At 65.3% G+C, this 41,739-nt stretch carries 50 protein-coding genes; 2 read left to right on the top strand and 48 right to left on the bottom strand.

The annotated features are described in order from the left end of the window. Positions 1-254: 254 nt before the first annotated feature. On the bottom strand, positions 255-2,951 hold the full coding sequence (locus IE243_RS17650) for a winged helix-turn-helix domain-containing protein (RefSeq protein ID WP_210319894.1): 2,697 nt from the start codon (positions 2,949-2,951) through the stop codon (positions 255-257). A gap of 310 nt (positions 2,952-3,261) precedes the next feature. Between IE243_RS17650 and IE243_RS17645 the strand changes: the two genes are divergently transcribed. Continuing rightward, on the top strand, positions 3,262-3,939 hold the full coding sequence (locus IE243_RS17645) for a DUF1045 domain-containing protein (protein ID WP_244643248.1): 678 nt from the start codon (positions 3,262-3,264) through the stop codon (positions 3,937-3,939). 101 nt (positions 3,940-4,040) lie between these two features. Here IE243_RS17645 and IE243_RS17640 read toward each other — a convergent pair whose 3' ends face one another. From IE243_RS17640 to IE243_RS17590, 11 genes are all read right to left on the bottom strand, one after another. After that, on the bottom strand, positions 4,041-5,693 hold the full coding sequence (locus tag IE243_RS17640; protein WP_191320701.1) for a saccharopine dehydrogenase family protein: 1,653 nt from the start codon (positions 5,691-5,693) through the stop codon (positions 4,041-4,043). Continuing rightward, a complete protein-coding gene (locus tag IE243_RS17635) occupies positions 5,690-6,139 on the bottom strand; it encodes a thiol-disulfide oxidoreductase DCC family protein (RefSeq protein WP_191320700.1) in 450 nt (149 codons plus the stop codon). Before IE243_RS17635 ends, IE243_RS17640 begins: the two co-directional genes overlap by 4 nt. A gap of 115 nt (positions 6,140-6,254) precedes the next feature. Further along, the gene (locus tag IE243_RS17630) at positions 6,255-7,811 is read right to left on the bottom strand and encodes a TerC family protein (RefSeq protein ID WP_191320699.1); all 1,557 of its coding nucleotides are present in this window, start codon (positions 7,809-7,811) and stop codon (positions 6,255-6,257) included. Between the two features lie 655 nt (positions 7,812-8,466). Next, the gene (locus tag IE243_RS17625; RefSeq protein WP_191320698.1) at positions 8,467-9,294 is read right to left on the bottom strand and encodes a DNA adenine methylase; all 828 of its coding nucleotides are present in this window, start codon (positions 9,292-9,294) and stop codon (positions 8,467-8,469) included. Positions 9,295-9,437: 143 nt separating this feature from the next. Beyond that, positions 9,438-10,568 (bottom strand): phage late control D family protein, encoded by a 1,131-nt coding sequence (locus tag IE243_RS17620; RefSeq protein ID WP_191320697.1) that lies wholly within the window; start codon positions 10,566-10,568, stop codon positions 9,438-9,440. Next, on the bottom strand, positions 10,568-10,789 hold the full coding sequence (locus IE243_RS17615) for a tail protein X (RefSeq protein WP_191320696.1): 222 nt from the start codon (positions 10,787-10,789) through the stop codon (positions 10,568-10,570). The genes IE243_RS17620 and IE243_RS17615 overlap by 1 nt, the downstream gene beginning before the upstream one ends. Beyond that, entirely contained in the window at positions 10,789-11,208 is a 420-nt protein-coding gene (locus IE243_RS17610) for a phage tail protein (RefSeq protein WP_191320695.1), read from the bottom strand. Before IE243_RS17610 ends, IE243_RS17615 begins: the two co-directional genes overlap by 1 nt. Then, a complete protein-coding gene (locus IE243_RS17605) occupies positions 11,208-13,856 on the bottom strand; it encodes a phage tail tape measure protein (protein ID WP_244643250.1) in 2,649 nt (882 codons plus the stop codon). Before IE243_RS17605 ends, IE243_RS17610 begins: the two co-directional genes overlap by 1 nt. Positions 13,857-14,007: 151 nt before the next feature. Beyond that, positions 14,008-14,454 carry a phage tail assembly protein gene (locus IE243_RS17600; RefSeq protein ID WP_191320693.1) on the bottom strand — a complete coding sequence of 149 codons (447 nt, stop codon included), beginning with the start codon at positions 14,452-14,454 and terminating at the stop codon, positions 14,008-14,010. Further along, positions 14,451-14,996 (bottom strand): phage major tail tube protein, encoded by a 546-nt coding sequence (locus tag IE243_RS17595; protein WP_191320692.1) that lies wholly within the window; start codon positions 14,994-14,996, stop codon positions 14,451-14,453. Before IE243_RS17595 ends, IE243_RS17600 begins: the two co-directional genes overlap by 4 nt. An 11-nt stretch (positions 14,997-15,007) precedes the next feature. Then, entirely contained in the window at positions 15,008-16,225 is a 1,218-nt protein-coding gene (locus IE243_RS17590; protein ID WP_191320691.1) for a phage tail sheath family protein, read from the bottom strand. 165 nt (positions 16,226-16,390) lie between these two features. Here IE243_RS17590 and IE243_RS17585 point away from each other — a divergent pair, with 165 nt between their 5' ends. Beyond that, positions 16,391-16,591: a hypothetical protein gene (locus IE243_RS17585; RefSeq protein ID WP_191320690.1), complete on the top strand. Its 201-nt coding sequence runs from the start codon at positions 16,391-16,393 to the stop codon at positions 16,589-16,591. On the opposite strand, the gene IE243_RS17580 is transcribed toward IE243_RS17585, so the two are convergent. The 36 genes from IE243_RS17580 to IE243_RS17405 all read right to left on the bottom strand — a co-directional run bounded on the left by IE243_RS17580 (position 16,588) and on the right by IE243_RS17405 (position 41,678). After that, positions 16,588-17,103, bottom strand: a complete 516-nt coding sequence (locus IE243_RS17580) for a hypothetical protein (protein ID WP_191320689.1) — start codon at positions 17,101-17,103, stop codon at positions 16,588-16,590. The two genes, IE243_RS17585 and IE243_RS17580, sit on opposite strands and share 4 nt — an antisense overlap. Beyond that, positions 17,103-18,176, bottom strand: coding sequence for a hypothetical protein (locus tag IE243_RS17575; RefSeq protein ID WP_191320688.1), 1,074 nt, complete (start codon positions 18,174-18,176; stop codon positions 17,103-17,105). The genes IE243_RS17580 and IE243_RS17575 overlap by 1 nt, the downstream gene beginning before the upstream one ends. A gap of 10 nt (positions 18,177-18,186) precedes the next feature. Continuing rightward, the gene (locus IE243_RS17570; protein WP_191320687.1) at positions 18,187-21,462 is read right to left on the bottom strand and encodes a DUF4815 domain-containing protein; all 3,276 of its coding nucleotides are present in this window, start codon (positions 21,460-21,462) and stop codon (positions 18,187-18,189) included. Positions 21,463-21,470: 8 nt separating this feature from the next. Continuing rightward, positions 21,471-22,586, bottom strand: coding sequence for a phage tail protein (locus tag IE243_RS17565; protein ID WP_191320686.1), 1,116 nt, complete (start codon positions 22,584-22,586; stop codon positions 21,471-21,473). Further along, positions 22,586-23,455 (bottom strand): baseplate J/gp47 family protein, encoded by an 870-nt coding sequence (locus IE243_RS17560; protein ID WP_191320685.1) that lies wholly within the window; start codon positions 23,453-23,455, stop codon positions 22,586-22,588. Before IE243_RS17560 ends, IE243_RS17565 begins: the two co-directional genes overlap by 1 nt. Further along, the gene (locus tag IE243_RS17555) at positions 23,452-23,838 is read right to left on the bottom strand and encodes a GPW/gp25 family protein (protein WP_244643247.1); all 387 of its coding nucleotides are present in this window, start codon (positions 23,836-23,838) and stop codon (positions 23,452-23,454) included. Before IE243_RS17555 ends, IE243_RS17560 begins: the two co-directional genes overlap by 4 nt. A 16-nt stretch (positions 23,839-23,854) precedes the next feature. Beyond that, the gene (locus IE243_RS17550) at positions 23,855-24,055 is read right to left on the bottom strand and encodes a hypothetical protein (protein WP_191320683.1); all 201 of its coding nucleotides are present in this window, start codon (positions 24,053-24,055) and stop codon (positions 23,855-23,857) included. A 9-nt stretch (positions 24,056-24,064) separates the two neighbouring features. Beyond that, complete coding sequence (locus IE243_RS17545) at positions 24,065-24,625, bottom strand: hypothetical protein (protein WP_191320682.1); 561 nt, start codon at positions 24,623-24,625, stop codon at positions 24,065-24,067. Beyond that, the gene (locus IE243_RS17540; protein WP_191320681.1) at positions 24,622-25,200 is read right to left on the bottom strand and encodes a hypothetical protein; all 579 of its coding nucleotides are present in this window, start codon (positions 25,198-25,200) and stop codon (positions 24,622-24,624) included. Before IE243_RS17540 ends, IE243_RS17545 begins: the two co-directional genes overlap by 4 nt. Next, positions 25,197-25,691: a phage virion morphogenesis protein gene (locus IE243_RS17535; protein WP_191320680.1), complete on the bottom strand. Its 495-nt coding sequence runs from the start codon at positions 25,689-25,691 to the stop codon at positions 25,197-25,199. The genes IE243_RS17540 and IE243_RS17535 overlap by 4 nt, the downstream gene beginning before the upstream one ends. Further along, positions 25,688-26,122 carry a DUF1320 domain-containing protein gene (locus tag IE243_RS17530; RefSeq protein ID WP_191320679.1) on the bottom strand — a complete coding sequence of 145 codons (435 nt, stop codon included), beginning with the start codon at positions 26,120-26,122 and terminating at the stop codon, positions 25,688-25,690. The genes IE243_RS17535 and IE243_RS17530 overlap by 4 nt, the downstream gene beginning before the upstream one ends. Positions 26,123-26,217: 95 nt before the next feature. Beyond that, positions 26,218-26,778: a hypothetical protein gene (locus tag IE243_RS17525; protein ID WP_191320678.1), complete on the bottom strand. Its 561-nt coding sequence runs from the start codon at positions 26,776-26,778 to the stop codon at positions 26,218-26,220. Between the two features lie 68 nt (positions 26,779-26,846). After that, positions 26,847-27,740, bottom strand: coding sequence for a Mu-like prophage major head subunit gpT family protein (locus IE243_RS17520; protein ID WP_191320677.1), 894 nt, complete (start codon positions 27,738-27,740; stop codon positions 26,847-26,849). A gap of 20 nt (positions 27,741-27,760) precedes the next feature. After that, entirely contained in the window at positions 27,761-28,165 is a 405-nt protein-coding gene (locus IE243_RS17515) for a hypothetical protein (protein WP_191320676.1), read from the bottom strand. Positions 28,166-28,180: 15 nt separating this feature from the next. Further along, on the bottom strand, positions 28,181-29,173 hold the full coding sequence (locus tag IE243_RS17510) for a phage protease (protein WP_191320675.1): 993 nt from the start codon (positions 29,171-29,173) through the stop codon (positions 28,181-28,183). 151 nt (positions 29,174-29,324) lie between these two features. Beyond that, positions 29,325-30,509, bottom strand: a complete 1,185-nt coding sequence (locus IE243_RS17505; protein WP_191320674.1) for a phage head morphogenesis protein — start codon at positions 30,507-30,509, stop codon at positions 29,325-29,327. Between the two features lie 122 nt (positions 30,510-30,631). After that, positions 30,632-32,251, bottom strand: a complete 1,620-nt coding sequence (locus IE243_RS17500; protein WP_191320673.1) for a DUF935 domain-containing protein — start codon at positions 32,249-32,251, stop codon at positions 30,632-30,634. 9 nt (positions 32,252-32,260) lie between these two features. Continuing rightward, positions 32,261-33,892: a terminase large subunit domain-containing protein gene (locus IE243_RS17495; RefSeq protein WP_191320672.1), complete on the bottom strand. Its 1,632-nt coding sequence runs from the start codon at positions 33,890-33,892 to the stop codon at positions 32,261-32,263. After that, a complete protein-coding gene (locus IE243_RS17490; protein WP_191320671.1) occupies positions 33,885-34,445 on the bottom strand; it encodes a phage protein Gp27 family protein in 561 nt (186 codons plus the stop codon). Before IE243_RS17490 ends, IE243_RS17495 begins: the two co-directional genes overlap by 8 nt. Before the next feature lie 2 nt (positions 34,446-34,447). Next, on the bottom strand, positions 34,448-34,750 hold the full coding sequence (locus IE243_RS17485) for a VpaChn25_0724 family phage protein (RefSeq protein WP_191320670.1): 303 nt from the start codon (positions 34,748-34,750) through the stop codon (positions 34,448-34,450). After that, complete coding sequence (locus tag IE243_RS17480; RefSeq protein WP_191320669.1) at positions 34,747-35,064, bottom strand: DUF2730 family protein; 318 nt, start codon at positions 35,062-35,064, stop codon at positions 34,747-34,749. Before IE243_RS17480 ends, IE243_RS17485 begins: the two co-directional genes overlap by 4 nt. Positions 35,065-35,079: 15 nt before the next feature. Further along, on the bottom strand, positions 35,080-35,649 hold the full coding sequence (locus tag IE243_RS17475) for a hypothetical protein (protein WP_191320668.1): 570 nt from the start codon (positions 35,647-35,649) through the stop codon (positions 35,080-35,082). Further along, positions 35,649-36,416 (bottom strand): peptidoglycan recognition protein family protein, encoded by a 768-nt coding sequence (locus IE243_RS17470; RefSeq protein WP_244643246.1) that lies wholly within the window; start codon positions 36,414-36,416, stop codon positions 35,649-35,651. The genes IE243_RS17475 and IE243_RS17470 overlap by 1 nt, the downstream gene beginning before the upstream one ends. Positions 36,417-36,544: 128 nt before the next feature. After that, positions 36,545-36,952 carry a helix-turn-helix domain-containing protein gene (locus tag IE243_RS17465; protein WP_191320666.1) on the bottom strand — a complete coding sequence of 136 codons (408 nt, stop codon included), beginning with the start codon at positions 36,950-36,952 and terminating at the stop codon, positions 36,545-36,547. A gap of 10 nt (positions 36,953-36,962) precedes the next feature. Then, positions 36,963-37,184: a hypothetical protein gene (locus IE243_RS17460; protein WP_191320665.1), complete on the bottom strand. Its 222-nt coding sequence runs from the start codon at positions 37,182-37,184 to the stop codon at positions 36,963-36,965. Continuing rightward, positions 37,181-37,597, bottom strand: coding sequence for a gp16 family protein (locus IE243_RS17455; protein WP_191320664.1), 417 nt, complete (start codon positions 37,595-37,597; stop codon positions 37,181-37,183). The genes IE243_RS17460 and IE243_RS17455 overlap by 4 nt, the downstream gene beginning before the upstream one ends. After that, on the bottom strand, positions 37,594-37,824 hold the full coding sequence (locus IE243_RS17450) for a hypothetical protein (RefSeq protein WP_191320663.1): 231 nt from the start codon (positions 37,822-37,824) through the stop codon (positions 37,594-37,596). Before IE243_RS17450 ends, IE243_RS17455 begins: the two co-directional genes overlap by 4 nt. Next, positions 37,821-38,051, bottom strand: a complete 231-nt coding sequence (locus tag IE243_RS17445) for a hypothetical protein (protein WP_191320662.1) — start codon at positions 38,049-38,051, stop codon at positions 37,821-37,823. Before IE243_RS17445 ends, IE243_RS17450 begins: the two co-directional genes overlap by 4 nt. Continuing rightward, positions 38,035-38,232 (bottom strand): hypothetical protein, encoded by a 198-nt coding sequence (locus IE243_RS17440; protein WP_191320661.1) that lies wholly within the window; start codon positions 38,230-38,232, stop codon positions 38,035-38,037. Before IE243_RS17440 ends, IE243_RS17445 begins: the two co-directional genes overlap by 17 nt. Then, on the bottom strand, positions 38,229-38,903 hold the full coding sequence (locus tag IE243_RS17435; protein ID WP_191320660.1) for a class I SAM-dependent methyltransferase: 675 nt from the start codon (positions 38,901-38,903) through the stop codon (positions 38,229-38,231). The genes IE243_RS17440 and IE243_RS17435 overlap by 4 nt, the downstream gene beginning before the upstream one ends. Continuing rightward, a complete protein-coding gene (locus tag IE243_RS17430; RefSeq protein ID WP_191320659.1) occupies positions 38,900-39,133 on the bottom strand; it encodes a hypothetical protein in 234 nt (77 codons plus the stop codon). Before IE243_RS17430 ends, IE243_RS17435 begins: the two co-directional genes overlap by 4 nt. Further along, complete coding sequence (locus tag IE243_RS17425; protein WP_191320658.1) at positions 39,133-39,399, bottom strand: DUF2312 domain-containing protein; 267 nt, start codon at positions 39,397-39,399, stop codon at positions 39,133-39,135. The genes IE243_RS17430 and IE243_RS17425 overlap by 1 nt, the downstream gene beginning before the upstream one ends. Further along, the gene (locus IE243_RS17420; RefSeq protein ID WP_191320657.1) at positions 39,396-39,608 is read right to left on the bottom strand and encodes a hypothetical protein; all 213 of its coding nucleotides are present in this window, start codon (positions 39,606-39,608) and stop codon (positions 39,396-39,398) included. Before IE243_RS17420 ends, IE243_RS17425 begins: the two co-directional genes overlap by 4 nt. After that, positions 39,605-39,868, bottom strand: a complete 264-nt coding sequence (locus IE243_RS17415) for a hypothetical protein (RefSeq protein ID WP_191320656.1) — start codon at positions 39,866-39,868, stop codon at positions 39,605-39,607. Before IE243_RS17415 ends, IE243_RS17420 begins: the two co-directional genes overlap by 4 nt. Then, positions 39,865-40,806 (bottom strand): hypothetical protein, encoded by a 942-nt coding sequence (locus tag IE243_RS17410; protein WP_191320655.1) that lies wholly within the window; start codon positions 40,804-40,806, stop codon positions 39,865-39,867. Before IE243_RS17410 ends, IE243_RS17415 begins: the two co-directional genes overlap by 4 nt. Then, on the bottom strand, positions 40,803-41,678 hold the full coding sequence (locus tag IE243_RS17405) for a DUF3164 family protein (protein WP_308432073.1): 876 nt from the start codon (positions 41,676-41,678) through the stop codon (positions 40,803-40,805). Before IE243_RS17405 ends, IE243_RS17410 begins: the two co-directional genes overlap by 4 nt. Positions 41,679-41,739: the final 61 nt, after the last annotated feature.

The raw sequence follows: 41,739 nt of genomic DNA, 5'->3' as shown, positions 1-41,739 counted from the left end.
CAGAAATCTCGCGAAGGGGGAACCTCTTATGATTCTAGACGTTCGAAAACCGCTCTAAAACAATTTCCATGATCCGGGGTCTGCCCCGGCGTCCGGCGATGCGGATCTGACGAAGGCTTCTTCCATCCCGCTATGAGGCAGCGGCCGCCAGCAACCGTTGGCGCTGGCAACGCTGGCGACTCCACGGAACGGAGAAGATCTGCCAGGCGACCTGTTCGACGCGTCGAAACGCGCTGCGGATACCCGGCCCGATATTACCTTATGATATGCAATCGTCGTCCAATCGCGACGGCCTCCGTACGGCTCCTGGCATTGAATTTACTATTGACGTTGCGCAGATGCGTCCGGACGGTGCTATCCGAAATAATCAGTTTCTTTGAGATCGCCGAATTCGAATGACCGTCGGCCACGAGCTGCAAGACCTTTATTTCCTTCTGGGTCAGGGCCTCCATCGGCCGGGCGGCGCCCACCGCCGGCGCGACCGCCGCGGGACCGAAAGCCCGCATCAGGCGCTGGACATACGACGCCAGGGCAGCGTCACTGCTTCTTGCCGGCATTTCTTCAATGGAAGCGTAAAACAGCCCCACGAGTTGCGCCAGCTTTTGGCCCTCGTCGAGCAGCAGGCGGATGAAGCCCTCGCGGCTGGCGTGATGGAGGACGCCCGCGAGCGTCTCCATTGCGGCAGGCAGGTCGCCGCTCCGCTGCAGGGCAAGACTTTTCAACACCCGCAGCCGGATCGCGCGCAGTATCCGGCACTGGTCAATCGCAGCGTCAATCTCCCGTTCCAGCGCTGGCAGCGCGCCTGCGGCGTCGCCGAAATGGATCTCCCACCGAAGCCGCGCCAGCGCCAGATACTCGACTTCCTGGGCCGGCAAATGCTGGCGGCCAATGCGCTCCCACACCGGCAGGGCGGCGGCGCGCTCCAGCTCGCCCAGCGCGGCCCGGGCGTCATCCTGCAACAGATGCAGGCGGCTGCGCTCGAGCTTGGCGCCGGCGACGAAACGGGCGTTCTGGCGGCGATGCCCGATATTCTCAAGGCTGGCCACAATGTCGAACGCGCGCGGCGCGTCATTCTGGATGAACGCGATCCGCGCGGCGAGGGTATGCCCGATAATGGTGTGATCTGGTAACGCGAGCGTGGAGATGATGGGCAGATAATCGCCCAGCAGCTGGTCTGCGCCTTCGACGTCGTTCACCTCATAAAGAGCCGCGGCGTACAGCGCGCCCGCCCAGACATTGCCGTTGGCATAGCGGCGGGGGGCATCGTCCGTCGCATGCGGCGCGCTGCGAAACCTGATCATCGCCTCCTGCAGCCGGCCCCGTTGCAGACAGAGCATGCCCTCAAGCGCTTCCGCGAACATGTGATTGAAAATGCCGGAGCCCTGAAGTCGGCGGGCCTCATCCAGCAAGCGTTGCGCCTCCTGGTCCTCGCCATGGAACATCATGACATTCGCCATGACGTTACAGAGGATGGTGTCGGCGAACCGGTCGCCGGTCGGCATCCGCGCGAGACCCTCCAGCCCCGCCGCGCGGGCCTCGTCAAGGCGATCCTGCATCGCCAGAATTGTCGGATTCAGGGCATTGAGATGCGCCGTAACGCTGGCGGCGCCGGAAGCCTGACGCCCCGATCGCGCCAGCTCGTCCGCCGCATCCCAGGGGCCGCGCGTGAACAGCGTGGCCCAGATGGACATGACCTCCAGCTCCGGGTTCTCACGGAGCATGGATGGGGGAATGGCCCGGAACCAGCGAGCCAGCAGACGCATCCGGCCATCTTCAAGCAACCGGCGCGCATTCGGCCGCAGAAGCGACATGGCGAGCGCATAGTCACCGCCCTCGATCGCATGACCAATGGCGGGGACGGGCCGCTGGCGACTCTCATACCAGCGCGCGGCCGCCAGATGCAGTCCCGCGATGGTCTCAATCTTTTCGAGCACGAGACGGGACTGCAGATAGTCAGCAAACAGCGTGTGATACCGCCACGTCTGCCCATGACCCGCGGCCGGCAGAAGGAACAGCCCCTGTTTATCCAGGACGCCCAACATGGCCTGCGCATCGATATCCGGCAGGAGCGCCTGGCAGATCGAGGCGTCGAGCTGTTTGAGGATGCTGGTGTGAAGCAGGAAACGACGCACGTCCTCCGGCTGGCTCGCCAGCACCTCCTCCGTAAGGTAGTCGGCGATCGCCCAGGCCGATCCGGAAAACCGTTCGACGAAATCTCCCCCATCGCCCTGCCGTTCGATGGAGATCGCCGCCAGACACAGGGCGACGATCCAGCCCTCCGTTTTCTCATGCAGGCGACGGACGGAATCCTGCGACAGCCCTGGCAGGCAGCGCAGGCGAAAATACTGTTCCGTCTCCTCACGGGTGAAGCGGATGTCGTCGGCGTCCAGCTCAAGCAACATTCCGAGCCCGCGCAACCTGGCCAGCCCGAGACGTGGGGCGGTGCGCGCGCCGATGATGATGCGGCCGCCGCGCGGCAGGCGCTCGATGACCGAACGCAGCAGGGCCAGAATGGATTCCTCGTCGATCAGATCCATGTTGTCGAGGAAAATGGCGAACGGCACGCTGGAGCGGAGCAGCCATTCCAGCACCCGCGCCGAAAACGGCTCCCGCTCTCCAGCCGCGCTCAACTGGCGCACCGCCAGCTCCATGGACGCGACAAATTGCCCTGGTTGATTGTCCGATCGCTCCAGCGTAATCCACGCGGTGTTTACGCCCTGCGCGGCCAATGCTGCGCGGCATTGCAGCATGGCGGTGGTCTTGCCAAAGCCCACCGGCGCCTGAAGCACGACAAGGCGTGCGTCGGTCGCGGCGCAGACCCGATCGCAGATCCGCTTGCGAACCACCTGTGTGGCTGCAAGTGCTGGCGGCGTCATCTTCGCGGCTTGCGTAGCCGAGATGGGCCTCCCTGCAATTGCCTCCAGTTCCAGCTGTCGATTGACTAACGTCACGAAAGCCGTGCTCCTCCCGTCCGAAGCCCCCTTGCGGCTGGTCGTTTGCGCCAGCCTTCCGTGAAACGATACTCCAATAGCCAGCCGGTGCAATGGGCCGTGGATGTCCGCTGCAACAGCGCTGTGTATGGCGCGCGCGGTCACGCCCGCGTCATGTTGCTGCGTCACGTGGAATTGCCAGGCGCTCCCCCAGCTTGCGCGTTGTGAACACGCCGGCCGATGCGGCGCCTGTTCGTCGAACCGTGGATAGCCATTCCGCCGGGAACGGCGGCGCTCCGCGACCACGCCCGCCGCCATACGGATACAGCCCTTGCGCTACGCCATCTACTTCACTCCCGCGCCGCAAAGCCCCCTGCATCAGCGCGGCGGCGCGCTACTCGGTTACGACTGCTATTCCGGGGTCCGGACGCCGCCCGCAGGTCCCGCCGACATTCCCGCGCCCGAACTGGCCGCCAGCGTCCAGGAGGCGTGGAAATATGGCTTTCACGCCACCATCAAGCCGCCGTTCAACCTGCGGGAAGGAACGGACGCAAGCCAATTGCAGGAGAGGCTCGCCGACTGGGCGGCAAACACGGCGCCGCTCAGCATCGGGACCATGCGCGTCGCCGGTCCAGGCAATTTCGTCGCCCTGGAGCCAGAGACGCCGTCGCTGGCGTTGCAAATGTTCGCAGCTGAAACGGTCGCGTGGTTCGACGACTTCAGGGCGCCGCTGACGCCCACCGACCTTGCCCGACGGCCGCCGGAGCGCCTGACGCCACGCCAGCGCGTCCTTCAGCAGCGCTGGGGCTACCCTTATGTGTTCGAGGCGTTCCGCTTCCATATGACTCTCAGCGACGCCCTGACCCGCGACCGGCTGGCGGCGTGGCGGGCGGCCTTGGGCGCCTGGTTCGGGCCACTCGATCTGACCATCGACGCCCTGACCCTGCTGGCCCAAGATGAGCGCGGCGGCCCGTTCCGCGTCGTTTCACGCCATCGACTCGCCGGCTGACCAGGCTATGCCGCGACGAGAATGAGACCCCGGCGCCCTGGCGAGAACTCCGCTCACCCGGCAACGGATTTTCACTCTGTCCATCTGAACCGCCAGTCCTTTCAGGCCGCCGATGCGCCAGCGCTGCCTGACGGGCTGGCGTCGCCAGACGGCGCTGGCTCCAGCCAGCCGCGATAACGCACGATCAGCCGGCCGGTCAGGGGCGCGAACAGGGCTACGTCAAAACAGAAATGGCCATCCTGGACATATTCCCGCGCCTTTGATCGCGGCAACAGCCAGCGCGGCATCGGCAAGAGGCCCATGCGGGCCCCGCGCACGGGAAAATGCAGCGCGCCGTCGCTGACATGCAGTCCGAGCAGGAAGGTGAACGGGCCGAAACGTTCGGTCATGACCGGATGGACTCCGGCGTCGCCGGAGGGCGTCACGGCGAGATGCGAGCGGAAGCGGCGCCTGCCGAACGTCCGCACCCAGGTTTCACCGCGCCCGACCGCCAGTTTGGTCACAGTCACCGGCGTATCGGCGTTCGCGGGGGGAAGGCGAAACGCCGCGGCGATCAGGCGCGACCACAGGGTTCCGCCGCGAGTCACCTGCGCCCGACCTTGCCAGCGGCTGCAATCGACCGTGTCGTGGGTCCGGCGGATTTCATCGGGCAGATGATCGAAATCCGCGATGGCTCCCCGCGCGAAGAGCGGCCGGCGCGGCGTCGCGCTCCGTTCGGTCCGCACCGCCAGGTCGGCCATCGCCGCCTCGATCTCGTCCAGCCCGAGCACCCCCACGGCGGCCTGCGCGCCCACCGGCAAGGTCTGGCGGCGCAGCAGCGCCCGCACCGGAACCGCCGGGATGAACGGCCCCTCGCCCTCCCCGGCCAGCAGCGCCCAGACCCGCCGCTCGCCGCCGGCGATAACGGCGACCAACATGCCGCCGCTATCCGTCCCCTGTGACGCCAGCATATCGGCGACGCGGCGGAAGACACGAGTCAGGCCTGGAGAAACCGGCAGGCGCAGTCCCCGCTGCATCCAGGCGAAAGCCGCCAGGCCGTTGTTCAGGAGGCCAAGCTCCATGCCGGCGCGGAAACTGACAGAATCCGCGCCTGACCACTGCGGAAAAAGGCGCGTGTCCGGAACTTCGATGCGCCAGGCGCGGCGGCGCAGGCCGCCCGGCAGTTCATAAACGGCGGGGTCCGACCAGCCACGGACCTGCATCCATTGCCTGCCGCGCCAGACCATCATGGGGCGCCCGGCCTGGGCCAGAATGGACTGCATGACCGACAGCCCGCGCGGCGCGCGGTTTCCCGGCAGGATCGCCGTATCGATCATTCGCGCCGGGTCCGCGCCCGCCAGCGCCCGCGCCGCCGCTGAGGATATGGCCGGGACCGACGACAGGCCCGACAACACGCAGACCCCGGCGGCGCGGGCGGCGCCGTCAAGCGCGCCGACGCCGGCGCAGAACGCAGCGTTATCGGACAGATCGAGATAGTGCGCGCCAGCAGCAATGGCGGCGCGCGCGACGCGCCAGGCGTCGTCGCCAGCAGTGTGAAAGGGACCGGCGGCGTCGACCACAACATCAAACCCGGCAATGGCGGAAAGGTCGCCCGTGCGGTCAATTTGCAGAGCGCTGCAATTGATGTCGCGCCCCAGCCGCTCCGCCGCCCGCAGATCCCGCCCGGCGACCGTCACCTGATGGCCATCGCGCGTCAGCAGCCGCGCCAGGCGCTCCCCGAAGACGCCGTAGCCCCCCAGCACCAGTACATTCATCGCAATAGCCGGCGCTGCAGCGACGGATCAGGAATGGCGCACAGGTCGCCGCGGCCGAACCAGGCGTAACGGTTGCGGGCAAGGCGCTGATACAGCCAGCCGCGCGCCGGCGCCGGCAGCAGGCCAAAGACCCAGGCCAGACGCGCCCAGCCGCCGAAGCGGCGGCCAGCGTAGATCACCGCGTCCAGATCACGATGGGCGACGCCGCCGTCGATGAACAGCCAGGTGGAGGGATCGCGCGCGTCGAGGCCGTAGTGGGCCAGCAACGCGCCGCCGAGCGTCGACTGAACCGCGCATATGCGGGTCTCGCCGCTTCGGTCGAGGCGGTTGATCATCCGGGCGCCCCAGCTGCAGAGAGCGCAACTGGCGTCCATCACGGCAAGCGGCCGGGAAGCGTCGAACTCCGGCACGGCTGGATCATCGAGAAACGAAAAAGGCGCGCGCATGAGCTTCTCCTGAACCGCTCCCGCAGCTTTCCCGAGAAATTGCGTATGCGCAAAGATAGAGCGCCCTGTTGATCCGTTTCAAACAGAAATGGATCAACAGGGCTCCCTGAACGCCTCAGATATCCCAGTCGCTCACCGGCACGATCCGCACGCGACCGATGGAACGCTTGTCGAGGTTCAGAACCTCCATGCGCAGGCCGTCCACTTCCAGGCTTTCGCCCGCCGCCGGCAGGTAGCCGAGCCGGGTCAGGATATAGCCGCCGAGGGTGGAGTAACGGTTGGACTCGTCCACCAGGTCACGCTCCAGGGCGCCGCTGAGCTGACGGATATCGATGAAGCCGTCGACGATCCACGAGCCGTCGTCCTGACGGTCGAGCACCGCGGCCTCCTCGTCCATGTCCGGGAATTCGCCGGCGATGGCCTCCAGCACGTCGGTGGGGGTGGCGATGCCTTCCAGCGAGCCGTATTCGTCCACCACCATCACCATCTGCACCGGCGAGCGGCGCATCTGCTCCATGACCTTCAGCACGTCAGTGGTTTCCGGCACCACGACTGGCTGGCGGACCACGCGAGCCCAGTCGACCGGCTTGCCGTCGACCAGCAGATTGAGCAGTTCACGGGTGATGGCCACGCCCACGAAGTCGTCAACGCCGCCCCGCGCCAGCACGACGCGGCTGTGGGTCAACCGGCGGATATCGGCGAGAAGCTGCTCGTCGCCACGGTTCAGATCCAGCCATTCCACTTCATTGCCCGGGGTCATGATGGAGCTGACCGGACGCTCGCCGAGGTCGAGCACGCCGCGGATCATCTCCTTCTCTTCCTGACGGAACAGATTGCTGCGGGCGGCCTGGCCGGCAATCACCTCGATGGTTTCGCCGAGCGGCTGCTCGCCGACGCGGCCGCCCAGCATGCGCAGCACAGCTTCCGAGGTGCGCTCGCGCAGATCGCCCGTGGAAATCAGCTTCTCGCGGTTGTGCCGCCCAAGCTGGTTCGCGGCTTCGATCAGCACCGAGAAGCCGATGGCGGCGTAGAGATAGCCCTTGGGGATATGATAGCCGAAGCCCTCCACCACGAGGCTGAAACCGATCATCAGCAGGAAGCCGAGGCACAGGATCACCACCGTGGGGTGTTTGGCGACGAACGTCATCAACGGGCCGGACGCCGCGATCATCACCGCCATGGCGATACACACGGCGACGATCATCACCCACAATTCGTTGACCATGCCGACGGCGGTGATGACGCTGTCGAGCGAGAACACCGCGTCGAGCACGACGATCTGGACGATGACCTGCCAGAAAACCGCGTGCACGACCTTGTTGGCGCCTGCCTTTTGTTCGCCCTCCAGCCGCTCGTGCAACTCCATCGTGCCCTTGGCAATCAGGAAGACGCCGCCAACGATGAGGATCAGGTCGCGGCCGGAGAAGGAGTACGCCCCCACGGAAAATAGCGGCGTTGTCAGCCTGACGATCCAGGAGATCGAAAACAGCAGGCCAATGCGCATGAGCAGAGCAAGCGACAGGCCCAGCAGCCTGGCCCGGCTCCGCTGCTCCGGCGGCAGCTTGTCGGCCAGGATGGCGATGAACACCAGATTGTCGATGCCGAGAACGACTTCAAGAACAACGAGGGTTGCGAGGCCGACCCAGATATGCGGATCTGCAAGAAACTCCATGACCCTACCCTGATTAAAGGACTGTCAGGGATAGCGGACGCGGCTCTCCCCGTGGCGCTTGCAGCAGAACAGGTTGCCCCGGCGTGCTGGCCGGCAGCTTCCAGCCGGACGGAGCGTCAGGCTCCGGCGGCGGCGCGATCTCGCATGATCTGTCTGGCCCGACGCCGCTTCCCCAGCCCGGGGGCCATACCGGTCGCCCGCACAGCGCGCCGGCGGAATGACTGGCGCCGTGAAGCGTCAAAGCGGCGGCGTCCAGCCGCGCTGCGTTCACATCCGGATGACCCGACACAATTCCACAACCCGGCGCGGAGACAGGCGCGCAAAAAGCCCCGGACCGAGAATCCGGGGCGCGCCTGGGCGGGACTGGAAGATGTATCGGAAAAAAAATGCTGGCTTCCTGGGCGGAGGCCAGCCCTGTTCGGTACGGGCTATCGCCTGTACTGTCGCCTTCATCTGGCATTGCGCGCGTTCATTCCCGACATTGATGGATATTGCGGCGGCAATCTATCACGCCGCGCAGGGTTGTGAAAGAATTCCACGTTGTGCATGCCTTTTTCCCAACGCCGGTTTGGCGGCGGTTCAAAACGCGCTTTGTTGCCATTTGGTTTTTCGCGCTACATGTAGCGCGAAAGATCGAATGGCAGTGCGCGAAAGATCAAATGGCAGCAGAACGGTTTTTGAAGCGTCGCTTAACGGGCGTTGAAATCAGCACCTCCTGCACCCGCTTTGAAGCCCGACCGCCGCCGGCCGTGTAGGAGAGCTCCACCGTCTCCACGGCCGCCCAGGCGAACAGCTCCCGAACCTCTGGCACGTCATTGAGCGACAGCAGGAAGCGCCCCTTGATGCCTTGGAGGGTAGCGCTCAACTGGCTGAACTGATCCCGGCCGAACAGGTCCCTGCCGTAATAGTGCTCCGTGCCCCAGTATGGCGGGTCCACATAAAACAATGTGTCCGGCCGGTCCCAGCGCGCGATGAACGCCTGCCATGGCAGGCACTCGATCCAGACGCCGGCGAGGCGCTCATGCACCGCCTCCAATAGTGGCTCCAGCCGGCGGATGTCGAACCGGGCGGGTCCATAGGGATCGATGCCGAAGGTCCGGCCCGCCACCTTGCCGCCGAACGACAGGCGCTGCAGGTACAGGAACCGGGCCGCACGCTCCAGATCGGTCAGCGTATCCGGATCCTGATCGCGCAGACGCTCCCATTCCGATCTGCTGGAGAGCTGCCAGTCCACCATGTCCATAAACGCCTTTCGATGGCGCTGCAGGATGCGGAACAGTGTGGCCACGTCGCGCGAGGCATCGTTGATGGCTTCGACCTTGGGCCGGAGGTCCCGGCGCAGAAACACGCCGCCCATACCCACGAATGGCTCGGCGTAGCGCGCATGCTCTATGCCCGCAATCCGCTCGATGACCGTCCTGGCCAGTTGCCGTTTGCCGCCGATATAGCCCGCAACAGGGCTGATGGGACGCACTGCATCCATGGAATGTTAACCCGCATCGGGTCACTTGCCCCGTGCGGCCGCAAGGCCGTCGTGGCAGGCGACGATACGTTGCCTTTCGTTGGGCGGTCCAAGATCCCCATCCAAACCGCCGGAGCCTCTGGCTCCCCTGTCACGTCACCACATCAAAACGGACCGTAGGGGCTCGACGCGCCCGACGAGCCGCTGTCTTGCTTCTGGCTGGCTCCCTTCTTTTTCGCCGGCTTCGGCTGTTTGTTTTTCTCCGACGATCCGTCCTCCCTGGCCTTGATTTCGATCTTGGTCCGGAAGCCGTTGTCGTCGAAGGTGTGCTCGACGGCTTCGGCCCGCCAGTTGCCAGCCACGCCGGTGCGGAAGCTGGAGCCCGCAGTCACATCAGCTTCGGCCTGCGCGTCCGGCCGGCCGAGCGCCAGCTCGAAATGTCCATCGCCAGTGTTTCGGGTCAGACGCCGCGCCTCGGCCAGCGCGCCCTTTTCGGCCTGTTCCCTGGTCGGGAACGGATCGCGAATCGTGAACTCTGGCCCCTCCATCCCAGTATTGGCGGAGGTCATCTGGCGCTTGCCGGTGTCCTGGTCGATGTAGGCGCCCCGCACCTTGCCGTATTGCGGCCGACCCTTCGGCTCGATCCGCCACCGGCTGCAATCGCTTTTCTCGATCTGGATCGGAGGAAGGTTCTTGCCGGACGCGGCCTTCGCTTCGCCGCGTGGGGCCATCACCAGCTTGTCGCCCATGGGCTTGACCACGGCGCCGTACTGATCGGCCAGGGTAGTCAGGAAATCGATCTCCGACGCGTCGACGCGCGCCCGGTATGGCACCTTGATATTGCGCAGCTGCTCGGAAACCCGGGCCTGCATGCCATTACGCTGGGCGATCGCGTCGACAATCTGGCCGACCGTCTTGCCATCGAAGGCCTCACGGCCTTTGCCTTTGAGCTTTCGCTTGAGATCCGCGGCCGAGGCCTGCAGCACAATGATCTCCGGCTCGTCGGCGCCACCCTGGATGGAGATGGTCTGGAGCTCATAGGAGCCCATCAACGTCAGGCCGGTCTCTTTAAACCCGCCTGAGACCTCGATCAGCGCCTTTTCTCGCGGCAGCTCTATGACATTGCCAGCATCATTGAGCGTGACGGTCAGGGAATCGGATTTTTGACCGGCCTCGTCGCGGATCTTCAGATCAATGAGGCAACCATAGAAGCCGCCTGCGACCTCCTTGCCGTCGACGGTCACCTTGAGGATGGGCGTGTAGCCACGCTGGTTAAGATCGAAAGCCCAGGCCATCAGTCCCACAGCCTCACAACCGGACGCACCTGCTGCTCGACCGCGCCCACGTCCGGAATGTCGATTTCCGTCCCCAGCGGCAGGATCAGGGGCAGGTCAGCAAGGCCGCGATTTGAATCCAGCACCATCTCGACAATGCCGGTCATATCGTCTGGCCGGCCGAGCGCCTCCCAGATCGCCAGATCGAGCGCCATGCCATCCCTCTCGATCCGAATACGCATCAAAACAGGCCTCCCGGCATGTCGTCGCCGAAGGCTCCGAGCTTGACGGAAAACCCGACCTTCCGGCCGATGCCGGTCACGTCGATAAATTCGTGCTCCGCACCCACCTCCAGAATGACCACGGTCCCGAACACGCTGGCTGCGAAGTCGCCGGCGGCGCGGCCGAGCAACTGGACTGGCTGACCAGCGGCCTGGGTGCGCTTGAGCGCCAGATAGTCGGAATGGCCACCCCATTCGTGGTCGAAATACAGGCCCTCGACCTCAAATTCATGCTCGCCCATGCCAGTGAACTGGCGAACTGGCCCTTTGCCGAAGCGGTTGGCGACCGGCCAGTTGGCCACGGTGCGCTCGCGGATCTTCTGAAGGCTGAGCGGCAGGCTGGCGAAGATGTGCGGGCCAATGGCGAGGATTGGGACCATCACTCCACTCCATCATGCAGGGCACCGCCGATCCTGAGACCGCCGCCGCCAAAGCCGGACATGCCGGACGTTGCGGCGGCCTTGAGCTTTCCGGCTGCTGCAGCGACCTGCGGGACGCCGGCCAGAAGACCGTTGGCATAGCTCGCGGCCGCCTGCTGCCCGGCGGCAGACATGTCAGCGCTGGCCAATATCGTCTTGGCGCCGTCGACAAGGCCTTGGGTGGCGGCCTGCACCTTGCCACCCGAGGCGGCGATGCTTTCGGCGATCTTGTCGCCGAGAGGCACGGTCAATTCATGCCCAATGTCCACGTCAAAGTCAGTGAGGCTGCGATTGGCCCAGCCGGCGCCGGCGCCCCGGACAGTTTTTCCTTTTGTTGTTCGCGTTGCTTCCGACTTCCTGCCACCACCACTGAGCCCGAATGCCGTCAGACCCGTCGATCCAATCGACCCGGAATTGCCATCGCCGATGGGCGCGCCTGAGAACCTTTTGTCGCTGGAGTGGATAGCGGTCAGGCTTGGAGCCAGATCCCGGCGCAGCTTGGCGTTGAGCACCTGCAACGACTGGTTATCTCCAGAGATCAGTCGCTTGTAGCCAGGCGCATTGGCTGGATCAGCGGTCTGTGCATCGGCCAGCCTCTTGCGTTCGCCAATCAGGCGATCCCGCTCTGCCCGATACGCCCTGACCTTGGGATCGACAACGGTCTCCGGTTCATCCGCTTCCATCGCGCCCAACTTGCCGCGCCTGCCGCGCAGATGCTCCAGCTGTCGCTGCCTGTCGGGATGATGGCCCGCCTTTTTGAGCACCTCCTCCATCGCTGCGATGTCCCGGTCGAGTTTGAGACGCGCCTTGTTGCGCTCCCTCAACAATACCAGGTCGACCTTGGCCGCATTGCCGCGATCCGCCTCAATCCGCTTGTCGAGCACGCCAATGTGCTTGGAGCGAATTTTCTGGCCGTGTGCGTAGGTGCTGTCCTCGATTCGCTTAGCCGCGTCTGGGTCAACCTTCATCCGAAGCTGTTCGTCGGTCAGCGGTTGCCCAGCTGCGATACGCTTGCCTGCCTCGTCGGCCTGCTTGCGCTTTTCCGCCGCCGCATCGAACTCGTCCATCGTCTTGATGACTTTGTTGATGGCGTCGTTGATCGGCGGCATCAACCAGCGGCCGAGGTGGTCGCCGACCTTTTCGGTGAGCGCGCTCAGTCGCTCCATATGGTTCTTGGTGGTCTTGAGCTCAATGTTGAGGTTGTTGCCCATCGACCCACGCCACTTCGACTCGTCGCCGAGCAGGGCAAGGTATTTCTGGATTTCCGGCATGGCCTTGACCATGCGGGACCATTCATCCCACCAGCCCTGACCGAAAATCAGCGTGGCGGCGCCGGCCTGGTCTTTCGCCTTCTGAAAGCGACCGATGAAGTCATGCAGCGTTTTCACGCCATCCTTCATCATGCCTTTCTCAATCTGCTCGCCTGTCAGGCCGAGCAGACCGAAGCCTTGCTCCATCTTGTCCGTGCCGCCGGTGCTGGCGGTGCGCAACTTGGAAACCATCGCGCTAAACCCGCGCGCGGCGATCTCCGGCTGAATGCCGGACGAGTTCATGCCGGCGAGAAAAGCCAGGGACGTGTCCATATCCAGCCCGGAAATCTCGCCAGAAGCGCCGGCGCGCTGGTACATCTCGACGAGGTCGCTTTCCTTGGAAGCACCGGCGTCGGCGACGGCGTTGACCTTGTCGCCAAACTCTTCGAGCTGGGCCATCGTCAGGTTTTGACCGGCGCGGATCTTCGCCATGGTGTTGCCGGTGTCGCCGGCGGTCATGTCCCAGGCGACCGACGCCTTGGTGTTGAGCTCGATCGCCCGCGACAGGTCGTTGTAGCCGATGCCGGCCGCGCCCAGCTCGGCCACCAGGCTGGCGACCTCGGTGCGGCTCTTGCCGAACCGGATCGCGGCGCTGTCGATCCATTTTTCGATCTGCTCATAGGAGCCGCCAGCTGGCAGGTCGACCTTGCGCTTGACGTCGGCCATGGCCGATTCGAACGAAATCGATTTTCCGACAGTGTTGCGGCCAGCCGCTTTAACGCCCTGCCAGCCCATGTACGCGCCGACGGCCGGAGCAAAGGCGCGCCCGGCCGCCATGAGCGCCGCGCCACCACCCTCAGCGGCCGAGGCGGCCGCCGTGGCCGGGCCCGACGCGCGGCCGCTGCCTCGGCCCGCCCACCGCCGGGGCGCAACCGGCACAAAACCGCCAGCAACATACGGGGGCATCTTGCCGGCCGGGCGCGCGGACGGCTTTGGCGACGCCCCGCCGCGTGGGCGGCCGCCAATCATCGCCACCGTATTGGCGGCGGGCTTTCGGGCCAGTTCCTTGTTGAGGTTTTTGGCAGCGCGGGTTGCCTGATCAAGTTGCCGGGTGGTTTTGGCAACGCCGCCGTCGCGGCCGATCTGGCGCTCGCGATGGCTGGCAATCGCCAGCTCGCGCGCCGCCTTGCGGGCGGCGGGCGTCAGCTTTTCCAGATCCTTGCGGAGCTTGTCCGGGCCTGCCCCGGCGCTGCCCTTCAAGCCTTTGGCCGCGTCCTTGACGCCCTTGAGGTCTTTCTTGGCCTTGTCCGCGCCCTTGCCGGTATTGGCAATCAGGTCGAGGATCATTTTGACGCGCATGTTGCTCACGACAGATCCTCAAGCACGATGGCGGCTTGCTCATGCCGGCGCACGATCTCGGTAATCGGCCAGCCCAGCACCACGTCGAGCGGCCGGCCGAAGGCCCGGGCAACTTCGCCGGCGAGGCGCGGAATCGCCCGCAGGCCGCGCTTTAGAGGTCGCTGGGGTCGGCGGCCGGGTCCGCGTCCCAGTCGCTCTCTGCGACGAGCAGATACGAAGGTAAAAAAGGGCGAAGCGCCGCGCCGACCTCCTCAGCGTCATCGGCCGAGAGTGCGCCGAACAATTCCGGATGGACGCCGCAGGCCAGCGCCCGGGCCCGTCTGGGCAGGGTCGCATCGTTATCGTCCGCCATGACCAGGCCGGTGATGTCGTCGCCGGTCAGGCGGCGGATCGATATCTTGTCGAGCAGCTGGCCATCAACGATGAGCGGGTGCGCCAGCGGCACAACCGTGCCCCACTGCGCCGGATCGGCCGGCTTGATGTCAGGAGCGCCGGGAAAGATGGGGCGCGGCGGCGCCGCGTCGCGGCGCACGACGCCCAGCTGGTCCGGCGCACCGGGATAGGGCCGGACCGGCATCATGTCTGGATCGCCGATCATCCATTGATCCCCAGCATCTGGTTGATGCGCGACCGCTGGCCACCAGCATCGAACCATCCACCCTGTTCGATATTGAACCTGAGGATTTCCTTGTTGCCGATCTGGAGCACGTACTTGCTCACAGAATGGATGGTGTACTCCGTACCGGTCAGGCCGGAGCCAGTATGACTGGCCATATCGGCATTGAGCCGGCCGTACATCGTGGCCACAACCTGCCGTTCCCGGTCCGCTTCGGTCTGGGCGTACTCGCTGACCAGCACGCCGAAGGCCGTGAACTTCCGCCGGATGCCGAGCGGCGTCACAAACAGGCTCATGACCTCGGGCTGTACGCCAGCAAGGGTGTACGGCACTTCGATTTCAGCCCGGTTGGTGGGCACCTTGATGGCGCCATTGCCTGCAGCTGGCGTAAAGGTCTCGCCTTCTTCGTTAAGACCAGCGACGAGCTTGATCTCCTGAAGCGACAGATGGGTGTTGAGCGCATTGCCGTCGTCACCCTCAGCATAGAGGTTGACGCCGCGCAGGGTCAGAAATTCAAGCGCCATAACTGGCTCCGTCAGGCTGCGATACGCAGGCGATCAAGGGTGGTGAGGATGCCGTTACGCACTTCCGCGTAGTAGGCGACGTTGCGGCTAGCTCCGAACTGCAGATCCTGCAGCGGAGCGGCCGGCTCGCGGTCGTAGTCGAAGCGCAGCACGCCGGAAGCCATGGAAAGGTCGCCATTCAGGCCGCCATCGAACCATGCGCGGAAGCCCAGAACAGCGCCCTTCCGCACCAGCTCATCGCCGAATTGGTCGAGGCTCTGGAGCACCGACACCGCCAGCGGCACGCTGATGTTCTTGTCGATCGCCCACATGAAGGCGTTGAGCACCGCGTCATCGATCCAGTCGTTGGTCCGGACGACGTTGACGAAGCGATCCAGCGGATCCTCGGCGCAGGTTTCATTTCCCCAGAGGATGTTGCCGGCGCGAAGCGTGGCGATGCGGATGGAGTTGAGGTAGTTGGCCTCTGTCTCCGTCTGCCCCGTCCGGTAGACGATCGGCCGTGATGGGCCGGTGATGCCGCCGATGGTGGTGTTGGACGGGCTCTGAAACGGGCCGCCAGCTGCCTGATCCTGCGCAATAAAACGCGCCGCCACATACCCGGACCCGGGCCGGACAATGGTTCCGGCCCCGCTGATGACCGTTACGCCCGGATGAAACAGGTACCCTCGCGGATCGTCGGTGAAGTCCTCGCGATACTCCTCGGCTGCCTCCTTGCTCGCCATCGGCGTGTTGAGGATCTTCATTGCCTTGTTGAGCTCGGCAATGCCGTGCAACTCAGCAGCGACAGGGTTCTTCGCGTTGGAAATTCGCTGGCTGTCATAGCCAGGCGCGATCAACAGCTTGGCCGGCTTTGTCGCTTCGCGGAACGCATGCACGCCGCTGTTGTTGGCGCCGGAGCCGACGATATTGACGATCGTCGCTTCCAGCTTTTCCTGCGGGGTTGCGCCTGCGCCCTCTTCAAACCGCACAACCTGGACTTCGGCGGTGACGCCGTTGGCGTCCAGCGGATGGAATACCTCCGCCACGTTGCCGCCAGTCCCCAGGGCTGTTCGCATCGCGGTGTCGTCAGAGAACATGGTGACGACAGTGTTGAGCGGAAACTTCGCGTCGTCGGCCGCAGGCGCGAGGATCATCGCGCCGAGGACGCTGGCGTCGCCCGTGGAAATAGGACGCGGTTGCTCGCCTACGCGGTAGACGCGTGTCCCGTGGAAATAATCACCGACCGGCATTGCTGATCCCGCTTGACTGTCTGCACTTGCCGACGACAATTGCGGGTGAGCCCAACAGATAAGCCCCTGACGCGCGTCAGGGGCTTTGGCGTTTCAGAGGGCTTTGACTGGCCGTTTAAATGCGTGGAATGTGAAAGCTCAAGGCCGCATGCCGGGAGCTACGCGATGTCCAACGATGCCAGATTGAAGGCGGCGATCGAGGCGGCTGCCAAGGCCCTGCATGACACTGCGCGGGACCGCCGGATGATGCGCTGGGAGACAGCCAGCGAGGAGTGGCGCGATCAGCTTCGCACGTTTGTCGCGCCGCTGGTTTCGGCAGCGCTCGCGGCGGCCGACGATGTCACGGCAAGAGCGCAGGCGGTTTAAAGCAGCGCCGCATCCCTGAAAAACTGATCTATATCGTCAGCCGTTGCCGGGCGTGGATCGCCGCCTGGGACCGGCACCGGCTGTCCCGTCATCATCAGAACCAGCAACGGGTCTTTCCGGCTGTAGGTGTTCTTCGCAAATGCTGCCCGGGCGAAACTCTGATCTGGCTCCGGCATGGCTCCCAGCATGTTTTCGACCATCGCCGGGGGCGTACCTGACTGCGCCATCGCCACCATATCCTCCGGCCCGATCAGCCCCATCTGGCACATGCGCATGGCGCACTGCTGCCGGGAGATGTCGGCTATGGTCGGCGGTGGCGGTGGCGGTGGCGGTGGCGGCACATATGGCGCTGGCCCCATGGCCTGTGCAGTCGCGTGGATGGCGCGGCCATGGACCTCTGGATCATCCGCGCTGGCCGAGAACGGTATCCAGCCCAGCGTGGGATGATTGATCTCGCAGTCTATGCCGCCAACCGCGTTGTACGCCGGGTTACGGACTATTGTATCAGACATTACGATACCCTCTGCCACAAAGTTGCTCCGTACCGCACTCCTACGGCGCCGGCTCCCCAGCCAACGCAACGCCACGTCCCTGTCGCGCCGGAAGCCGTGAACCAATACGTCGCCGGACTACCAGATGATGTCCCTGTAATTGCCGCTATCGTTAGGCTTGATCCAGCGATAAGGTCCCCAGCCGATGCGGGGGTGTCTGTACTCGCGATCAAGAGACTGCCGATCACATTAAACGACAGCGCCGCCGCTCCAGCGTTAAAGTCGATAGCCGCCCGGGCTGCGGCTGGGGTATCGGCGGTCATAAGGGCGCCACCGAGATACGTGGCCCCCGCGATACCACGCACCGCAGCAGCATCTGCGGCCGTGATAAGAGACTTGCCAGTCGCGGTCGCCCCAATTGCATCTTGAGCCGCCGCCGCATTGGCGGCAGTCATCAGCGCAATGCCCGTTGCCGTGGCAATCGCGGTGCGCAGCGCCGAAGCCGTAATCGCGCCCGTGAGACCAGCCACAGACAACACCGCATCCGTGGGCGTCAGCAACTCAGTCCATGACGTCAGCAACGCCGGGTTAGTGCCCGAGCAGATGTAAGACCTGTTGAGGTCGGTCCGGACAGCGATGTCGCCCTTCTGGACATCGAGGACGAGCATCTGCGCCTGCGACGCCACCACGTATGTGTCGGTGATGGCGATCGATGGCAGGCGCGCCGGGTCAATCACGCCGGCCTTGATGTCATCGGCCGACACCACGCCGGGGACCCACTTTGCGCCGTTCCACCTCAAATACTGCCCGACCGTGATGATGCTGACGTCGACGTCCGACAGCGCCGCCAGGGCGTGGACGTGATCGTACGCAGCCTTTTGCGCGAGCACGTCGGTCAGCCCAGTGATCTCAGAAATCTGGTGGGCATGGTCGAGGAGCGCGCGGGCCGCGATATTGTCGTTGGCGGTCTTGATCAGCTGGTCAAATGCCGTGATCGCCTGCGCCAGGCGGATCACATCCTCCGACAGCCAGTTGTCCGCATTCGGGAGCGGGATGTCATAGTTGGGCGTGCGGTTGTCGACGACTGCAGCCATCTCAGGCCCCTCAGATAGACGCGGCCCGCAGGCGGGCGACAGATGGACGTGCGGCGGGGCCGCCGGTGAGCGTCAGACGGACGCGGCCCTGCGCGGCCGTGTGGGCGCCGCGGCGATACAGGGCGTCGGACCAGCCTCCGCCCAGCACCTCGCCGCCATCAGGATCCAGCGGCGACCAGACGCCGGCGCCGTTGTCGACTTCGACGGTCAGGGACGAGCCGGCGGGCAGCAGCGTGGACATGACGCCGCGCACCTGGACAGGGTTGCCCATCGCGAACAGACGGGAGACGTAGTCGCCAGAGGCACGGATGCGACCGCCAATGATGGCGGTGCCGGGATAGAGCACCGGCGAAATCCGCTCGTTGCCCGTGAGCACCGCCCGCAACTTGACGTGCTCAGTGACGTATTCGCGGGCTTCCCACGTCTGGCCGGGCGCGAGCGGGATAACATCGCCGTTGGCGCGTACCAGCTCGTAGCGGCAACCTGCGTCGGCTGTCGGGATCTCGATCGCTCCGCGCACCAGCAGATCCGACACCTGGTCGAGATCGCCCTCCCACAGATCGATTGCCCGGCTGGTCGCGGTGAACTTCGCCGCCAGCAGTTCGAACCACGGATCTGCATCCTGGTGCGCTGTCCATGTCTGACGGTTCGCCGAAGAGAACAGAACGCCGACGGTATAGGGCTGGGAGGCGACGCGCTGCTGGGTTGCGGCGTCGACCTCGCCAAGGCGGGCGATGGATATGGCGTGCTCGGAATCGGTCGTCAGCGCCACCCAGCAATACTCACGGCCCGCCGCCACAAATACTGGCGCGGCGAACCAGGCGGTGATGACGTCGCCCGGCGCAACGCCGATCATCGAGACAAGCGTATCCGCCAACACCACGTTGGTCGGCCAGCCGTTCTCAACGGTCGCCAACTGAATGCGGACCGGCTTGTTCGGATCCCCGACCGCATCGGCCTTGAGCCGGACGCCAACCAGGCAGCGCGCCTCAACAAGCGTGAAACTGCAGGCGAGCGGGTCGATCCCGAACGGGAACGGCGCGACCACAGGCTGCGTCACGTTGATGACCTCGGTGATGTTGTTGATCACCGTGGTGTTGTTGATGACGTTGATGACCGGGATCGGCGCAGCCTGCGCCACCAGGGTGACGCGGCGCATCACCGTGGTGTCGATGATGCCTTCGCCGACATAGATCGCTTCGGCATAGCTGTCGGCCATTCCCTCGGCCCGCACCAGACGGCGGCCAACCGGCATGCCTGCCGGGATCTGGTACGTCACGACGATGCGGCCGTTGGCGTCGGCCGTCTGCACGCCCGGCGGCTTGATACTGACGCCGTCCATGGTCAGCGTCTTGAGGTTTTCGCCGGCCGCGAAGCCGTCAATGGTGGCGGTGACGTTGATCTGGCGCATCACCTGCGCCGCCGTCTGGTTGCGAGAGGCCACCTCATCAAAGCCGGTGGATCCCGGCGGCTGGTTGGGCGCGGCCGAGAACTCCATGGTCACCGGCGACGTCCACTGGGTGACGCTCTCGGTCCAGTAGTCGGTCGGCGGCTCCAGGCGCAGCGCGCCGGGCATGATCGCGTAGTTGTCGTACGGGTTGATCCGCATGGCCGAGGTGGCCTTGTCCTGGCGGATCACGACTTCCGGAACCCATGGCAGGGTTTCTGTCACGCTGCCGGCGCGAACGACCAGCACGCTGTCGATCGCCAGCATCAGCACGCCGCGATTGATCGCGGCCGTCTGTGGCTCGCCCTGATCCCTGTAGAAGTCATCGACGAACATGTCGGTGAAGATGCCGCGCGTGGCGACGCCGGCGCGGCTCTGGATATCGCGCTGGGCTTCGGACCGGTCGAAAGTGTCGATGACGTCGAGCAGCTTGTTGGCGATGCGGTTCAGCATGTCCTGGCTGAGGGAGCGCGTGCCGTTGCTCCTGACTGTCGGCGTCGACACCCAGTTGTTGGTGATCTCAGCCAGCTTGAGCAGCGTCGCCGGCGGCTGGGGCGCGAGACCGCCCTGGCGGGCCGGAATACCTTTGACATAGACAGGTCGCCCGGAAGCATCGAGACACAGGATGTCGATGCGCGGCATCTTGCTGGTGTAGGAGACCAGCGCCGCCCGACCGTTGACGCCGCCGGCCACCTTGACCGTGCTGGCGGTGACTTCGATCGGCGCGACCAGGGCGTTGTAGAGATAGGTGACGCTGTAGGTCGACGATCCCACTGGCTCCGCGCCGGCTGGCGACCAGGAGACATTGTCGGCGACCAGCAGATAGTCCGTGCCGGCGACATAGGTGGTCGCGCCCTGTTTGACGCTCTCGATCTCGACCACGGCGGCATGCGGCAGGGCATCGGCGCCGCCAGCGATGACGCCCCGCGTCACCGTGGCGGTGGCCCGTCTCACGAGCACAACCTGTCCCACGGCGGCGATCGGCGGACGCGACACGGTGATAATGGCCTCGCCGCCGTCCGGCCCGGCGAACACATGCGGCTCGGCGGTGATGGCCTCCAGATCCGGTGTCTCCGGCTCGGTATGCCGGATCGCCGCCTCGCGGATGCGCTTATGTCCCTGGATGTTGGCGGTGCCGGCGGCGATCGAAAACGCCTGACCAGCCCCGGTATTGCCCAGCGCCAGCACCTGACAGCCGTCGACGATGTAGTTGCCGTTCACGTCGCGATCGTAGAGCGCGATGGTGTTGAGGACGCCTGACAGCGCCGGCGGCGGCGTCTGGTCGATCACCGCGCCATGCAGGACGGTGTAGACCGGATAATATTCTCCCGGCTGACCGTCACCGGGCAGAGCCCAGGCGATATGTTCGACCTCGCGGGCGGAGCCGATTTCGCCCTCTGCCTCTGTGCCTGGGTGCAATCCCAGCAGCAACGGATCATCGGCGGCCGTCACGATGTCCCGCACCAGCCGCACGCCGACCGTGATTTCGCCCGCCAGCGCCACATCCGCAAACGTTGCTGCAGCGACGTCCCGCACGTCGCCGGCGACATAGATGCGACCGGCCGCCAAGGCGAGGTCACCGCGCATCGGCTCCACCAGCACCGGCGGATCGCCGGCAACGGCCAGCGTGATCTGAATGTCGGCGCCCGACAGCCGGTCGCCATCCTTGGCCACCATATTGCCGACGCGCTGGGTGCGCTGGCGCTGGATGGCGTGGGCGTCGTTGTGGTCCGTGGCCTGGGCAAACTCACCCTCGGCGAACACCACGGCCGTGTCGCTGGGCCGCGCCGCCGCCCGGCTGTATGCCCCGGGGATGCCTGACGGATGCTCGTAAGCCATGCTCAACCTCAGAAACGCAGGATGGCGCAGACGCGCTCACGCACGGTCCGGCCAAAGGGAATATTGACGGGCTGGGAGCCGACCTCGGGCGCGGCGGCGATGGCGCCGGCCGGAAGCCAGAGCGCGCCGGGCTTGTGCGGCGGCAACGGCTGCGCCGCGAGCACGAAGGCGACGCTGGCGGCCGTTTGCCCGTTGCCGTCGCCGAAATCGGTCATGGCCTCGACATAGATCTGGGTCGCTTGCGACGCCTGCAGGGCGTAGGGCGTGCCGCCGATCCGGTATGGGCCAGTCATCGCCGGCGCCACGGCATGGCGCGCGCGCAGGCGGCGATAGCCGATGATGTCGCCGGCGGCGTCGCGAAACACGGCCCAGCCCGGCGCTGCCTCCATTTCGGGGTGCAGCGCATCGAGCATGGCGACAGACCGGGCGACGATGGCGCTGGACGTCCAGGGCACATCGCCCCACGGCACGTCGCTCCAGGTCAGCGGCTCATCGTCGACCGGCGCCAGCCAGACGCCCAGCGCCTGCAGCTCCGCCCCGGTCAGGGTGTGATCCGATTCATAGCGCCGGCCGAACGACCACTTCGCCTGACCGCCGATGCGGACGCCGGAATGGCTGCTGTAGCGGCTCTGGGACCAGCGATGGCGGCTGTATTCCATGGCCCGGACGTCGTAGCCCGAGAACCCCCGCCACATCACGGAGCGCAACGGAAAGGATAGCTGGGTGATGCCTTCGATCGCCGGCAGATCTGCCTCGCTATCCCGCACGCGGGTGAGCGCCAGATGGTTCCAGTTCCAGTGCGCCCGGTACCACGGGAAATGCTCGATGGCGGCCGCGTATCCGACCCAGCCAAGGCCCATGGCGACAGCCGCCGGCGTGCCCCGCAGACGCTGCCAGCGCGGCCCCTGCGCGATCAGGTCATAGAGGTTGGGGACGTAGGGCGTGAGCTCGCTAAGGCCGTAGTCCAGCACCAGCCAGGGCAACAGCGAGGGCGGCTGGTTGATCAGCTTGACGCCGCGCAGGCGGGTAACAGCATCTTCAAGAGGCTGTTTATCGGGCCTTAAAGCCTGCTCAAGATCCAGATCAATGAGCGTTGAAATCTCGGGCGCGATGATTGTGGTCATCAGCGCCTCCGCCCAGCAATCTCGATCTGGATCTGGCCCAGCGAGATTGCCTGTTCCTCGGGGGCTTCGATGTCGACAGCCGGGGTGATGACCTCAACCGAATGCAGGCCGCCCAAGGCCATCAGGCGACCGTTGATCCACGAGCGGGTCAGGTCGAATCCGAGGCCGGTCTCGCGATCCCAGGCGTTGCGCAGCAGGGTTGGCGCGGCGGTGGCGATAGCGGCCGATGTGTCGGGCAACAGCCAAAGGCGCGCGTGGATATCGCGCACGGTGAACACGGCTGGGACCACCTCAATGGTGTCATTGACCATGATCACCGGATCGGCATGAACGGCGTCGTACACGAGTTGCAGAAGCGCAGGATCCGCGACGCCACCGTTGTCTGCCGCGTATACGGCAATACGGATCAGCGGGCTGAGGCCAACCCGCCAGACAATGGCGTCGGCGACGCGCAGCGATGTCGCCAGCACAACCGACTTGTAGCGCGGCGCGGTGCCGCCGGGGGAGCGCCCCTGAATGGCGAGGATGATGCGCCAGCGGAATCGCTCGTCATCCTCGCCAGGCAAGCGCACGCTGTCATAAAACGCCGCCTGATGGTCGAGGTCACTGCCCCTGGCGAACAGGATGAGGTTGGCGCGATATGCGTCGTTGATCCGCCCGCGCAAACGCATTTCCCGCGTGGCGCATGCCTCAGCGAGATACCGCATGGGCTCGGCCTCGTGGGTGATGATCCCGCGCAGATTGACGCCGTTGAGGTCGGCGCGCGCGATGGCGTCGGCCGCGATCTCGGCGAGGATAGCTTCGGCGTCGAACTCCTCGATCGTCTGGGGCGGCGGTAATGTCGAAAGGTCGAAGCCTGCAATGCTCATGCCGCAACCACCCTGACGCCGCTGTTATTGTCGTTGGCGCCCAGGGCGAGGGTTTTCGCCTCGGAAACCGAATAATCGCCCAGGTGGCCGCGCGGGAAGAACAGGCCGCTCATCTCGAAAACGAACACGCCATCGGCCCCGCTGCGCGTCAGCTGGATCGTCTGCAGGCGGAAGCCCGGCTCCCAGCGGCGCAGCGCCTCGGCAATGGCCGCATAGGTCTGCATGATCGTCATCGGCGTGGCGTTGCGATCCTGCAGCTCGGGGACAAGCGAGCCAAAGTGCCGGCGCATGACGCGCCAGCCAATGCGGGTCAGCAGGATCACCTCAATGCACTGGACGCAGTGGTCCCAGCCGGTGATCCGCCCGCCCGTATGCCTGTTCATCCCCACCCGCATGACATCAGGCCCCGGCGCTGGCGCCCGGCTCGATGACGCCGGCGGCCAGCTCGTGTTTGGCCTCGTCTTCGGTCAGGTGCAGCACATAGCCGACGCGGGGCTTCGGGATGCCGTCCTCTCCCTTGTCGGTCGGGAGCTTCTGACCGGCGACCCAGAAGCCCGCCTTGTCGGTGACCTTGTAGGGTTTGCGTTCGATTGCGGACATGGTTGCTCCTCACTTCTTCGGCGGGTCGGTATTCGCGCCGCCGCGCATGACGCCGGGGTGGACATGGGTCGAGCCGACGTCGACGTTGTTGTTTTTCAGGGATCCGGTGTTTTCGAGATTGCCGGTGATGGTGACGTTGGCGGTGATGTTGAGCGTGCCGGCGAGCAGCTCGACGGCGTCGCCGACAACACGGAGCTTCAGGGGGCCGATTGTGTGGACCTCGCCGTCTTCCTCCGCTTTTCCGGGCGACGGATGCTCCTTCACCGGCCCCCAGGGCAGGATCCGCGAATGCTCGCCAAGCTCGCCGCCTGGCGACAGGACAACAACCGGCTCGCCCTGACCCAGCTTCCGAAAGGTGGACGTGCCGCCGCCCTTCTGTCCGGACGGCGTCGCCTGCGACAGCAATGGCGAGCGGAAGGGCTGGCCATCCGCGCCCTGATCATCGAACAGCACGCGGCCCTTGCTGCCTTCCGTCTTGTCGACGGTGCCCGTCATGAACATCGTTGCCACCTTGCGATCCAGGGTGGAGATCATCTTCCGCAGCTCGCGAACCTCGTCCCAGACGTTCATGGCTGGCCCCCGACTGGATATTCCACGCCGTTGATGACCACGGTCTGGGGCTGGCTGCTGGCCGGATCGAGCGCTGTCGCCCAGACTTTGCGGGGGCTCGGCTGGTAGGCGTCATGCAGCCGCCATTTGGCCTCCAGCATCGCGATGGCCATGCCCTGATCGTTACTCTGTTCGGACACGGCGACCAGGCCATCGCCGATATCGACGTCGCTGATGCGGCCGAGCCCGACGTTGGGGGCGAGCATCAGGGCAAGCGTGCAGGCGTCGACCAGCCGGAGCGCCGCGATGTCGGCCGACGAAAACTCCGGATCCGCGGCGCCCTCGCGATCGGCGACCACGATGATGGCCAGCGAAACGTCCTGGGCCAGCCGGCCGTCAGCGCCGCGCACTGGTTTGGCGCGCAAGAGGCAGATGCGGGCGAACGGCGCTCGGGCTGAATCCTTCAGTAGGGTGCTCAGGTCGTAGCGGTCGAGCTCGGCGCGCACGGCGTCGTCATCAAACACCCGTCCTGTGTCGTCGGTGGCGCCACGCACCACTCCGGCGACCGCAATCATCAGTTCCGCCACCCGGCTCATCCGAACAGCCTCCTGATGTGGCCAACGGCGGCCGCGATCAGCTCGGCGCGATCTGAGGCGCTCAGGCCCAGATACGGACGAGCCGGCATGGTGACGGATTTGACGACGGCGAAATTGACGTGACCGCCCGACTGCCACCAGAACTTGAGGGCCTTGCCGTTCTTCGCAGTGATCTTGCCGCCCTGCTGATGGATACGCGCATAGATCAGGCCAGAGCCGATGATCGCCTGTGAGCCGGAGACCGTGTAGTCGATCGAGCGCGCCAGGGCGCCGCTGCGATGCAGGATCGGCGTGCGGCCTTCGAGGTTGGGCTTCCAGGCCGATCCATTGGGGGCCGGCCCGCCGGCGATCAGGCGGTCAACCGTCTGTTCGCGGATGAGACGGGCCAGCGCCTCCAGCAGCGTGCCGGTTTGCAGCGGATTGAGACGGGCAAGCGCCGCGTCGACGCTCTCAAACCCGGCAAGGTTGACCTTGATGGTGACGCCGCTCACAGCAGGCCTCCGCCCGGCGGATAGCGCCGATCCTCGACAAAAAATGCTGCGCCGGAGCCTGACTGGGCGTTGCTGCCGCCATCCCCGATTGCCGGGTAACCCTCAAGCTCCACGATGTCGGCCTTGCCCGCCGCGACGTCCTTCAAAAAATCGAGCCGCAGTTTGGCGCGCTTCTCGATCTGCTCGGACATGCGGTCGGCGGCCGGCGCGAGCTGCCAGCAGGCGATGTCAATGGCGCACTGCTGGACAATGCCAGGGATGACAGGCAGCGGGACGAGGTAGCGCTTGCGCAGATAGGGATTGATCATCGCTTCGGCGGCGGCGATGGCGCGCGCCACGGCAACGTCCGGATCGACGTCCTTAGCGAGCAGCGTCAGCAACTGGCGCGCGCCGTAGATCTGCTCGATGTCTGATCTGGTGGCGTAAGGCACGGAGCGCGCTCCTGAATAAAATGGGCCTGTCCGGGACGGCGCAGCCGGAGCCGCGCCGCCCTAACCGGCCGAAGCCGGAGCCCTCTCGCTGGGGGTTATTCAGTGTCGATCGGCGGTCCCACGCGCAGATGCGGGTCGGCCTGCAGGCTCTTCAGCGTGGCGTCCGGATCCGTGCCAAGCTCGGCGCGGGAAACGTTGACCGCCTCCGGTCCGAACTGCATGCCGGCGCGCCACCGGGGACCGTTCGGAGCGGCGACGCTGCAGATGGGGCGGGCCGGATGGGCTCCAATCACAAAAGTGACCTCTGAAGTCGCCGGGAGGATGATCCCGCCCCGTCGCTCCGAATGCGACACGTCGCCCGGCCGGTCGCCGAGAAACAGCGTGGCGCCCGTCAGCTGGGAGCGCCCGGAACCTGCAGTGTCCGCCGCATCGTCGGCAGCGCCCTGCGGGCCGTCGCCTGCGTCTGGCCCGGGCGCAGCAGGACCGCTGCCAGCCGGCGCAACGGCTCCCTGGCTTACGGCTTCTCCGGCTGGGCTGGAGCCGGCTTCGGCGGTGGACGTTTCACCGGCAGCTGCGGTGGCTTCGCTCGGCGCTGCCACCGGCGCGTCAGCCGGCGCTTTGGTTTTTGCGTCATTGCGGGGGGCTTTCGCGGCCATGAGGATTCTCCGGTTCAGCCCGGGCGCGAGCCCGGGTGTGTCAGGTCAGGCGGCGTGACAGGCCGGCGTCAGATCAGCCAGGGGGCGACGACGAGCTCCACGCGGCCGTAGTCCAGATTGGATTCGCCGCCAGCGAGGTTGGCCTTCTTGACGATGGCTTCGCCCGCCGCACGGTTGCTCGGGCCAACGAGCAAGACATCCGGCGTGATCGCCAGCGGCGCGCCGTAGTCCCGCCTCAGCGATGTCATGGCCGTGAACGCTGCGCCGAAGTTCGCCGCATCGAGCGCCGCCTTTGAGCCAAACGCCGTCTGCCAGAAGCCAAAACCACCCGTGTTCCGCGCGTCGGCGCCGTAGATGAACTCCTTGCGCATGAACACGTTCGGATCATCAGGGTTGTCGAGCGCATCGAACCTTGGAGCCTTGCGGTCCTGGAAGATGAACGGCTTGAGGCTCTTTGTGGTGTCGAGCAGGAACCACGGATTTCCGGCGCCAGCCTGCATGTTCGACACAGTGCCCGTCGTGCCGTCAGCCGCGATCACCGGATGGTCGGTGTCGAAGAAAAACTGTCCGTCGAAGCAGTTTGTCGAGAAGCCCTTCGGGATCAGGCCGAAGATCAGTTCGTCGGGCTGACGCCCGGCCGCATCGCCCAGCATGCTCATCAGCGGGGCGAAGACGCCGTATTTGTCGTCCTCGATCGCGTTGCGGGCAACGGTGACCGTGTCTTCCCAGTCCTCGTTGACAAGGCGATAGGCGTCGGTCTTGACGTTGTTCAGCTGTCGCTCGCCGACCCACTTGCGCATGCCAGGGATCTGGTTGAGCCAGGGATACAGTTCGTCGGACGTGGTGGATGGCACGCGAGTGGCAAAGCGCTGCCACATGGGCGCAACAGCCCCGAGGCCTGTCGCAAAGTTCGCCCGGAACCCCGTCGTGAGGATCCGCAGATTGCTCGAAGTGATGTCCATGTCGGGATCCTTGCTGCGCGTCAGACGATCTCGACCCAGACGCCAGTGACGTCCACGTCGAGCACCTTGCCGGCGCGGGAACGGGTGTTGCCGGCGTGGGTCTTGGCGATCGTCGCGTCATCGACGATGTAGCAATCGCCAAGGATGCTGCTCTGATCGACAGCATCGGCGCCATGGTTGCTGAAGCGGAACGCGCCCCGCTTGACGGTCACGCTGACAGCGCCATCGGCGCCGCCGGTGTTGTCGATGCTCTGCTCGGCGCGGCCAGCGGCCCTCAGCGTCGCGGACAGCGCACCTGGGACCGCAAAGCCGGTCGCGTTGAGCGCGACCAGTGCGCCGGCGTGGATTTTCGCGCCAGCAGCGACGCGCAGCACCAGCAGATCGCGGCCACGCTCAATGGTGTCTCGGGGGGCGTTCAACGGCATTTAAATGCCTCCTGATCAGGCCGCGCTGGCGCCGCGCGCCGCGAGGTAAGCCTCATCGGAGAGGCCCATGTTGCGGGTAACGGCGCGCTCGGCGTCGGTGAGCTGGCCGCCGAGCTGCGCCGGATCCGGATCGCCCGCCTGGCCTTCGCCGCTGGTTTTGGGCGCGATCACCGGCATCGCCTCAATCGCGGCCTTGGTGGCGTCGTAACTGGCGCTGGCGAGCGCCAGATACTGTTCGCGCGCGGCCGGGACCAGGCGGCCGTCTTTGATCGCGCCATCAACCAGGGCGGTGCAGCGCGCCGTGAGCGCATCCGCGTCGCGTTGGGCGATATCGGCCTGCGCAGCGCCCAGAGCGGCGACCGTCTGGTCATGCTGCGCCTTTGGGACGTACTGGGTCAGGTCGACACGCTGGGCGGAAATGGCGGCAAGCGCTTCGGTTTCGGTCGCAGTGGCCGACAGCCCGAGGGCGGCCAGCAGCGCGATAACATTCATGGTCTTCTCCGGAGGTTGGGTGGACGCCAGCGCCGGCATGCCCAGCGCGGGAGACTTGACCAGGGACGCGCCCTTGATCTGCCGCGCTCCGACGCCGTCAGGATCAAGCCAGATGGTCGGAGAGATGTAGCGGTAGTGCCTGGCGCGCAGAGCCGAAGCTCCGTCATCGCCCCACTCGATCTTGCCAAACAGGCCTTCGGGCCGAGCCGCGAGCTCGATGATCCACGCCCGGGCCGGCTTTGAGCCGAGCGTCAGGACGTATTCACCTTCGTGCTCGAAATCGATCGGCAGGCGCTTGATCACATCCGCCTGCCACGCGGCGGCCAGGCCCTCGGGGTTAAAGCTGAAGGCGCGTCCATCGCGGGTGTTGACCCGGCCACGCGGCGTCAGCTGGATCCACTCGGGCAGCGCGTCCTCGCCATCGCCGGCGGCGGCAAGCGCAACCTCAAACGCCACGGCGTCCATGGAGACGCCGGACGAGGAAAGGCAGGCAATGATGGGGCGGGATTTGCTCATGGCCGCACCATGCCTGGGCCCATAAACGCAAAAGCCCCTGACGCGTGTCAGGGGCATTTCAGGGAGGACAGATATTGTGTTATCATGGCTTCAGCGGTCGAGCCACGCTAAGCCGTCTATATGACGCGAGGGACCGGCCTCCCTCCGACCGCTAATCCCCCCTTTTCCTTCCGTCCTGTCGATAATGGTAGCTGTTGAGCAGCAGCTCGCCGAGCGACGTCAACTTGATGATGGCGCGGCGCAGCTTGCCGGCGATGCGTCCCTCGACCATCAGCTTGCCATTGTCGCCGAGCTCGACGCGCTCCGGCGTCTCCAGCAGCGCATCGAGCTCCCCGAACTGCGCCGGCGTCAGGCCATGCTTGGTCGCAATCTTGGCGGCGTCGGCGACGGTCAGGGACACCGTGCGGCTTTCCGTGCCCAGCTGCGCCGCCATGCGGTCCGGCAGCGTCGCCACCGGCCAGCGCAACCGCCCCAGATCCTGCTGGTCTGGATCGCGCGGCCGCGCCGGATCAAACCCGCCCTCGTTGCGCACCACGAAATCATGCACCGGATCCTTGCGCAGGCGCTTGACGGCTTCTGTGCGCGACGGCGTCGACATGCGATCGAGGCGCTCGGCGAGGCGTTTGCCGGTCATCTGCTCGCGCACCATGCCAGGGTTGTGCTCCCAGCCCGGATCAATGCCGGCGGGCACCTGGCGCTTTTCGCCCGTCGTCTTGTTGACCACGGTGCGCAGATCCAGAGGCGGCCGCTTGGTGCTGGCGTCATCACGCGGCGCCGCCCGCGATCGCACCCGGCACTGGCAACGCCAGCCGTTCGGAGGATAGTGCGTCGCCCACCAGCTGTCGTCGACAGGCAGCGTGGTTCCGACCCACGTCAGGTGCAGCGGCCGCTTCCGCTCGGCCGTCGACGTCATGTACTCCAGATAGGGCAGCACATCCTTGACGCGCTGGATGCGGATCCAGTCGCCGGCCGCCTCGGCCGATCGGATGTTGGCGTCGTAGATCAGCTGCAGGCGGCCGGGCGATCCCAACGTGACCCGGGCGATCTCGCCGGTGCGCGGATCCACGACCTCCTGACGGCCCCACCAGCCCTTCGCCTTCAATGCCGGCTCCAGCTGGCGGCGGAAATCCTCCCACGGCATGCGATCGACCACGGCCGCGCGGGTTGCGGCGCGCAGATCGTCGATGACGTCAAAGCCGGCGGTGCGGGCGGCAGTAAACGCCAGGGCGTGCTCGCGCGGAGCCAGCTCATCCCAGCGCGCGGTGGGGCGCGACGCGCGCCGGTCGAAATAGTCGACCACCTCTTTCGGCGCGGTTTTGAACAGTTCATCGGCCATTCTATCCGCCCCGCCTCATAGCGCCGCCAGGCGGCATGAAAGGCCGCGAGCCAGTTCCGGCCGCATTGTGACCCCGACCCCGGCAGACGGCGTTAGAAACCCGTTTAATTTTGATCCTGCGATCAATCCTGACCTGCCTCGCCGCGAATGCGCCCGATCAGCTGCGTGGCGCCGAGGTGATAGGCCAGGCGATCCACCGGCAGATCGGCGGCGAGACCGTCCAGCGCCGACAAAAACTCCTCATAGCTGGACGCCTGTTCGGAAGCGGAGCGGATCGCGGCGAGCACCGGCTCCATGTCATCCTGCCACTGGCTCGCAAACTGCTGGACGAGACGGTCCACCTCGTCCTCATCACCGCCGCCGTCCGCCGCCAGTCGCGCCGGGCCGCACGTCTGGCAGACACGCGGATCGAGCCGCCAGGGTTGAGCCGGCAGCGCCGAGGCGCGCTCGGCCGGCGTCTGCGGCGGTGGGCGCGGCGCGTTGGCGCCCTGGCTGGTCGTAACGGTCAGCAGCTTTGCGCCCTTGGCTGGCTCCTTCAGCCCGAAGGCGTCGAACACCTGGCTCTGCTCAACTTCAAGGCCGCGATCCACCATCTTGGCGACGGCGTCGGACCAGACAGCCAGATCCTTGCGGTCCGGCACTGGCAGATGAACCTTGGGGTATTTTTTCTGCGGCCCGAAGTTGATGTCGATGACGGGCCGGATCAGCTGCTGCGCGAGCGTCAGCATCATGTCACGGGCGTCGGAGCGCTTGATGTCGATGCGGACCTTGTCCAGCACCTCCTCGCCGGCGCGGGACGAGGCCACGCCGTCGCCGGGCTTGCCGATGATCAGCTTGGACATCTGCTCGTCGAAAAACTTGGCGTGACCCTCGAAAGGTTTGTCGCTGAAGCCCTTCGCCTCCAGCAGGTCAATCGTCATGGCCTCGGGGATCATGGCCCCGGCGTCGCGGCCGAGCTGACGCACCGCCCGGAGCAATACCCGCTTGTCTTCCTCGCTTGCCCCCGGGCCAAATTTACCTACGCGCAGCGGGTGGCCGTAAACCTCCAGAAACTGCGCCCAGTCACGCAGCGAAAACGATTTGAACATGAAGGCCCAGACGGCGACGCGGGCAAGACCGTTGCGCGCCGGAATGCCCATCTTGAGCAGCGGCACGTGAACCAGCCATTTGAGCCACGTCAGCGGCCGGCCGTCCGGCTCACCCCGCGCTCGCAAGCGCAGTTCCTTGCGGGTTGCGCGGTCGAACTGGAACAGGCGCGGGTCGCGCCATTCATATGCGACCGGTAGCCAGCGGGCTCCAATGTCCCACTCGATCTCGACGGCCGAGAAACCCTTGGCCAGACCATCCGCGAGCATGTCTGCCAGCGTCTGGAACTGCGGGGTCTCGACGATCTCCTCCCGCACAAAATCGGCGATCTCGACGTCGCGGCCGTCGTCGGAGGCCGGGTCAACCCGGACGTCGAGCGAGGTCACGCCGTTCTTTCGCGTCTCCAGCACATAGCGGTAGTGTGGCTCGCGCTCCTCCATCTCCTCGGCGAGCGTCAGAAAATCATGCATGTCGCCGTCGGCGGCGGCGCGCAGCGTGCGCGCCAGCGCGCCCGGCGTCAGGCCAGAAGCGATGCTCTCGTCGAAGGTGTGCGGGATCCCGGTGATGGCCGGATCCGCCTCGGTGCGCGTCAGCGCCTGTTTGCGAATGCGCCGGCCGTCCGGGCCTAGGATCGGCGAAAAGGTCTCATCAGCCATGGTCAGCCCTCACCACAAACCTCCGTCCTGCCGCGATGGCAGCATCACGTCGCGTTCCATCGCCCATTCCTGGCGCCAGCCGACCCGGCCGGGATCGCGCACCGCCGGCGACGCCGGCGTGTATTCGTACTGCTGGAAAGGCTGTCGGCAGGCGGAATAGGCCAGAACGATGGCAACGCCGGCGTCGCCGTGCCGAACGCCGCCAGTCGATGTCTTGACCCGCAGGTCCGGCAGGGTCGCGATACCCCGGATCACCTTGAAGGCGCGCATATCGGCGCCGACCTCGGCATCGCGGGGGATCGAGATAGCGTCGTCTTCGAACGCGGCCTTAACCGGCGGCATCTCCGTCCGATACCATTCGGTCGAGAATTTCACCTCGACCATCACGTGGCCGAACTTCTGCGCGCCGCTCTCCGCCAGGGAAGCTCCGATGCCGGTGGCGTCGGTCCGGCCGCCGATGAAACGCGGCAGGCGTGACACCAGTGCGTCGCGAATCTGCTCCTGCTGCTGGAACGGCACGCGCTCCAGTTCGACCATGAACGGGACCACGCGGCGCATCATGCGCGTGATCTGCATCGGGCACATCACGGTCAGGTCGCGCTTGCGGCCGACGTCCATGCCAAAGCCGCTCATCAGGTTGCGATCGAGCGTCGCCTCCATGACCGGGATCAGTTCGGTTTCGATCCAGCGGTCGACCTCGCCGCGCCGCTGCGCCTCCGGCTGCATGGCGAAGCTTTCGGGAAACGATAGGCGAAGCACTGGCGCATCCGCCATGCGCGCCTCGATCAGCGGGGCCGGCAACCATGCGCCGCTGCCCTGCGACGGGATGCAGTAGAGCTCCTCGTCGGCCGCGTCGCGATAGTCGTTGATCAGTTTCTCGCGCCAGTCCGCCTCTTTCTCGGGGGTCCATTCGCCGTGCTTGTGCGCATTGACCATGCACATGCGCTCAAACAGGCCCTGGCGCAGAGCTTCATCCAGGTCAAAGCGGATCAGGCCGTACTTTGCCCGGCCGGCGCGTATGTCGACGATCGTCTGATTGAACGGATTGTCGACGCCGTTGTGCGTCGAAATCACCAGCACCTTGCCGCCCCACATCAGGAACGCCAGCGCCGCCTTGAGCAGCTCGGCCAGGCTGTCGACGAAGGCCGCCTCGTCCAGAATCGCGAAGCCCTGACGGCCGCGCAGCGAGCGCGGTTTGGAGGACAGGGCGACGATCGAATAGCCGGACGCGAAGTCGATCTTCAGGGCCTTGATGCCCTCGTCGGAACCGTCGTCGAACAGGGTCTCGCCGACCTCCGAGCAGGCATGCTCCAGCAACCGGGCCCAGCCGGCCGCCGCGTCGATAAACTCTTTGGCCATGTCATGGGACGTGCCCATGTAAAGCGTGTCCATGCCGCCTTCGCCCCGGGCGCTGGCGGAGCGCAGCACGGCGTCTGCCGCCGCGCCCCACGTGGCGCCGGTGCGGCGGCTCTTCTCGACGAAGACAACGTCGTGGATCTGGCACTGCGCCGCGATCTCGCGCTGGTACAGAAGCAGCGCCGGCGTTTCGCGCCAGTTGGGGGACGTGGCCCGGCCCTGCTTTTGCCGGAGTTCGACCCATTGATCCCGCGTCGGCCGCTCCAGGGCGATAACGTCAGCCATCGCCGCGCACTCCCAGCAGGTCGCGCATGAACATTTCGCGGGTCTCCTGGGTGATGCCCTTCACGTTCGACAATTTTTCGACCGCGTTGATGGCCTTTTTCTTGAAGTCGTCTTCAAGCTTGCGCTTGCGGTCCGAAGAAATGGACTGGCCCTGGATGGCCTTCACGTAGGCGCTGGCAAGCTCCATCGCGCCCTTCGGCGCGATCACTCCGGCTTCTGCGTCCAGGATGTCGGTGATCAGCGTCTTGATCATCTCGCCGATGATCAGGTTGCCGTCGTCAACGTTCTCCGGGGTCAGGTGCGGCGCAATGCCGGCAAACATGGCGCGGCGCTCGGCAATCTTCCGCGCCGCAACGGCTGCGCGCACGGAGGCGCGGCCGAACGCCGACTTCGACAACCCGTCAATGCCCTTCACCGCAAGGCGGTCATTGAGCTCGAACAGGATGTCGGCCTGGGTGCGCTTGCGCTGGTTGAGCTCGCCCATCGCCCAGATGATGTCGTCCTGTCCCTCCTCGGGGATCAGGTCGAGTGATGAAAGCCGGCCGCGCGACATGGTTACACCGCCGCCGGGCTGGGCTTCTTGACGCCGGGGATGACGGTTCGGCGCTCGACGTGATCAAGCCCGCGCGTGGTCAGCTCGGCAATCACGACGGTCTCGATGCGCGTCGCTTTCACGGCGCCCATCTCGGCCAACCAGTCGAGCTGCAGGTGGACCCAGTCGCGCTGTTTGTTGATGGCCCAGCGGTTGGCGAGGTCATCCCGAAGCAGGGAGCTGTTCAGGCGATTGTCCGGCTGATCCGCGAGCGTGCGCAGGATGATCAGCCGGGCTTCCTCTTCAATCAGTGCGGCGAAGCTCATTCCCCTGTCCCCGTGAGAAAATTCTGGACGCGGTTGATTGCGGCGACGAGCGGCGCGGTGCGCTCTGACAGCACCTTCAGCTCACCGCCCATGTCGGAGAGCTTCAGCCTGATGTCGTTGACCTGACCGCTGGTCGGCAGATGGCGGATTTCGCCCTCGACCATGGTCAGGCGCGTTTGCAGGGCGGCATGGGACGCCTCCATCTTCGTCGCCCAATCCGCCGAGGCGGCGGAGCGGCGCGAATAGATCGAGTGCAGCAGCGCCGCCAACGAGATGACCACGTTGGCGGCGAGCATGTAGTGGTGAGGCTCCATGCCGGTGCGCTCCTGTCAGAACGCCCGGATCTGGCGCAGCCCTTCGGCGGACACGTCCTCGGCGACATCGAGGCGGGCGAGCACCTTTTGCTTCAGGAGGTCTGTGCCGCCGAGCGTTTTCACCAGCCCCGGCGCATGCGCCACGGCATACTCGGCCGCCGCCTCAAGCACCTGCGACGTCACCTTGATGTCGAGCGACTTGCCCTGAGTGGCGCCCGCCGTGGCCGACAGGGCGTAATCCACCGCGCGCTGCACAAGCTGCTCCGCCCGCGCCATCTGCAGATACAGGTAGATCGAAGCCGGTAATCGCCGGAGCATCCACATCACGATGGCGATGGCCAGTGCGCCAAGCGGCTCCAGCATGCTGCCCAGCCAGTCGCCCCACGGGATGGTGACAATGCCGTCGCCTACCACGGCCGGCGTGGCGGCGGCGACAACCGTGGCGGAGATCGTGACCCCGGTCCATGCCACGCCCAGGGCGGCCGCAATCGCGACGACAAAGGCCGCCAGGAACAAAAACACCGTAAAGCCATGACTGGCCATGAGGCGGTCGCACCAGCCTCCACGGAAAGAAAGAGACGGCATCAAACACTCCGAAGGTTGTTGAGGTGAACGGCGACGTCAGCGCGCAACAGGTCGCCCACGGCGCGCGCCGATCTGACGGACGGGTCCCAGGGGAGCCGGGAAATGTCCCACTTGCCGCGCTGCTGGATGCCCAGCGTCGGCTGCACCTCGGCATGGCTGAGGACAGTGCGCGGCGTGACGGTGATGCTGTAACGATGGCAGAGCTCGGCCACGACGACGCCCAGCGCCGTCCACTGGACCAGGCGGATGGGGCTTGGACCGGCGTTAAACGGCTGTTCAACGGCCTGGCGCATGCCGCACAGGGCGACGCCGATCCAACCCGTGTTGCAGTTGAGGGTGTGCGCCGCGTAGTCGGGGGCGCGACCGCGCGCATCGTTGGCCGAGATCGCATGCCGGCAACGGTGCACCCTCGACTCGCCATCGATCGCGAAGTGGTAGTGCTCGTTGTCGGCGTCAGAAAAGCTGTTTGCGCCAGCCGTCCAGTGAACGATGACGCCCTTCATGACGGCTTCAGGGAGCCATTCCGGCTTGAGCTCGCGGAACACGTGCGGCCGCAAATCATCATTGGCGGGGCGCGGCGCGCGGGCCTCGATCTCACGGCGCAGAAGGGACTGTGTGACGGGTCCAGCAATGCCGTCGACAGAGATGCCGGCAGCGTGCTGGTAGGTCCGGATGGCCTCACGGGAGATCGGGCCTATGACGCCGTCGATGGCGCCCTTGTAATAACCGAGGGTTGCGAGCGCCTGCTGGATTTCGCGATTGGTCACATCGGTCGCTCCTGTCGGCGACCGGCTTGACTTCATGGCCCGGGTCGCGAGAGAACTTGTCGTTCCCCGCAAATTCCTTGCTTCGGCGCACAAAAAAGCCCCTGACGCGCGTCAGGGGCTTTGGTTGATCAGAACAGCGATCCCTGATCAGGATCGCCGTTGTGCCGGGCTTTGAACCTGTAGGCCGACCGGTTGGTCACGCCCGCGCGCCGGGCTATCTCGTTGACCGATCCGCCGCGCTCCAGCGTCTCCGCCATCACCCGGGCCCGGCGCTTGCGCTCCGACACATAGGAGCCATTGCCAAAGATCGGGATGTGGACCTTGACCCGGCCGCGCCCGGCCATATGCCGGCTGATGAGCTCCGCCTTCTCCATGCCGACGCAACGGACCAGCCAGTTGCCAGGGCGGAGGTTCGCGCAGACAAAGACCTCCTGACCAGCCTTTTCCTCGGCAATGGCCAAGGCCGCTTCGAGCCCCGCAACCTCCGCAATCTCCGCCAGCACGGCGGGCAAGTCTGGCCAGCTCTCGTTGGTCATGTCGCGCCTATCAGGTCGGGGCGTGCTCGTGAAGCACGGTCACAACAGTATTGTTGCGGATCACATAGCGGAGGCCGTCTGCCACCACGTAATACTCGCCATCGCTGATCCGGATGGCAGTATTATGGGCGCGCTGGAGTGATTGCGCCAGGACTGTTCGCAGCGCTTCCCCTTCAGCTGCGCCAGTCCGCTCCAGAAATCGCAACAGCGCATGATCCGACACCTTGATCATGCCCGCTCTCCAGCGCTGGCCGGCCGGCGCTGCCAAGCCTTCAGCTGCTCGATGGCGGCGCGGGTCTGTTCCGCCGTCAGAAACTCCGGCGCCGAGACCGAAAACTGGCGGTTTGCCCAGTTGCGCAAACCAGCCGCATCGCTGCTGGCAATCTTGCCGGCCTTGGCCAGCGCGCCCCACAGGGCATAGATCTTGCGCACGTCAGCGCGGTGGGATGGCGGACGGCGCGACGGCTTCGGCTTCCAGCCAAGGCGCTTCATTTCCACCAGCACCTTGTCCAGCTGCGCGTCGCTGAGACCCTTGGCGCTATCGGAGCCGGTGATCCGCGCCAGCAGCGCGCGGTATTCGCCCTCCGGCAGGCCGAGTTCTTTCCGGGCGATGTGGAGTTTGGCGAGCATGGCTGGATGGCTCATGGCTTGGCTCCCGTTGCATGGGCCGCGATTCTACCCTCATCCCCGAACTCATGGATCCATGCGAAGGCGAAGGCATTTGATACAACAACCTCTTTCGTGCCCGAGTAGTCATCCAACTGCAGCACAAAACTACCCGCCTCGTTCACCGACAGCGTTGGGGTCCCGTAGAAGTTGTCGATGGGGGCCTCTACCTGAAGCACCGTTTGACCATCGAAATCGCTGCTCATGCGCGATCCTCCTGGCTGAGGGCGGCGCGGCCGGCGTCGGTAATCTCGTACTCGCGGCGGCCTTTGGAATAGGTGACCCACTCCCGGCGGAACATCGCCAGCAACGACTGACCTTGGCCGCCGAAGTGGCTTCGGCCTCCCGGCAAGCCACGAAAGGCGTCGTGGCCTGCGATCAGATTGCGCAGCATCGCCTGCTGAACGGGCGACGGCTTAACCTTGCGAGCCATCCCCACCTCCATCACGACCGACGATGCGTTCAATCAGTCTCTGGATCAGGCGACGATAGACGCGGGCATCCAGCGCCCAGTCTATGATGCGCCCAGTCACACCGATTGCACCGGCAATCATCGTCAGAGCTCCCACGCCGACAACAAAGTTGGCGAAACCTGACGCAAATACTTCGGTCATGTCTGCGCTCCCTCCATGATTTCGAGAAGTGGCGCGGGCTGCAGCGCGCCGAAACGGACAGCGTCATCCGGCCGGGAGAGCGCCTTGCGCTGGCCTGGCGGGATCCAGACTGGCGGGCGCGGCTCGTGCCCGTGCCGCCAGCAAACCCACACGTAGTCCGTGGCCGTTGATCCTTTCGGCTCCCAGCGCCCCTTGTGTATCGGGATGCGCTCGACCGGATAGGCCAGCAGATGGGGCGGGAAGTCCTGGAACAGGAAGAAGCGATCGTCGGTGTGCAGCCACTGCGTCCGGACCAGCATGACGCAACCGATGCGCGTCCGCTCCAGCGCGGTCCGGCAGAACCGGACGCCGGCGTTGAAGGGCGGGTTGGTCACGACCCAATCCGATTCCGGGCCGTCTGGCTCCAGGAAGTCCGCGACGGCGCCATAGCCGTAAGGGAAGATGTCGCTGGCGGAGACAGTGTCAAAAGCTTCAGAGAGCACGGCCGCCATGTGGCCCTCGCCACAGGCCGGCTCCATCACGTGATCATGCGGCTGCGCTCCGAGCAGCGGCAGGAACACATGACGCACGAAGGCGCGCGTGGCCCATGGCGGCGTTGGGAAATAGTCGAGCGATTCCGGCGGCTCCGTGCGCCGGGCAACGACAGCAAGGTTAGGGCGAATGTGTTTCATGGACGAAATCCCGAGCGCTTCGCAGTGGCGTGAATGTCCAGGATCACGTCAGCCGGAAGCTTGTCGTAGGGGATGACTGCGCCGCCGGCCTTGGCCTTGCGGCGCATGTCTTTCGGAGGAAGCTCCGGATGGATCATCGCCTGCGCGAGATAGGTGCTGGCGGCGACCGCCAGCATCAGAAGATGGGTGTATTCCGTGCGCAGGCGGGCGAGCTCCTCGGCGCTGGACATCAGGCCATTCCCAGCGCCTGCAGATACAGTTCAAGGATGGCTTCCTCTTCCTGAAGCTCCGCCCGGTCCTTCTTACGGATGCGCATGATCTGGCGCACGGCTTTGGAATCGAAGCCGCGGCCTTTCAATTCCGCGAACACCTCCTTGATGTCGCCCGCAATGCCGGCTTTCTCTTCTTCGAGACGCTCAAGACGTTCGATGAACTGTTTCAGTTCATCGGCGGCAACACCGCTATCGGCGACGTCCGCCATCGCTGGATTGCTCATGACTGCTGATCTCCGGTGGGTTTCTGGGCGTAGACCCGGAGACAATGCTCCGGGCAGTAGGACGATCCCGGCCGGACCGTGGCGCCGCAGACATAGTGGCTGCTGAAGGCGTCGGCCCGGAGCTTGCCGCGCCGGTGCTGGACTGGCGCCGGCGTCGCTTCAAACCATCGGCACTGGTCGCGGCGCGCAGACATGAGGGGGATGCTCATGTCTTGCTTCCGTAGGTCAGAAGTCCGGCGGGTTTCGGCAGGGCAAGCTGCTCGGCTTTGGCCTTCTTCACCTTGGCGGCCTTCTTCCTGGCCGCATCCTCCTCACGCTGGATGTCCTTTAGATCGGCGAGCAGGTGGCCCAGCTGCATGGGATCACTGACAGCGAGCGTGATGACGATTGTCGATGCGCCATTGCTGTTTGTCGTGGAGCGGAAAGATTTCAGAGAGGCTTCACCCGGGCGCCAGTAGAGGCCGGTCATGGTGTGCCCTCCGCCCCACCCATGGCCTGTTCGGCCCTGGCGATCACCTTTTGCAGAAAATATAGCGTCAGCAATTTCATGCGTGCGCCTTCGTGATCACCGTCGCTCTCGTTGCGCCGGATGTAATATTCGATGGTCTTCTGGAAGAGGCGGGCCTGATCCAACAGCTCGGCATTGATCGCAAGAGCATTGGCGGCAACGTCTTTGTCGTTCCAGCCCTTTCGCCCTTCGGCGTGCTTGCGCTCCAGCTTCGCCTTCGCCGCGAAGTCGAAGCGACCGACTACCAAATCATCCAGGTACATGGCTGTCTGCCCACAGTCAGCACAAGCGACCGGCTCATCGGGCGCGGCAGGGGCTGGCGGCAGGGACGTCGCCTCTAGCGCAAGCCCAAGCCGGGTGATGATGCCTTCAACTTGGGGCCGTTTGCGGAAGTCGGTCTCGTTGATCAGTTGCTCCAGCGCCCAGCCTGCCTCTCTGGCAGCAGCCTGCAGCTCGGAATCGGTATCGACTGTCCCTATGAATGTATCGGCGGCTGGCTTCGACGCCTGGAACGCGTCCGCCAGCGACCGGACATCGCCGATGCGGATCTGCAACGAGCCTTCGAAGCCGCCGGCGCTGACATAGCCGCAGACTTCATCATCCGGCACGCGCCAGCCGTTCTGTTCCTCGTGGGCGCGCAGATTGTTCATGGCCAGCTTCGCCCATGCCGAGGCGAAGCGGAATTTGTCAATCACATGCTGGGCGCCATGCGAGGCCACCAGCTGCGCCACACTGCCCTGGGAGGCAAGGCCGTCAAGTGACATGCGCAAGCCCACGAGCCCGGCCCGAAAGCCCGCCACCCAATCGAGGCTGCGATCTTCGGCTTTGGCCACGGCCTCGACGGTGTCGAGGCCTGCCGAGATCAGCTCAGAGATGTCCGTCATGGCTGCCTCCTTCACGCCCGGGCCAGATCAATGATGATCGGTTCCCATGCGGCATCGGTCGCGGGGCGCTTAAAGAAGCGCACGTAGCGCTTGGCGCCGACGATACGAATCGCGTCGCGCAATGCGTCCATGGCGCGTTTCCAGCGGTGATCGTCCACCTCCATCCGGAGCAGCTGGAACAGTCCAGACCGGTTGATGTGGCCTTCCTTTTCGACACTGAAAACCGTGTTGACGATGGCGCGCAGCTCGGGCCGGCTTTCCGCGCCCCATTCCATCAAGCACTCGTCGATCAGCCCCTTGGCCGGCTGCAGCTCGGGGCCGAAGTCCAGGACATCCGCGATCTGCACCTGCACCTTCATCAGGCCATCGAAGCTCTGATAGGTGACGTTGCCCTTGGCCCCGCCCTTCGGAGCGCCGTATTCCTGCTCCAGCAGCGTTTGAAGGGCGTTCAAGTCGCCGAAGGTGTGACCAAGAAAGCGCCGGACCTGCGCCGACTGCTCAGACGCATAGTTGATGATCTTGCGGACCATCTCATCCTGCAGCAGATGTTGCGGCTTGATGGTGGCGACCGGGATCAGGTTACCCTTGGTGTCGCGCATGTAGTTCTGGCCGCCGACCTCGAACACACCATCTTGCGGTGCGTCTGGCCGGCCCGCATCGAGCAGAGCATCGATAGCCTTCAGGTCCGCTGATGCTTCATCAAAGGCATGACGCGACGCGCCTCCCATGGTTTCGAGGATGGGGGTTCCATCCTCAAGCTCGTCGCATGCTTCAAGCAGCGCATCCATTTCATTGATGATGTGCTTGCGCGTTTCCTTCAGCGCATTTTCAAGCGCCGCAATGCGGCCGGTGAGATGGGCGCGGGTTTCAAAACCAGTAGCGTTCATGGTTTAGAGCGGTTTTCGAACGTCTAGAATCATAAGAGGTTCCCCCTTCGCGAGATTTCTG

This window comes from Camelimonas fluminis, from assembly GCF_014656355.1.
Lineage (GTDB): Bacteria > Pseudomonadota > Alphaproteobacteria > Rhizobiales > Beijerinckiaceae > Camelimonas > Camelimonas fluminis.
Note: the sequence above shows the minus strand (reverse complement) of the source record. Positions and strands in the feature narration are given on the sequence as shown.

What these genes read in the sequence shown, in the direction of transcription:
- IE243_RS17640 (WP_191320701.1), bottom strand. Translation starts at nt 5,693, where the DNA reads ATGAATGTACTGGTGCTGGGGGGCTACGGCGTCTTCGGGGAGCGCCTG.
- IE243_RS17635 (WP_191320700.1), bottom strand. Translation starts at nt 6,139, where the DNA reads ATGCGCGCGCCTTTTTCGTTTCTCGATGATCCAGCCGTGCCGGAGTTC.
- IE243_RS17630 (WP_191320699.1), bottom strand. Translation starts at nt 7,811, where the DNA reads ATGGAGTTTCTTGCAGATCCGCATATCTGGGTCGGCCTCGCAACCCTC.
- IE243_RS17625 (WP_191320698.1), bottom strand. Translation starts at nt 9,294, where the DNA reads ATGGATGCAGTGCGTCCCATCAGCCCTGTTGCGGGCTATATCGGCGGC.
- IE243_RS17620 (WP_191320697.1), bottom strand. Translation starts at nt 10,568, where the DNA reads ATGGCCTGGGCTTTCGATCTTAACCAGCGTGGCTACACGCCCATCCTC.
- IE243_RS17615 (WP_191320696.1), bottom strand. Translation starts at nt 10,789, where the DNA reads ATGCGTATTCGGATCGAGAGGGATGGCATGGCGCTCGATCTGGCGATC.
- IE243_RS17610 (WP_191320695.1), bottom strand. Translation starts at nt 11,208, where the DNA reads ATGGTCCCAATCCTCGCCATTGGCCCGCACATCTTCGCCAGCCTGCCG.
- IE243_RS17605 (WP_244643250.1), bottom strand. Translation starts at nt 13,856, where the DNA reads ATGCGCGTCAAAATGATCCTCGACCTGATTGCCAATACCGGCAAGGGC.
- IE243_RS17600 (WP_191320693.1), bottom strand. Translation starts at nt 14,454, where the DNA reads ATGATCGGCGATCCAGACATGATGCCGGTCCGGCCCTATCCCGGTGCG.
- IE243_RS17595 (WP_191320692.1), bottom strand. Translation starts at nt 14,996, where the DNA reads ATGGCGCTTGAATTTCTGACCCTGCGCGGCGTCAACCTCTATGCTGAG.
- IE243_RS17590 (WP_191320691.1), bottom strand. Translation starts at nt 16,225, where the DNA reads ATGCCGGTCGGTGATTATTTCCACGGGACACGCGTCTACCGCGTAGGC.
- IE243_RS17585 (WP_191320690.1), top strand. Translation starts at nt 16,391, where the DNA reads ATGTCCAACGATGCCAGATTGAAGGCGGCGATCGAGGCGGCTGCCAAG.
- IE243_RS17580 (WP_191320689.1), bottom strand. Translation starts at nt 17,103, where the DNA reads ATGTCTGATACAATAGTCCGTAACCCGGCGTACAACGCGGTTGGCGGC.
- IE243_RS17575 (WP_191320688.1), bottom strand. Translation starts at nt 18,176, where the DNA reads ATGGCTGCAGTCGTCGACAACCGCACGCCCAACTATGACATCCCGCTC.
- IE243_RS17570 (WP_191320687.1), bottom strand. Translation starts at nt 21,462, where the DNA reads ATGGCTTACGAGCATCCGTCAGGCATCCCCGGGGCATACAGCCGGGCG.
- IE243_RS17565 (WP_191320686.1), bottom strand. Translation starts at nt 22,586, where the DNA reads ATGACCACAATCATCGCGCCCGAGATTTCAACGCTCATTGATCTGGAT.
- IE243_RS17560 (WP_191320685.1), bottom strand. Translation starts at nt 23,455, where the DNA reads ATGAGCATTGCAGGCTTCGACCTTTCGACATTACCGCCGCCCCAGACG.
- IE243_RS17555 (WP_244643247.1), bottom strand. Translation starts at nt 23,838, where the DNA reads ATGAACAGGCATACGGGCGGGCGGATCACCGGCTGGGACCACTGCGTC.
- IE243_RS17550 (WP_191320683.1), bottom strand. Translation starts at nt 24,055, where the DNA reads ATGTCCGCAATCGAACGCAAACCCTACAAGGTCACCGACAAGGCGGGC.
- IE243_RS17545 (WP_191320682.1), bottom strand. Translation starts at nt 24,625, where the DNA reads ATGAACGTCTGGGACGAGGTTCGCGAGCTGCGGAAGATGATCTCCACC.
- IE243_RS17540 (WP_191320681.1), bottom strand. Translation starts at nt 25,200, where the DNA reads ATGAGCCGGGTGGCGGAACTGATGATTGCGGTCGCCGGAGTGGTGCGT.
- IE243_RS17525 (WP_191320678.1), bottom strand. Translation starts at nt 26,778, where the DNA reads ATGGCCGCGAAAGCCCCCCGCAATGACGCAAAAACCAAAGCGCCGGCT.
- IE243_RS17520 (WP_191320677.1), bottom strand. Translation starts at nt 27,740, where the DNA reads ATGGACATCACTTCGAGCAATCTGCGGATCCTCACGACGGGGTTCCGG.
- IE243_RS17515 (WP_191320676.1), bottom strand. Translation starts at nt 28,165, where the DNA reads ATGCCGTTGAACGCCCCCCGAGACACCATTGAGCGTGGCCGCGATCTG.
- IE243_RS17510 (WP_191320675.1), bottom strand. Translation starts at nt 29,173, where the DNA reads ATGAGCAAATCCCGCCCCATCATTGCCTGCCTTTCCTCGTCCGGCGTC.
- IE243_RS17505 (WP_191320674.1), bottom strand. Translation starts at nt 30,509, where the DNA reads ATGGCCGATGAACTGTTCAAAACCGCGCCGAAAGAGGTGGTCGACTAT.
- IE243_RS17500 (WP_191320673.1), bottom strand. Translation starts at nt 32,251, where the DNA reads ATGGCTGATGAGACCTTTTCGCCGATCCTAGGCCCGGACGGCCGGCGC.
- IE243_RS17495 (WP_191320672.1), bottom strand. Translation starts at nt 33,892, where the DNA reads ATGGCTGACGTTATCGCCCTGGAGCGGCCGACGCGGGATCAATGGGTC.
- IE243_RS17490 (WP_191320671.1), bottom strand. Translation starts at nt 34,445, where the DNA reads ATGTCGCGCGGCCGGCTTTCATCACTCGACCTGATCCCCGAGGAGGGA.
- IE243_RS17485 (WP_191320670.1), bottom strand. Translation starts at nt 34,750, where the DNA reads ATGAGCTTCGCCGCACTGATTGAAGAGGAAGCCCGGCTGATCATCCTG.
- IE243_RS17480 (WP_191320669.1), bottom strand. Translation starts at nt 35,064, where the DNA reads ATGGAGCCTCACCACTACATGCTCGCCGCCAACGTGGTCATCTCGTTG.
- IE243_RS17475 (WP_191320668.1), bottom strand. Translation starts at nt 35,649, where the DNA reads ATGCCGTCTCTTTCTTTCCGTGGAGGCTGGTGCGACCGCCTCATGGCC.
- IE243_RS17465 (WP_191320666.1), bottom strand. Translation starts at nt 36,952, where the DNA reads ATGACCAACGAGAGCTGGCCAGACTTGCCCGCCGTGCTGGCGGAGATT.
- IE243_RS17460 (WP_191320665.1), bottom strand. Translation starts at nt 37,184, where the DNA reads ATGATCAAGGTGTCGGATCATGCGCTGTTGCGATTTCTGGAGCGGACT.
- IE243_RS17455 (WP_191320664.1), bottom strand. Translation starts at nt 37,597, where the DNA reads ATGAGCCATCCAGCCATGCTCGCCAAACTCCACATCGCCCGGAAAGAA.
- IE243_RS17450 (WP_191320663.1), bottom strand. Translation starts at nt 37,824, where the DNA reads ATGAGCAGCGATTTCGATGGTCAAACGGTGCTTCAGGTAGAGGCCCCC.
- IE243_RS17445 (WP_191320662.1), bottom strand. Translation starts at nt 38,051, where the DNA reads ATGGCTCGCAAGGTTAAGCCGTCGCCCGTTCAGCAGGCGATGCTGCGC.
- IE243_RS17440 (WP_191320661.1), bottom strand. Translation starts at nt 38,232, where the DNA reads ATGACCGAAGTATTTGCGTCAGGTTTCGCCAACTTTGTTGTCGGCGTG.
- IE243_RS17435 (WP_191320660.1), bottom strand. Translation starts at nt 38,903, where the DNA reads ATGAAACACATTCGCCCTAACCTTGCTGTCGTTGCCCGGCGCACGGAG.
- IE243_RS17430 (WP_191320659.1), bottom strand. Translation starts at nt 39,133, where the DNA reads ATGTCCAGCGCCGAGGAGCTCGCCCGCCTGCGCACGGAATACACCCAT.
- IE243_RS17425 (WP_191320658.1), bottom strand. Translation starts at nt 39,399, where the DNA reads ATGAGCAATCCAGCGATGGCGGACGTCGCCGATAGCGGTGTTGCCGCC.
- IE243_RS17420 (WP_191320657.1), bottom strand. Translation starts at nt 39,608, where the DNA reads ATGAGCATCCCCCTCATGTCTGCGCGCCGCGACCAGTGCCGATGGTTT.
- IE243_RS17415 (WP_191320656.1), bottom strand. Translation starts at nt 39,868, where the DNA reads ATGACCGGCCTCTACTGGCGCCCGGGTGAAGCCTCTCTGAAATCTTTC.
- IE243_RS17405 (WP_308432073.1), bottom strand. Translation starts at nt 41,678, where the DNA reads ATGAACGCTACTGGTTTTGAAACCCGCGCCCATCTCACCGGCCGCATT.